The sequence below is a fragment of the Klebsiella planticola ATCC 33531 genome (genome assembly GCF_000735435.1).
GTDB lineage: Bacteria > Pseudomonadota > Gammaproteobacteria > Enterobacterales > Enterobacteriaceae > Klebsiella > Klebsiella planticola.
Map to the genome: position 1 here is coordinate 1 of NZ_JMPP01000019.1, position 57,671 is coordinate 57,671.

Annotated in this window: 47 protein-coding genes and 1 pseudogene (1 of these 48 running past the window's edge); 38 read left to right on the forward strand and 10 right to left on the reverse strand. The window is 57.2% G+C overall.

What is annotated here, in order from left to right; translation table 11 throughout:
- Positions 1 to 61 precede the first annotated feature (61 nt).
- The gene (locus GRPL_RS16460; RefSeq protein ID WP_080718625.1) at positions 62 to 2,068 is read right to left on the reverse strand and encodes a sigma-54-dependent Fis family transcriptional regulator; all 2,007 of its coding nucleotides are present in this window, start codon (positions 2,066 to 2,068) and stop codon (positions 62 to 64) included.
- 271 nt (positions 2,069 to 2,339) lie between these two features.
- Between GRPL_RS16460 and ssuD the strand changes: the two genes are divergently transcribed.
- The 8 genes from ssuD (at position 2,340) to GRPL_RS16420 (ending at position 11,848) form a co-directional block, all read left to right on the forward strand.
- Positions 2,340 to 3,512: an FMNH2-dependent alkanesulfonate monooxygenase gene (ssuD, locus tag GRPL_RS16455; protein ID WP_032696744.1), complete on the forward strand. Its 1,173-nt coding sequence runs from the start codon at positions 2,340 to 2,342 to the stop codon at positions 3,510 to 3,512.
- Positions 3,513 to 3,558: 46 nt separating this feature from the next.
- Positions 3,559 to 4,956, forward strand: a complete 1,398-nt coding sequence (locus GRPL_RS16450) for an FAD/NAD(P)-binding protein (RefSeq protein WP_032696745.1) — start codon at positions 3,559 to 3,561, stop codon at positions 4,954 to 4,956.
- Positions 4,957 to 5,028: 72 nt separating this feature from the next.
- A complete protein-coding gene (locus tag GRPL_RS16445) occupies positions 5,029 to 6,435 on the forward strand; it encodes an LLM class flavin-dependent oxidoreductase (protein WP_032690931.1) in 1,407 nt (468 codons plus the stop codon).
- Positions 6,432 to 7,451, forward strand: a complete 1,020-nt coding sequence (locus tag GRPL_RS16440; RefSeq protein WP_032696746.1) for a methionine ABC transporter ATP-binding protein — start codon at positions 6,432 to 6,434, stop codon at positions 7,449 to 7,451. Before GRPL_RS16445 ends, GRPL_RS16440 begins: the two co-directional genes overlap by 4 nt.
- Positions 7,448 to 8,146, forward strand: coding sequence for a methionine ABC transporter permease (locus tag GRPL_RS16435; protein WP_032690933.1), 699 nt, complete (start codon positions 7,448 to 7,450; stop codon positions 8,144 to 8,146). Before GRPL_RS16440 ends, GRPL_RS16435 begins: the two co-directional genes overlap by 4 nt.
- Complete coding sequence (locus tag GRPL_RS16430; RefSeq protein WP_032696747.1) at positions 8,143 to 9,021, forward strand: MetQ/NlpA family ABC transporter substrate-binding protein; 879 nt, start codon at positions 8,143 to 8,145, stop codon at positions 9,019 to 9,021. The genes GRPL_RS16435 and GRPL_RS16430 overlap by 4 nt, the downstream gene beginning before the upstream one ends.
- A gap of 171 nt (positions 9,022 to 9,192) precedes the next feature.
- The gene (locus tag GRPL_RS16425; RefSeq protein ID WP_032698893.1) at positions 9,193 to 10,614 is read left to right on the forward strand and encodes an MFS transporter; all 1,422 of its coding nucleotides are present in this window, start codon (positions 9,193 to 9,195) and stop codon (positions 10,612 to 10,614) included.
- A 10-nt stretch (positions 10,615 to 10,624) separates the two neighbouring features.
- Positions 10,625 to 11,848, forward strand: a complete 1,224-nt coding sequence (locus GRPL_RS16420) for an acyl-CoA dehydrogenase family protein (protein WP_032698895.1) — start codon at positions 10,625 to 10,627, stop codon at positions 11,846 to 11,848.
- 40 nt (positions 11,849 to 11,888) lie between these two features.
- Here GRPL_RS16420 and GRPL_RS16415 read toward each other — a convergent pair whose 3' ends face one another.
- The 5 genes from GRPL_RS16415 to queF form a co-directional block, all read right to left on the reverse strand.
- Positions 11,889 to 12,827: an aliphatic sulfonate ABC transporter substrate-binding protein gene (locus tag GRPL_RS16415; RefSeq protein WP_032690937.1), complete on the reverse strand. Its 939-nt coding sequence runs from the start codon at positions 12,825 to 12,827 to the stop codon at positions 11,889 to 11,891.
- A gap of 154 nt (positions 12,828 to 12,981) precedes the next feature.
- Positions 12,982 to 14,349: an L-serine ammonia-lyase gene (locus GRPL_RS16410; RefSeq protein ID WP_032690938.1), complete on the reverse strand. Its 1,368-nt coding sequence runs from the start codon at positions 14,347 to 14,349 to the stop codon at positions 12,982 to 12,984.
- A gap of 55 nt (positions 14,350 to 14,404) precedes the next feature.
- Entirely contained in the window at positions 14,405 to 15,694 is a 1,290-nt protein-coding gene (locus GRPL_RS16405; RefSeq protein WP_032690939.1) for an HAAAP family serine/threonine permease, read from the reverse strand.
- Positions 15,695 to 16,255: 561 nt separating this feature from the next.
- Positions 16,256 to 17,623, reverse strand: a complete 1,368-nt coding sequence (gene ppnN / locus GRPL_RS16400; RefSeq protein ID WP_004867006.1) for a nucleotide 5'-monophosphate nucleosidase PpnN — start codon at positions 17,621 to 17,623, stop codon at positions 16,256 to 16,258.
- Positions 17,624 to 17,734: 111 nt separating this feature from the next.
- The gene (queF, locus tag GRPL_RS16395) at positions 17,735 to 18,580 is read right to left on the reverse strand and encodes an NADPH-dependent 7-cyano-7-deazaguanine reductase QueF (protein WP_032696750.1); all 846 of its coding nucleotides are present in this window, start codon (positions 18,578 to 18,580) and stop codon (positions 17,735 to 17,737) included.
- 68 nt (positions 18,581 to 18,648) lie between these two features.
- Here queF and syd point away from each other — a divergent pair, with 68 nt between their 5' ends.
- From syd to GRPL_RS16355, 8 genes are all read left to right on the forward strand, one after another.
- The gene (syd, locus tag GRPL_RS16390) at positions 18,649 to 19,194 is read left to right on the forward strand and encodes a SecY-interacting protein (RefSeq protein WP_032696751.1); all 546 of its coding nucleotides are present in this window, start codon (positions 18,649 to 18,651) and stop codon (positions 19,192 to 19,194) included.
- Between the two features lie 804 nt (positions 19,195 to 19,998).
- On the forward strand, positions 19,999 to 20,328 hold the full coding sequence (locus GRPL_RS16385; RefSeq protein WP_032696752.1) for a YqcC family protein: 330 nt from the start codon (positions 19,999 to 20,001) through the stop codon (positions 20,326 to 20,328).
- Positions 20,328 to 21,122: a tRNA pseudouridine(65) synthase TruC gene (truC, locus tag GRPL_RS16380; protein ID WP_032690943.1), complete on the forward strand. Its 795-nt coding sequence runs from the start codon at positions 20,328 to 20,330 to the stop codon at positions 21,120 to 21,122. Before GRPL_RS16385 ends, truC begins: the two co-directional genes overlap by 1 nt.
- Before the next feature lie 2 nt (positions 21,123 to 21,124).
- Positions 21,125 to 21,568 (forward strand): flavodoxin, encoded by a 444-nt coding sequence (locus GRPL_RS16375; RefSeq protein WP_032690944.1) that lies wholly within the window; start codon positions 21,125 to 21,127, stop codon positions 21,566 to 21,568.
- Positions 21,569 to 22,058: 490 nt separating this feature from the next.
- Positions 22,059 to 23,411 (forward strand): galactarate/glucarate/glycerate transporter GudP, encoded by a 1,353-nt coding sequence (gene gudP, locus GRPL_RS16370; protein ID WP_032690945.1) that lies wholly within the window; start codon positions 22,059 to 22,061, stop codon positions 23,409 to 23,411.
- Positions 23,412 to 23,413: 2 nt separating this feature from the next.
- Positions 23,414 to 24,769 (forward strand): enolase C-terminal domain-like protein, encoded by a 1,356-nt coding sequence (locus GRPL_RS16365; protein ID WP_032698942.1) that lies wholly within the window; start codon positions 23,414 to 23,416, stop codon positions 24,767 to 24,769.
- A 15-nt stretch (positions 24,770 to 24,784) separates the two neighbouring features.
- Positions 24,785 to 26,125: a glucarate dehydratase gene (gene gudD, locus GRPL_RS16360; RefSeq protein ID WP_032696753.1), complete on the forward strand. Its 1,341-nt coding sequence runs from the start codon at positions 24,785 to 24,787 to the stop codon at positions 26,123 to 26,125.
- Between the two features lie 70 nt (positions 26,126 to 26,195).
- Entirely contained in the window at positions 26,196 to 27,335 is a 1,140-nt protein-coding gene (locus tag GRPL_RS16355; protein WP_032690947.1) for a glycerate kinase, read from the forward strand.
- Positions 27,336 to 27,424: 89 nt separating this feature from the next.
- Here GRPL_RS16355 and barA read toward each other — a convergent pair whose 3' ends face one another.
- Positions 27,425 to 30,178 (reverse strand): two-component sensor histidine kinase BarA, encoded by a 2,754-nt coding sequence (gene barA, locus GRPL_RS16350; protein WP_032696754.1) that lies wholly within the window; start codon positions 30,176 to 30,178, stop codon positions 27,425 to 27,427.
- Between the two features lie 167 nt (positions 30,179 to 30,345).
- On the opposite strand from barA, the gene rlmD reads away from it, so the two are divergent.
- From rlmD to eno, 5 genes are all read left to right on the forward strand, one after another.
- On the forward strand, positions 30,346 to 31,650 hold the full coding sequence (rlmD, locus tag GRPL_RS16345; RefSeq protein WP_032698897.1) for a 23S rRNA (uracil(1939)-C(5))-methyltransferase RlmD: 1,305 nt from the start codon (positions 30,346 to 30,348) through the stop codon (positions 31,648 to 31,650).
- A 109-nt stretch (positions 31,651 to 31,759) separates the two neighbouring features.
- Positions 31,760 to 33,997 (forward strand): GTP diphosphokinase, encoded by a 2,238-nt coding sequence (relA, locus tag GRPL_RS16340; RefSeq protein ID WP_032690950.1) that lies wholly within the window; start codon positions 31,760 to 31,762, stop codon positions 33,995 to 33,997.
- 137 nt (positions 33,998 to 34,134) lie between these two features.
- Positions 34,135 to 34,926 carry a nucleoside triphosphate pyrophosphohydrolase gene (gene mazG, locus GRPL_RS16335; protein WP_032690951.1) on the forward strand — a complete coding sequence of 264 codons (792 nt, stop codon included), beginning with the start codon at positions 34,135 to 34,137 and terminating at the stop codon, positions 34,924 to 34,926.
- Positions 34,927 to 35,149: 223 nt separating this feature from the next.
- Positions 35,150 to 36,787 carry a glutamine hydrolyzing CTP synthase gene (gene pyrG / locus GRPL_RS16330; RefSeq protein WP_032690952.1) on the forward strand — a complete coding sequence of 546 codons (1,638 nt, stop codon included), beginning with the start codon at positions 35,150 to 35,152 and terminating at the stop codon, positions 36,785 to 36,787.
- A gap of 80 nt (positions 36,788 to 36,867) precedes the next feature.
- Positions 36,868 to 38,166 carry a phosphopyruvate hydratase gene (eno, locus tag GRPL_RS16325; protein ID WP_004124327.1) on the forward strand — a complete coding sequence of 433 codons (1,299 nt, stop codon included), beginning with the start codon at positions 36,868 to 36,870 and terminating at the stop codon, positions 38,164 to 38,166.
- A gap of 80 nt (positions 38,167 to 38,246) precedes the next feature.
- Here the strand turns inward: eno and GRPL_RS16320 are convergent, their stop codons facing one another.
- Positions 38,247 to 39,356, reverse strand: a complete 1,110-nt coding sequence (locus GRPL_RS16320; RefSeq protein WP_032698900.1) for an SDR family oxidoreductase — start codon at positions 39,354 to 39,356, stop codon at positions 38,247 to 38,249.
- 512 nt (positions 39,357 to 39,868) lie between these two features.
- Between GRPL_RS16320 and queE the strand changes: the two genes are divergently transcribed.
- Entirely contained in the window at positions 39,869 to 40,540 is a 672-nt protein-coding gene (gene queE / locus GRPL_RS16315; RefSeq protein WP_032690954.1) for a 7-carboxy-7-deazaguanine synthase QueE, read from the forward strand.
- A 77-nt stretch (positions 40,541 to 40,617) separates the two neighbouring features.
- Here queE and queD read toward each other — a convergent pair whose 3' ends face one another.
- Positions 40,618 to 40,980, reverse strand: a complete 363-nt coding sequence (gene queD / locus GRPL_RS16310; protein ID WP_004866969.1) for a 6-carboxytetrahydropterin synthase QueD — start codon at positions 40,978 to 40,980, stop codon at positions 40,618 to 40,620.
- A 319-nt stretch (positions 40,981 to 41,299) separates the two neighbouring features.
- On the opposite strand from queD, the gene cysJ reads away from it, so the two are divergent.
- The 3 genes from cysJ to cysH all read left to right on the forward strand — a co-directional run bounded on the left by cysJ (position 41,300) and on the right by cysH (position 45,641).
- Entirely contained in the window at positions 41,300 to 43,099 is a 1,800-nt protein-coding gene (gene cysJ, locus GRPL_RS16305) for an NADPH-dependent assimilatory sulfite reductase flavoprotein subunit (protein ID WP_032698901.1), read from the forward strand.
- Positions 43,099 to 44,811 carry an assimilatory sulfite reductase (NADPH) hemoprotein subunit gene (gene cysI / locus GRPL_RS16300; protein ID WP_032690956.1) on the forward strand — a complete coding sequence of 571 codons (1,713 nt, stop codon included), beginning with the start codon at positions 43,099 to 43,101 and terminating at the stop codon, positions 44,809 to 44,811. The genes cysJ and cysI overlap by 1 nt, the downstream gene beginning before the upstream one ends.
- Positions 44,812 to 44,906: 95 nt before the next feature.
- Positions 44,907 to 45,641 carry a phosphoadenosine phosphosulfate reductase gene (cysH, locus tag GRPL_RS16295; protein ID WP_032690957.1) on the forward strand — a complete coding sequence of 245 codons (735 nt, stop codon included), beginning with the start codon at positions 44,907 to 44,909 and terminating at the stop codon, positions 45,639 to 45,641.
- Between the two features lie 76 nt (positions 45,642 to 45,717).
- Here the strand turns inward: cysH and GRPL_RS16290 are convergent, their stop codons facing one another.
- Positions 45,718 to 46,761 (reverse strand): aminopeptidase, encoded by a 1,044-nt coding sequence (locus GRPL_RS16290; protein WP_032696759.1) that lies wholly within the window; start codon positions 46,759 to 46,761, stop codon positions 45,718 to 45,720.
- Positions 46,762 to 47,008: 247 nt separating this feature from the next.
- Here GRPL_RS16290 and cysG point away from each other — a divergent pair, with 247 nt between their 5' ends.
- The 13 genes and pseudogenes from cysG to rpoS all read left to right on the forward strand — a co-directional run.
- A complete protein-coding gene (gene cysG, locus GRPL_RS16285) occupies positions 47,009 to 48,415 on the forward strand; it encodes a siroheme synthase CysG (RefSeq protein ID WP_162180071.1) in 1,407 nt (468 codons plus the stop codon).
- A 9-nt stretch (positions 48,416 to 48,424) separates the two neighbouring features.
- Positions 48,425 to 49,333 carry a sulfate adenylyltransferase subunit CysD gene (cysD, locus tag GRPL_RS16280; RefSeq protein ID WP_004866959.1) on the forward strand — a complete coding sequence of 303 codons (909 nt, stop codon included), beginning with the start codon at positions 48,425 to 48,427 and terminating at the stop codon, positions 49,331 to 49,333.
- Positions 49,334 to 49,342: 9 nt separating this feature from the next.
- On the forward strand, positions 49,343 to 50,770 hold the full coding sequence (cysN, locus tag GRPL_RS16275; protein WP_032690960.1) for a sulfate adenylyltransferase subunit CysN: 1,428 nt from the start codon (positions 49,343 to 49,345) through the stop codon (positions 50,768 to 50,770).
- Positions 50,770 to 51,375 (forward strand): adenylyl-sulfate kinase, encoded by a 606-nt coding sequence (cysC, locus tag GRPL_RS16270; protein ID WP_032698905.1) that lies wholly within the window; start codon positions 50,770 to 50,772, stop codon positions 51,373 to 51,375. Before cysN ends, cysC begins: the two co-directional genes overlap by 1 nt.
- Before the next feature lie 48 nt (positions 51,376 to 51,423).
- Complete coding sequence (locus GRPL_RS16265) at positions 51,424 to 51,750, forward strand: DUF3561 family protein (RefSeq protein WP_032690962.1); 327 nt, start codon at positions 51,424 to 51,426, stop codon at positions 51,748 to 51,750.
- Between the two features lie 140 nt (positions 51,751 to 51,890).
- On the forward strand, positions 51,891 to 52,202 hold the full coding sequence (gene ftsB, locus GRPL_RS16260; protein ID WP_032690963.1) for a cell division protein FtsB: 312 nt from the start codon (positions 51,891 to 51,893) through the stop codon (positions 52,200 to 52,202).
- Positions 52,203 to 52,221: 19 nt separating this feature from the next.
- Complete coding sequence (gene ispD, locus GRPL_RS16255) at positions 52,222 to 52,932, forward strand: 2-C-methyl-D-erythritol 4-phosphate cytidylyltransferase (protein WP_032690964.1); 711 nt, start codon at positions 52,222 to 52,224, stop codon at positions 52,930 to 52,932.
- Positions 52,932 to 53,411, forward strand: coding sequence for a 2-C-methyl-D-erythritol 2,4-cyclodiphosphate synthase (ispF, locus tag GRPL_RS16250; protein WP_032698907.1), 480 nt, complete (start codon positions 52,932 to 52,934; stop codon positions 53,409 to 53,411). Before ispD ends, ispF begins: the two co-directional genes overlap by 1 nt.
- Positions 53,408 to 54,457 (forward strand): tRNA pseudouridine(13) synthase TruD, encoded by a 1,050-nt coding sequence (gene truD / locus GRPL_RS16245; protein WP_032690966.1) that lies wholly within the window; start codon positions 53,408 to 53,410, stop codon positions 54,455 to 54,457. The genes ispF and truD overlap by 4 nt, the downstream gene beginning before the upstream one ends.
- Positions 54,438 to 55,199 (forward strand): 5'/3'-nucleotidase SurE, encoded by a 762-nt coding sequence (surE, locus tag GRPL_RS16240; RefSeq protein ID WP_032690967.1) that lies wholly within the window; start codon positions 54,438 to 54,440, stop codon positions 55,197 to 55,199. Before truD ends, surE begins: the two co-directional genes overlap by 20 nt.
- Positions 55,193 to 55,819 (forward strand): protein-L-isoaspartate(D-aspartate) O-methyltransferase, encoded by a 627-nt coding sequence (locus tag GRPL_RS16235; RefSeq protein ID WP_004866942.1) that lies wholly within the window; start codon positions 55,193 to 55,195, stop codon positions 55,817 to 55,819. The genes surE and GRPL_RS16235 overlap by 7 nt, the downstream gene beginning before the upstream one ends.
- Before the next feature lie 124 nt (positions 55,820 to 55,943).
- Positions 55,944 to 57,068 carry a murein hydrolase activator NlpD gene (gene nlpD / locus GRPL_RS16230; protein WP_032690968.1) on the forward strand — a complete coding sequence of 375 codons (1,125 nt, stop codon included), beginning with the start codon at positions 55,944 to 55,946 and terminating at the stop codon, positions 57,066 to 57,068.
- Between the two features lie 153 nt (positions 57,069 to 57,221).
- Positions 57,222 to 57,671 (forward strand): annotated as a pseudogene (rpoS, locus tag GRPL_RS0125595) (RNA polymerase sigma factor RpoS) (it continues 543 nt past the right edge of the window).

Here is a 57,671-nt window from a genome sequence, read left to right on the forward strand (position 1 = left end):
CCACAGATACCTCCTGGCGAGCCTGTCGAAACAGGCCCTTATTCACAGAACCTTAAGGGTATCATTGCCGTGGCGGAGAGGCTATCGGCACGGGGAGATTCGGGAAGATGCGCCGCAAAGAGGCTTTATCGGCGTGCAGCAGCAGGCCCGGTTCGCTGTGGGTGGCCTCGCCGTACCAGACCGCTTCGCGGACCGCAACCGGCTTGCCGATCAGGCCCAGCGCATAAAAACGGTCGGCAATAGTTTGCTGCGCGCGAATCACTTTGAGGTCCATCATCCGCGGGCGATGGCTGCGGCGGGCCAACGCCAGGGACAGCGAGGCGACGTTAATCCCCAGCTCTGCCGCCAGCAGCCCGGCGGCTTCATCCCGTCGCCGATCGATAAACTGCCCGGTTTGCGTCAGCTCGTGCAGCAGGCGCTGCATGATATCGCCATGACGCGTCACGTAGTCGCGGCGCGACAGGTAGAACTGATGGTTGTGCACCCGACCTTCGCCGTTGGCTACCACCCGCAACTCCCCGGTGTGTTCGGCGTCGCTTAACAGCGGATCCCACATCATCCAGGCATCCACCGCCAGATAGTCGCTGGCGGTCAGCGGGTATTTGGGCGGGGTGTAGACAATCCTGACGTCATTTAAGCCCAGCCCCGCCTCCTCGAGAATCTGCAACAGCAGCCAGTGCACGTTTGACCCTTTGTTCAACGCAATACGCTTCCCGCGCAAGTCGGCAATCGTGCGGATCGCGCTATGTTGCGGGACAACCATCGCCACGCTCTGCGGCGCGGGCGGTTCCCACGCCACGTACACCAGCTCGCTGTTGCCGGACTGGGCAAAGACCGGTGGCGCTTCGCCGGTGGTGCCAAAATCAATTTCGTGACAGGCGAGGGCGTGCAGCAGCTGTGGCCCGGCAGGGAATTCGCTCCACAGCACGCTGACCCCGAGATGGGCGAAGGCGCTTTCCAGGCTCTGTCGGGCCTTTAAAATGCCCAGATTGCCAAAACGCTGATAGCCGATACGTAACTCGCGGTCGGCGGAAACGGCGGCCGACAGCGGGCGCTGCGTGGTCTCTACCCGCCGGCGGCTTTTAATCAGTCCAATGTTGGCCAGCTGTGTACGTAAGGTATGGCGACTGATGCCCAGCAGCGCCGCCGCCTGGCTTTGGTTGTCATCGCAGTGGGCCATCGCTCCGCGGATCAGCGCCCCGGTGATGCGCTCCCACAGTGCCTCGCCTGGCTGGTTAAGCTGCTGATAGATAAAACTATCCAGTTCATTATCGGTGGTTGTCGTCGGCGTATCGTACAACGTGCTCAGCCGCAGCTGCGCGGGCGTAATCTCCTCCTCTTTGCTGAGCAGAACCGCGTTATGTAACGTATTTTCCAGTTCGCGGATATTGCCGGGCCACGGATAGTCCATCAGCCTCGCCAGCGTTTCCGGCGCCAGGCGGCGGGTCGGACGACCCAGCCGGCGGGCATACAGCGTTAAAAAGTGATTGGCCAGCTGGGGAATATCCTGGCGGCGCTGGCGCAGCGGCGGCAGCGGCACGATGGCGATATTCAAACGGTAGTAGAGGTCTTCGCGGAAGCGGCGTTCGCGGATCGCCTGAGCTAAATCGACATGGGTGGCGGCGATGACCCGCACATTTACTTTGATGGCCTTGCGCGAACCGACGCGGGTAATTTCCCGCTCCTGCAGCACGCGCAGCAGCTTGACCTGCAGCGGCAGGCTCAGTTCGCCGATCTCATCGAGCAGCAGGGTCCCGCCCTCGGCGGCTTCAAACCAGCCGGGGTGGCTCTGCACCGCGCCGGTAAAGGCGCCTTTTTCATGGCCGAAGAGTTCAGCTTCCGCCAGGCTTTCGGTCAACGCGCCGCAGTTAACGGCGAGAAACGGCTGGTGACGACGCGTGCTGTGATGATGAAGATAGCGGGCAACCACCTCTTTACCGGTGCCGGTTTCGCCGACGATCAGTACGGTGGCTTCCGTTGGCGCCAGCTTATCCAGCAGGCTCTGAAACGCTTTCGACGCCGGGTCGACCAGCACGGGCGTATCGGACAGGGATTCAGGATTGAGCATGGTGGACCTCCGGTAAATGACGCCTTGAACTTATCCTTTGCCAGCGACAGAAACCAGAGGGTCGCGACGTCAGGCTGTTGCAAAATCAACAGCGGGCGCACATGAACTGGCGCATTTGCAACAGCAAAATGGGCAGGGTGAAATTATAATTAGCTGATTTTATTGAATTAATTTTTTGTTCACCTTTGGCATGATTATCGCTAACACTCATATAACCAAATTAAAACATCTCTTCGATGAATATCGAATATGGTTATATAGGAAATGGATAATGACGCAGAAAGCGAGCGATACGATCAATGTGTTCTGGTTCTTGCCCACCCACGGTGACGGCCGTTATCTCGGGACCACCGAAGGCGGTCGCCCGGTGGATTTGCCTTATCTCCAGCAGGTCGCGCTGGCCGCCGATAGCCTCGGCTACTACGGCGTGCTGATTCCGACCGGGAAAAGCTGCGAGGACTCCTGGCTGGTGGCGTCGGCGCTGGCGCCGTTAACCCGTCGCCTGCGCTATCTGGTGGCGGTGCGTCCGGGTTTACAGCCGCCGACGCTGGCGGCGCGGATGGCGGCCACCCTCGACCGGCTGTCGGAGGGGCGGCTGCTGATCAACGTGGTGACCGGCGGCGATCCGGTGGAGAACAAAGGCGATGGGATCTTCCTCAACCACAGTGAACGCTACCAGGTGACCCGCGAATTTCTCGATGTCTACTCTCGTTTGCTGAAAGGCGAAAAGGTGGACTATCACGGGGAGCATATTCACGTTGAAGGGGCGGAAGTGCTGTTTCCGCCGGTGCAGGAAAACGGCCCGCCGCTGTACTTTGGCGGCTCTTCGGAGGAGGCCATCGACGTCGCCGCTGAGCAAATCGACAGCTACCTGACCTGGGGAGAGCCGCCGGCGCTGGTGGCGGAGAAGCTGGCTATCGTTCGTGAACGTGCTGCGGCGCGCGGGCGTACCCTGCAATACGGTATTCGCCTGCATGTGATCGTCCGTGAAACGGAAGAGGAGGCCTGGGCCGCCGCCGACCGACTGATTGCCCACCTGGATGATGACACCATTGCTCAGGCGCAGAAGATCTTCTCGCGCATGGATTCCGCAGGCCAGGCGCGGATGAGCGCCCTGCACAACGGCTCGCGCGACAATCTGCGTATTGCGCCAAACCTGTGGGCCGGCGTCGGGCTGGTACGCGGCGGGGCGGGGACGGCGCTGGTCGGCAATCCGCAGCAGGTGGCGGAGCGCATCCGTGAATATCAGGCGCTGGGGATCACCAACTTTATCTTCTCCGGTTACCCGCATCTGGAAGAGGCGCACCGCTTTGCCGAGCTGGTGATGCCGCTGCTGCCGCTGGCCAGCAACGCCCAGCCAAAAGCGCGCGGCGTTAATACCGGGCCGTTCGGTGAAACCATCGGCGGCGATAAGCGCCCGGTAAAACAGGTCAGCGCCAGCTGAGCGGAGGTCGCAATGTTTCGCTTCTTCTTTCATAAGGCGGTGGCCTATGCCAACTGAACCTCATATCACGATCGTCGGCGGCGGCTTTAGCGGCGCGGCGGTGGCTATTCATCTGCTTGACCTGATGCCGGAAGGGGTACGGGTGACGCTGCTGGAGCCGCGCGCCGTGCCCGGGGCCGGCGTCGCCTATTCCACCGCCGAACCCAGCCACCGCATCAACGTGCCCGCCTCGCGGATGCAGTTGGCCGGTGAGGAGGAGGGCGCTTTTGACCGCTGGTACCGTAGTCAACCTGCTTTTGCCGACGATCCGCAGGCGTGGCGTGAAGATGGCTCGCTGTACCCCCAGCGCGGCCAGTTCGGGCGCTATGTCAGCCAGCGTTTTGCCGAGGCGGTACGGGTGAGCGCCGGGCGACTGGTTCACCTGCGCGAACAGGCGCTGACCTTTGACGAAAGCGGTATCACGACCGAGAGCGGTCGTCGGCTGCAAAGCGATCTGCTGATCCTGGCGGTGAGCCATCCGCCGCCGGCGCTGCCGCGTCTGGCGGCGCCTTTTCATGACCACCCGGCGCTGATTGCCAACCCGTGGCGTGCGGACAGCCTTACGGCAATCGCCCCGGACGCGCGGGTGGCGGTGATGGGAACCGGGCTGACGATGGCGGATTGCATCGCCACCTTATCCCGGCTCGGCCACCGTGGGCCAATTACCGCCTTTTCCCGCCACGGCCTGTTGTCCCGCGGGAACGTCAGCAGCGCGGCGGCGCAATGGCCGGGCGAGTATCGCCACGGCACGCTGCGCCAGCGGCTGCGGCAGGTTCGCAGCGATATCAGGCGTGCCGCAGAGCAGGGGCTTCCCTGGCAGGTGGTGCTGGATGCGGTGCGTCATCAGGGTCAGAGCATCTGGCAGGCGCTGACGTTTGCCGACCGCCAGCGCTTCCTGCGTCATCTGCGGCGCTACTGGGATGTGCATCGTTATCGCATTGCGCCGCAGATTGCCGAGGTGCTCGAGCAACGGCAGCGCGAGGGGAGCCTGCAGGTGCTGGCTGCACGGCTGACGGCGCTGGAAGGCGATTCCCGTACGCTGAGCCTCACCCTGGCGCCGCGCGCGGGTGAGCGCATTGCGCTGACCGTCGACCACCTGATTCTGACCACCGGCCCGGCCCACGGCGGGCTGATCGACAGCCAGCCGCTGCTGCGCGAACTGGCCCGTCGTGGCCTGATTCGCGCCGATAAGCTGGGTCTTGGGCTGGACGTGGATGCTCATTCCCGGGCGATTGGCCGCGACGGGCGTGCGATACCCAACCTGCTGATCTCTGGCCCGGCGGCTCGCGGCTATTTTGGCGAACTGATGGGGCTGCCGCAGGTGGCCGATCATGCCGCCGCCGTCGCCGCTGAAGCTTTACAGGCGCTGGGGATTGGGCAATCCGCCCGATGTCCCACGATCTAACCCCCCCATTCCCCTTATTCCTTGATGTGTTAAGCGTGCGTTCCGTTGACGGAATGCACCGTGGAGAGCGCTATGTCATCACAACGTGAAATTCGCCTGAATGCTTTTGATATGAACTGCGTCGGTCACCAGTCGCCGGGGCTGTGGACCCATCCGCGCGACCGCTCCTGGCAGTATAAGGACCTGGATTACTGGGTTGACCTGGCGCGTTTGCTGGAACGCGGTAAGTTCGACGGCCTGTTTATTGCCGACGTGCTGGGCATCTACGATGTGCTGAACGGCAACGGCGACGCGGCGATTCGCCAGGCGACGCAGGTGCCGGTGAACGATCCGCTGGCGTTGATTACCCCGATGGCGCTGGTGACGGAGCATCTGGGCTTTGGCCTGACCGCGTCACTGTCGTTTGAGCATCCGTACCCGTTTGCCCGCCGTCTCTCAACCCTCGATCATCTGACCAAGGGCCGGGTGGGCTGGAACATCGTCACCTCGTATCTGGAAAGCGGGGCGCGCAACATTGGCCATCAGGCGCAGACCGATCACGATGCGCGCTATGACTACGCCGATGAGTATCTCGACGTGGTTTATAAGCTGCTGGAAGGGAGCTGGGAAGATGGCGCGGTGCTGCGCGATCGCGAGCGCGGGATCTTCAGCGATCCGCAAAAAATTCATCCGATCAATCATCAGGGTAACTTCTTCACCGTGCCGGGGATCCACCTCTGCGAACCGTCGCCGCAGCGCACGCCGGTGCTTTATCAGGCCGGTGCCTCCAGCCGCGGTAAACAGTTTGCCGCCGGTCACGCCGAGTGCGTTTTTGTCGCCGCGCCGTCGAAAGTGCTGCTCAAAAAGACGGTGGCGGATATTCGCCGCCGCGCCGCCGAAGCCGGACGCGACCCGCGCAGCATTCTGATTTTCAACCTGCAAACGGTCATCGTCGGCGAAACCGACCGCGAGGCGCAGGCCAAATGGCAGGAGTATAAATCGTACGTCAGCTATGAAGGGGCGCTGGCGCTGATCTCCGGCTGGACCGGGATCGACTTCGGCCAGTATCAGCCGGATCAGGTGCTGAAATACCTGCATACCAACGCGATTCAGTCGGCGGTTGAAGCCTTTTCCACCGCCGATCCCGATCGCCAGTGGACGGTACAGGCGCTGGCCGACTGGGTCGGCATTGGCGGCTTCGGCCCGCTGATTGTCGGCAGTGCGCAAACCGTCGCCGATGAGCTGCAGTCATGGGTTGAGGAGACCGATGTTGACGGTTTCAACCTGGCGTATGCCGTCACCCATGAAACCTTCCGCGATGTCGTGGATCTGCTCATTCCCGAACTGCAAAAACGCGGCGTCTTTAAGCAGGAGTATCGCGAAGGCACCCTGCGCGAAAAACTGTTCGGCGCCGGGCCGCGTCTGGTCGCGCCGCATCCGGGGGCGGGGTATCGTCGCGGCGCCCGCATCGACGTCGCGGCAGGGGAGAAGGTGACATGATCGAGATAGATAACCTGCATAAAAGCTACCGCGCGGCGGACGGGCGGGTCAGCGAGGTGCTGAAAGGGCTGTCGCTGCGGGTACCGACCCGCTCCATCACTGCGGTCGTGGGGCCGAGCGGTGCGGGAAAATCGACCCTCGCGCGCCTTATCAGCCTGCTGGAGCGCCCCGACAGCGGCAGTATTCGGGTGAACGGCAACGACCTGTCGTTGCTCAGCGGCGAGGCGCTGCGTCGCGAGCGGCGCACGATCGGTACCGTTTTTCAGTCCTCCGCGCTGCTCAGCCGTAAAACGGCCTGGCAAAATATCGCCCTGCCGCTGGAATATCTCGGGGTGGTCGAGCGCGATATTAAAGCCCGCGTCGGCGAACTGCTGGAAAGCGTCGGGTTGAGCCATAAGGCGGATGCCTGGCCGGCCCAGCTTTCCGGCGGCCAGCGTCAGCGGATTGGTATTGCGCGTGCGCTGGCGCTACGCCCGTCGGTGCTGCTGGCGGATGAAGCGACTTCGGGGCTGGATCCGCAGGCTACCGCAACGGTGCTGAATTTGCTCAAACGTCTGCGCGATGAATACCGTCTGGCGATCGTGCTGATCACCCACGAGATGGATGCGGTCCGCGCGGCGGCGGATGCGGTGGCAGAAATTCGCGATGGCGCAATTGTGCAATTCGGTCAGGTGAAAGAGCTGTTGGCGCGCCCGGATTCACTGCTGGGCCAGCAGCTGCTGCCGCTCTCTCCGGTCGCGGCTCACAGCGACCTGCTGCTGCGCCTGAGCTATCGCTGGGATGTCCCGGTGGCGACCGACTGGATCAGCCGCCTGAGCCAACAGTTTGCGCTGCAGATCGATCTGCTCGGCGGCCACGTTGAGGTGATCAACGGCCGGCTGGCGGGAAGGCTACAGGTGGGGGTGCGGTTCCAGGGTGAGCGTCTGCCGCCGTCGCGGGTGCTGGCGCTGCTGGCCCAGCTCGGTATCGCGGCGGAGGTCCTTGACGACGCGCCGGAACTCAAGGAGGCGGTATGAAGCCGACGGTAATCAGTCAGGATACTCCCTGGAGCGAGATCCATACGCTGCTGCTGCCCGCCTACGCTGAGACCTGGCTGATGGTGGCCATCGTGATGCTGTTTGTGGTGACGCTGGGCGGTGTGGTCGGGGTGGTGCTATTCAATGCCTCAGCGCGCGGATTATTCCCGCATGCCGCGCTGTACCGGGTGTTGAACTGGGTGGTGAATATGGGGCGCTCTCTGCCGTTTCTGGTGCTGATGGCGGCGATTATTCCCTTCACCTTCTGGCTCACCGGGACAACGATCGGCATTCCTGCCGCGGTGGTGCCGATGATCGCCGCCGGGGTGCCGTTTTTTGGCCGGCTGGTGGAAAACGCGCTGCGCGAACTGCCGGCCGAGGTCACCGCCGTGGGGGTGGTGTGCGGCGGCTCGCGCTGGCAGATCATCCGCAGCGCCCAGCTGAGCGAAGCCCTGCCGGCGTTAGTGGCGGCGGTGACGCTCAATCTGGTCTCAATGATCGAATATTCCGCGATTGCCGGCACCATCGGCGCGGGAGGCATCGGCTATCTGGCGGTGGTGTACGGCTACCAGCGCTTCGACAACCACATCATGATCGCCACCATTATCGCGCTGATCGCCACGATTCAGCTGATTCAATTTTTCGGTGACCGTCTGGTCAACAAACTTCGCCACACTCAGGGGATCGCTTCATGACAACAGAACAATTTGAGTTACGTAAGGCCCGCCGCTGGCCGTGGCTGGCGGCGCTGGTGGTGATTGTGGCGCTGGCCGTCGCCTTTTGGTGGTGGCGGGGAGAGGCCCGGTCGCAGCAGGTGGTGTTTGGCACCACCCTGAAAATCCATTATGAACCGGCGATGGCCGGCGAACAGCGAATTATCGAGTACATCGGCCAGCATATTGCGCCGGATTATGGCCTGAAGCTGGAGGCGGTGGGCGTGCAGGATCCGGTGCAGGCGGACCGGGCGGTGGCGCAAGGGGAATACGCCGGAACCATCTATCAGCATCAATGGTGGTTGAAGCAGGTGGTGGACGCCAATGGCTTCGCGCTTTCAACCACGGTACCGGTATTCCAGTGGGCCTTTGGGATTTACTCCGATCGCTATACATCGGTCAAGGATCTGCCGAACGGCGCGACGATCGTGGTGCCAGATGACGGCGCCAACCAGGGGCAGGCGCTGTGGCTGCTGCAGCGCATCGGCCTGGTTACGCTCGACCCGAAGGTGGAGCCGCGTACGGCAAAGCTGAAAAATATCGTCGGCAACCCGCATCAGTTTAATTTCAAAGAGCTGGACTTGTTAACCATGCCGCGGGCGCTCAATTCGGTGGACGCGGCCATCGGCTATGTCTCGCAGTTTGATGCCGGGAAAGTATCGCGCGATAAGGGGATCTTATTCCCGCCGGCGCCGCGGACTTTTGCGTCGCAGTTGGTTATCGGGACGCCTTATTTATCGCAGGAGAATATCGTCAAATTGCAGCAGGCATTTTCCGACCCGCGCATTCAGAGCTGGTTGAAAACCACCGACGACCCGCTGGTGAAAGACGTACTGGTGCCGGTTTCCGCGGAATAATCTGCGCTGATGATCGATCTCGCAGGACGGGCGAAAGCGCGTCCTGATTTTGGTGTTTTATTTAATTAACTTATTGAATATATTGATTTTTATATGCGTATTTGTTGGTTCCACTTTATCAGCGGGCGGCCTATAACTGCGATCACCTGCACAACATAATAAGGTGAAAACATGAGTACGCTGTCTGTTGATAATCCCGGCGTGGCCTCCGCACCGGTGAGTAGCGTCGGGGATGTGGCGCGGTTGATTAATTCGGGCAAGGATCAGGCTAAATATGCGCGGATGATTGTCTTCCTCGCTCTCGGCGGCGTCTTTCTCGACGCCTATGATTTAACCACGCTCTCCTACGGCATCGACGATGTGGTGCGTGAATTCCAGCTCTCGCCGCTGCTGACCGGGCTGGTCACCTCATCCATTATGGTTGGCACCATTATCGGCAACTTAATCGGCGGCTGGCTGACGGATAAATATGGCCGCTATTCGGTGTTTATGGCCGACATGCTGTTTTTCGTCGTCTCGGCCATTGCCGCAGGTCTGGCCCCCAACGTCTGGGTGCTGATCGGCGCGCGCTTCCTGATGGGGATCGGCGTCGGTATCGATTTGCCGGTCGCCATGTCCTACCTCGCTGAGTTTTCCCGTTTTACCGGCAAAGGCAATAAGGCCGCGCGCCTCGCCGCCTGGTGCCCGATGTGGTACGCCGCCTCGACGGTCTGCTTCCTGATTATCTTCGGTCTCTATTTCCTGCTGCCGCAGGCGCACCTCGACTGGCTGTGGCGCGCCTCGCTGCTGTTTGGCGCCGTCCCGGCGCTGCTGATTATCGCCGTGCGCAGTAAATTTATGAATGAATCGCCGCTGTGGGCGGCAAACCAGGGGGACCTGACTTCGGCGGTGCGCATTCTGCGCGACTCATACGGCATTGTCGCCCATGAAGCGCCGACCGAACGTCCCGCGCCGCCGCCGAAAGTGAGCTTCCGCGTGCTGTTTGAAAAGCCGTATCGCGAGCGCACCATCGTCGCTGGGGTGATGAATATTTGTATCTCCTTTGAGTACACCGCCATCGCCTTTTTCCTGCCGTCGATCCTTGCCCGGTTTATCGGGGCCGGGGTGTTTGAAACCATCTCCGCCTCGCTGGGGCTGAATGCGCTGTTTGCCTTTACCGGCGGCCTGCTGGGGATGCATCTGGCGTGGAAATACCCGTCGCGCCACGTGGCGATTGCCGGCTTCGCGCTGCAGTTTATCGCCCTGATCGTCCTTGCGCTGGTCGGCCAGCCGCAGGCCACCGTCGGGGTCGTGCTGGCGATCGCGATGCTCGGCCTGTGGCTGTTTGCCGAGGGCTTCGGCCCCGGCGCGCAGCTGATGATCTATCCGGCGCTTTCCTATCCTACCGCGATTCGCGCAACCGGCGTCGGCTTCAGCCGGGCGCTCTCCGGTATCGGCAGCGCGCTGGCGCTGTTCGTGCTGCCGCTGCTGCAGGCCTCCCTCGGCACTCAGATGTTCTGGGTGGTGTCGCTGGCCGCCATTATTCCGATTTTCTTCCTGCTTGCGGTCCGCCACGAGCCGACGCGTCACGATATTGACGACAGCCACCATTAAGGAACAGATGATGACATTACTCTCTACCGGTACCGATTATGAACAGCTGGCCGCGGCTTTCCGGCCGATTTTCTCGCGCATTGCGCAGGGAGCCGCGAACCGCGAACAGCACCGTATTTTGCCCGACGAGCAGATTCGCTGGCTGAAGGAAGCGGGGTTCGGCACGGTTCGCATTCCGCGGGAAAAGGGCGGCTGGGGCGCGTCGCTGCCGCAGCTGATTGCCCTGCTGATTGAGCTGGCCCAGGCCGACTCCAACCTGCCGCAGGCGCTGCGCGCCCATTTTGCCTTTGTTGAAGATCGCCTGAATCAGCCCGACTCCGCGCAGCGCGATCGCTGGTTTCAACGTTTTCTCGACGGGGAGCTGGTGGGCAGCGGCTGGACCGAAACCGGCGGGGTCAAGCTTGGGGAGGTGATTACCCAGGTGACGCCGGACGATCGCGGCTGGCGGTTAAACGGCGAGAAGTTTTACAGCACCGGGACGCTGTACGCCGACTGGATTGATGTCTTTGCCCGCCGCAGCGACAACCAGGGCGACGTTATTGCGCTGGTCAGCACCCGGCAGAGCGCGGTGGAACGCGAAGACGACTGGGATGGCTTTGGTCAGCGTCTGACCGGCAGCGGTACCACCCGCTTTAAGCAGGCGCAGGTTGAGCAGGAACATGTCTATGATTTTGCTGAACGCTTTCGGTATCAGACCGCCTTCTATCAGCATATCTTACTGGCGACGCTGGCGGGAATCGGCCTGGCGGTGGAACGCGATGCCGCCGAGGGGGTGAAAAAACGCACCCGCATGTACAGCCATGGCAACGCCGCGGTCCCGCGTGAGGATGCGCAGGTCCTGCAGGTGGTGGGGCAAATCAGCAGCTGGGCGTGGGCGACCCGCGCGGCGGTGCTGCAGGCGGCGGAGTCTTTACAGCAGGCCTATGTCGTTCATGCCAGCGGCGATGAAGCGCTGATTGAACAGCGCAATCGGCTGGCGGAAGTCGAAGCGGCGCAGGCGCAGGTGGTTGCCAGCGAGTGGGTGCCGCGCGCGGCGACCGAGCTGTTTAACGCCCTCGGCGCGTCGGACACCCGGGCGGGTAAGGCGCTCGACAGGCACTGGCGCAACGCGCGCACGGTGGCCTCGCATAACCCGGTTATCTACAAAGCGCGCAATATTGGCAACTGGCTGGTCAACGGCGAGGCGCCGACCTTTATCTGGCAGATTGGCGATGGCGAAAAGGCGCAGGGCTAAAAAGAGAGAAGGCGACGGGGAGGCCCGTCGCCGACAACGGTTATTTATCCTGCGACCAGGTGGCGCTGCGCACGTCCACCTTCACCGGCAGCAGGCCGATACGGGTGAAGGTATCCGCCAGCGCCTGCTGCTCGTTATAGACCGCAGGCGTCATGCGTTCGGCGCCATAGGGCAGGCGGGCAAGCGCTTTCAACCAGATAGCCTTATCCAGCCCGGTTGACGTGGCGAGGATCCCGGCGGCATCGTCCTGATGGGCGTTCGCCCAGTCGCTTAGCTGACTTAACTCATCCACTACCTGTTTTGCCGTATCCGGGTGGTTTTCGGCAAATTTGCGGCTGGCGAGGTAGAAGGTGTAATGCGGCACCAGCCCTTCGGCGTTGCTGATCTGCCGCGCCTTCGCGTTGGTTTCGACTTCGGCAAGGTACGGATCCCAGATAACCCAGGCATCAATGGCGCCTCGCTGGAAGGCGGCGCGGGCATCGGCCGGGGGCAGATAGACCGGGGTGATATCTTTATAGCTCAGCCCGGCTTTTTCCAGCGCGGCCACCAGCAGGTAGTTGACGTCGGAGCCTTTATTCAGCCCCACGCGCTTGCCTTTCAGATCGGCCACGTTGTGAATCGTTGAGTTTTCCGGCACCACGATCGCTTCAGTTTTGGGGTTGGCCGGTGAGTGCGCGAGGTAGACCAGATCCGCCTGAGCGGCCTGGGCAAAGGCCGGCGGCGCATCGCCGGTGGCCGCCAGGTCGATACTGCCGACGTTCAGCCCTTCCAGCATCTGCGGGCCGGCCGGGAATTCCACCCAGCGCACGGCGATGCCCTGTTTTTTGAAGGTCTCATCGAGGGAGCCGCGGTATTTGAGCAGGGCGAAGATATTGGCCTTCTGATAGCCAATGTTGACGGTTTCCGGCGCCTGAGCCAGCGCGGACGCAGACAGCCCGAGCAGCAGCGGCAGCGCGGCCAGATGCAACCTTTTGGACATAATGTGTTCTCCTTTGGCGATTTGCCGTAAGGTAACAAATTGTCCTTATAACCAATAAATAACTAAATTGTAATTGATATAACTGAAATGTTTGGCGAGGGAGAAGAGATTGCGGGGAAGCTGCCCGGCAGAATCGGCTGCCGGGCAGGTATCGTTAATCGCAGGCGACGATTTTCATTGCCAGGCCGCCGCGCGAGGTTTCGCGGTATTTGGCGTTCATATCTTTGCCCGTTTCATACATGGTTTCGATGACCTTATCGAGACACACGCGCGGTTCGCTGGTGCGGCGCAGCGCCATTCGCGCGGCATTGACCGCTTTGACGGCGGCGATGGCGTTACGTTCGATGCAGGGAACCTGTACCTGGCCGGCAACCGGATCGCAGGTCAGACCGAGGTTGTGTTCCATACCGATCTCTGCCGCGATGCACACCTGACCCGGGCTACCGCCCAGCAGCTCGGTGAGACCGGCCGCCGCCATCGAACAGGCCACGCCGACTTCGCCCTGGCAGCCGACTTCGGCGCCGGAAATCGAGGCGTTCATCTTATACAGCGAGCCGATCGCGCTGGTTACCAGCAGGTAACGCGCCAGCGAATTAGCATTCACCTTGCGGATAAACTTGTCGTAATAGGCCAGTACCGCCGGCACGATGCCGCAGGCGCCGTTGGTGGGCGCAGTCACCACGCGTCCACCGGCGGCGTTCTCTTCGTTGACCGCCAGGGCAAACATGTTGATCCAGTCAACCACCGCCATCGGGTCGCTGTTGGTATTGTCCTGGCTAACCAGCATCCGGCGCAGGGCGGCGGCACGACGCGGAACCCGCAGCTTGCCCGGCAGTACGCCTTCGGTGGTGATGCCGCGCTCAATACCGCTGCTCATCACTTCCCAGACGGCGGCGAAGTGCTGCTCCAGCTGCTCTTTGCTGTGCAATGCCAGTTCGTTTTGCATCATCAGGCCGGAAAGCGAGAGCCCGCTTTCGCGGCAGTGTCTTTGCAGGTCGGCCGCATTTTTGTACGGATAAGGCACCACCGGCGGCGCTTCATTGGTCAGGCCGAAATGTTCTTCATCGACAATAAACCCGCCGCCGATGGAGTAGTAAGTCTGGGTGTATAGCACCTTGTCGCCGCCCAGGGCGGTAATGCGCATACCGTTCTCATGCAGCGACAGGTTGTCGGCATGGAAATTCATGCACTGGTCGACCGGAAATTCAACTTCCTGCTGGCCGTTCGCCAGCATCAGGCGGCCGTGGGTGTTGACGTCCTGAATGAATGCCGGGATGGCGTCGATATCAACGCTGTCAGGCAGGTTGCCCGCAAGACCCATAATAATGGCGATGTCGGTATGGTGGCCTTTACCGGTGAGGGAAAGGGAGCCGTAAACGTCGACAACGACTTTGGTGACGTTGGCAAGCAGCCCGCGCGCGATAAGATCGTCCGTGAACTGCTTGCCCGCTTTCATTGGTCCAACGGTATGGGAGCTGGAAGGGCCAATGCCGATTTTAAAAATATCGAATACGCTGATCATGTTGCATCCAGTACTGTCGGGGAGCGCGCCGCCTGCTGGCGGCGCGGGGGAGAGATTAGCTGAACAGAGAGTAGAAAATCGCGGAGATAGCAATCAGGCCCATAATCACCACGAAGACGTTGCTGATGTGGCCGCTGTATTTGCGCATGGCCGGGACTTTCTGGATGGCATACATCGGCATCAGGAACAGAATCATCGCGATAATCGGGCCGCCGAGGGTTTCGATCATCCCGAGAATGCTTGGGTTCAGCGTGGCCACAATCCAGGTGGTCACCAGCATGAACAGCGCCGTGATTTTGTTCAGTTTATTGATTTCGATGGATTTGCCTTTACCACGCAGGGATTTAATCACCATGCCGTTAAAGCCTTCACGTGCGCCCAGGTAGTGGCCGAGGAAGGATTTGGTGATGGCGATCATCGCGATGATCGGCGCCATCCAGGCAATGACCGGTGCGTTAAAGTGGTTCGCCAGGTAAGACAGAATCGAGATGTTCTGCGCTTTTGCTTCTGCCAGATCGGCCGGAGACAGGCTCAGTACGCAGCTGAAGACGAAGAACATCACGGTCAATACCATCATGATATGAGCGCGAGCCAGGATGCTGGAGCACTTCTTCTCTGCGCCCTGACCGTACTCTTCACGCTTCGCCACGGCGAAGGAGGAGATGATCGGCGAGTGGTTAAAGGAGAACACCATTACCGGAATCGCCAGCCAGAGAGTCATCCACAGACCATTACCGGTAAAGGTAGCGCTGTTCAGGGAGAGGGTTTCCAGCGCCGCGCCGTTCCACTGAGGAATCAGGTACAGTGCGAGGATCATCAGAGCGATAACGAACGGGAACACCAGAATACTCATCGCTTTAACAATCATCTGCTCGCCGAAACGCACGATGGTCATCATGCCCACAATCAGAATCAGCGACAGGATCGCACGCGGCGGCGCGGTCATCTGCAGCTGGTGGGTCATAAAGCTTTCGACGGTATTGGTGATAGCCACGCTATAAACCAGCAGAATCGGGTAGATGGCGAAGAAGTAGAGCAGAGTAATCAGTTTACCTGCGCCGACACCGAAGTGCTCTTCTACCACTTCCGTGATGTCTTCACCCGGATTTTTACCGGAAAGGACAAAACGGGTCATTCCGCGGTGGGCGAAAAAGGTCATCGGGAAAGCAAGAATTGCCATGATGATCAGGGGGATCATCCCGCCGACGCCGGCATTAATCGGCAGGAACAACACGCCCGCACCGATTGCCGTACCGTACAGTCCCAGCATCCACATGGTATCTGTTTTGCGCCATCCGCTACGGGTTTCGCCCGATACGATAGTGCTGGTTTGAGTGGTTTCCATCTGTATCTCCTGGAGGAAGCGACCAAATATAATGATTAAAATCAATTAAGTAATATTAAATGTGTTTGATTACGGTTTTTTAATGATTTTCTCCGCAACAAGTGGGGCGGAAAGATACATTTATCTGGTAAATGCATCAGTGATCGCGATCCCAATTGCAATAATCCACTTTCGAGGTGGGTATTTTTAGTTCAACAGTCTGTTTCTGGTGATCAGCCAGGTATTTGTGGCGCGAAGGCTACCATTTACAGGATATGAGATAAAAGAAGGCAGGCTTAATAACGATGTTTTTACTGTAAAAATGAGATACTGACGATGTTTTCGCGCTTAAATGCCTTTTTATCAGTGATATTTATTGCTTCTTATGGAAACGCAAACGATTGGCTTTTGTTAAAATGTTACAAAGCATTCTTAAAATAAATGAATTATTGGGAAAGCGGGCCTGAGAAGTTTAAAAGAGGTTAAGAGAGGTCAAAGGAGGTTAAAGGGAGTTTAATACGGGAAGAGGGGGAAAGCGGATTACGACAGCACGCGCCGTAACCCGGAATGACAGATTAGCTATCAGGAACAGATTTCGTAGCAAGGAATATACGCAGTGCCGCCCGGAAGCTTCATGCGGTGCTGGGCGACGAAACCCTGCAGCAGGTCGTCCATCCGACGCATCATCTGCGGATCGCCGTGCAGCTTGTAAGGACCGAATTTTTCAATCGCCTGGATACCCACCTCTTTGACGTTGCCGGCCACGATACCGGAGAACGCGCGCCGCAGGTCTGCCGCCAGCATCTCGACCGGCTGATCGGGATAAAGCTTGAGGTTGGCCATGTTTTCATGTGTCGGGTCGAAGGGCATTTGCAGATCCGGGGTGATACGAATCGACCAGTTAAAGCTGTAGGCATCGTCGGTTTCCCGGCGACTCTCTTTCACCAGCGGCATCGCTTTCTTCATCTGGCGCGCCACTTCGCTGGCGTCGTCGATAATGATGCGATAGTGGCGACGCGCCGACTCGCCCAGCGTATGGACGATGAACTCATCCAGCACGCGGAAATAGTCGGCGCTCTCTTTCGGACCGGTGAGGATCAGCGGCAGGACCTGCGATGTGTTGGCCGGGTGCATTAAAATCCCCAGCAGATAAAGCAGCTCTTCCGCGGTGCCGACGCCGCCCGGGAAGATAATAATGCCGTGGGCGATACGGACAAACGCCTCAAGACGTTTTTCGATATCCGGCATGATCAGCAGCTCGTTAACCAGCGGGTTAGGCGGTTCGGCGGCAATAATTGATGGCTCGGTCATGCCGATAAAGCGGCTGTCTTTGTAACGCTGCTGGGCGTGGCCGACCGCGGCGCCTTTCATCGGCGCTTCCATCGCACCCGGACCGCAGCCGGTGCAGATATTCAGTTCGCGCAGACCCAGCTGGGTCCCGACGCGACGGGCGTACAGATATTCGTTTTCGTTAATCGAGTGGCCGCCCCAGCAGACAATCATATTCGGCGCTTCGCCGACGTGCAGCGCACGGGCGTTACGCAGAATAGAGAACACCAGGTTGGTGATATGCACCGAGCTTTCAAGATCGAGATTCGGGAAGCGCACGGTGTTGTGAATCTGCCCGTAAACGAACAGGATATCGCGCAGCACGGCGAACAGGTTGGCCTGCAGGGAACGGATAATACGCCCGTCAACGAAGGCCTCTTCCGGGGGATTGATCAGTTCCAGCTTCACGCCGCGTTCACGACGCAGCACGTTGATATCGAAATTTTCAAAACGAGACAGCAGCTCCTTGCTGTTATCGGTCAGGCTCCCCGAGTTGAGTACAGCAAGCGAGCAGTTACGAAAGAGTTGATAGAGGTCACTGCTGGCGGTGCGTTTAAGCATATCCACTTCCAGCTGTGACAGCATATCCATTGAACCAAGCGGGCTAACATGTGTAATCAAGTGAACTCCTTACAGGACGATTATCGTCTTCCTGTGATTACAATAGCCTTGCTGATGGCGTTTTCACAACCTTGCGCGCGGGTTAACGCACGCAAATTGTGAAAATGTTGACTATTGACGAGCGAGGCGACCGATGGCCGGAACAAAATCGGTGTTGCTGCGCCACGGGTTGATGTCCAGACCGCCGCGTCGCGTGTAGCGCGCATAAACGGAAAGGGCTTCCGGCTGGCAGAAACGCAGAATATCGTTGAAGATGCGCTCTACGCACTGCTCGTGGAATTCGTTGTGGTGGCGGAACGACACCAGGTAGCGCAGCAGCTTTTCGCGATCGATTTTGGCGCCGCGATACTGAATTTGCACCGAACCCCAGTCCGGCTGATGGGTGATCAGGCAGTTGGACTTCAGCAGATGGCTGACCAGCGTCTCCTCGACGACTTTGCCGCTTGCGGCATCCTGCAGATAGTCGGCGTTGAACTGGTAGTTATCGATTTCAATATCCTGATCGTCGATACAGGCGCCGTGCAGATGTGCTACCGGCTGGCCTTCGAGTTCATCAAGACGATACAACGACACTTTAACTTCCCCCTCCGCGCAGGCGCTGAGATCGCGCGCCAGCGTCGCCTCGACCTCCTGCCAGTCGGCGAAGCGGGTCTGGTTAAAGCTATTGAGATAGAGCTTAAAGCTCTTCGACTCTACCAGGTTCACGGTTGTGTCATTGAGTTCAACATGGCCTACGGCGACCTGCGGTAGTCCTTTAGCGTTGAGCCAGGAGAGTTCGTACAGCGTCCAGATATCACCGCCGTGAAAAGGCAGATTGTCCGCGTGCAGGCCCAGCGGATCGCGGTTCAGGCTGCGCGGTACGCCCTGTAGCAGCGAGGCATCGTAAGTATCGCGGTAATCGGTTGATTTACCGAGCGTCAGGCCGGCAAGCGCCTGATGATTATCGTAAGAAGACATGTTTCACCATAGTAAAGCGGGTACACTATACGCCAAGTGTATCCTGTCTGACGTGAAGAGAGAAACCGGTGGACTATCAAACCGCAGAAGCGCTGCAAGCCTTCACCCAACGTTATTGCGCTGCCTGGCAGCAGCAGCGCGGCAGCCTGCCGCGTAGCGAAGAGCTTTATGGCGTGCCGTCACCCTGTATCAGCGCGACGGACGACGACGCCGTTTTCTGGCAGCCGCAGCCCTTTAGCGCAGAACAAAATATCAGCGCGGTTGAACGGGCACTGGATATTGTGATACAACAGCCGATTCATAGTTATTATACCACTCAGTTCGCCGGCGATATGGCCGCGCGCTTTGCTGGTGAGACGATGCTGCTGCTGCAAACCTGGAGTCCGGATGACTTCCGGCGCGTGCAGGAGAATTTAATCGGTCACCTGGTGGTGCAAAAACGGCTGAAGCTGTCGCCAACACTTTTTATCGCCACGCTTGAGAGCGAGCTGGAGGTCATTTCGGTGTGCAACCTGAGCGGCGAAGTGCTCAAAGAGACGCTCGGCACGCGTAAACGGACAATCCTTTCGCCTTCTCTGGCAAGCTTCCTTGAGCAGCTTGATCCGGTGCTGTAATCCATTTTTCCCACCCGTTTGTGAGAGATCTCTTACAAGACCTGTAAGAGATCGTCATCATTTAAGCCAATTTTTCGCGGCTTTATTTCTTGTAAGTCAATATAATTCAGTGAGTTATTCTTCTTTTTGCCTGTTTGACCAGGGATTAACCTTAAGAGATTCTCTTAAGAAGGCTTGTAAGACGAAGCGGAATCAGTGATCCTATGTGTGTCGACAGGGAGTCGCGAAATGAAGTGAACATCAGGATGATGACTCTTCATGCAGGACCCGCCGGGAAGGCGTTGCAAGGACAGGCTTCAGGATGAAGCGCAGGATAACGCAGGAACGCGTAAAGGACACCTCCAGGATGGAGAACGTGAGCCGCTCATGATGAACGGTGGATCAGGAAGATCGGGACAGACTTAAGGATAAGTGATTTCACATCGGGGTGGTGTGGAAGCAGGATGCACAAGTTTACGGATGAACATGGTCAGGAGACCTCAGGAAAAGTTTTCATGGACGAGCAGGGAGCACCAATGTAGCTGGATTGCTGCGAAACGAACCGGGAGCACTGTTTATACAGTGCTCCCTTTTTTTATGCCTCTTTTTATCGCATTACCTTTGGCTGGGGCATTTGAACGAAGGCCAAATCGCCTGGGTCGTGCTTCAGGTCAGGCTGGGGCAATGTGTCTGGCCCATACCACTCTGGCGCATGGCTGCACACCCATGGTCATGACTGGAGGGGAGACGGCGCCATGATTTTGAGTAGTTTTCGCTGCTGTATTTGCTATCCTGCGTCCGGTTTACAACTCATCGAGGTTTCCCATGACTCTTCACCATAGCGTGCGCGAGCGTTTGCACGCCCTTGAAGCGCTGCTGCGCGAAACGGACCACTGGCAAGACAATGCGCCGGAAAGTCGCGCGTTTGCCAGCCAACAGCCTTTCTGTATGGACACGCTTGAACCGCTGGAGTGGCTGCAGTGGGTCCTGATTCCTCGTATGCATCACTTACTCGATAGCGAGCAGCCCATGCCGCAGAATTTCGCCGTCGCGCCCTATTATGAAATGGCTCTCGATGCCGCACATCCGCTGCGCGAGCGGGTGCTGGCGGAGCTGCTGCTGCTGGATACGCTGTTTGCCGGTGATGACGCCTGATGCTGGAGATTATCTATCAGGATGAATGGCTGGTGGCGGTGAACAAACCCTCCGGCTGGCTGGTTCATCGCAGCTGGCTGGACCGCGATGAAAAAGTGGTGGTGATGCAAACCGTACGCGACCAGATTGGTCAGCACGTGTTTACCGCCCATCGCCTTGACCGCCCGACATCGGGTGTCCTGCTGATGGGGCTGTCGAGCGAAGCGGGAAGGCGCCTGTCTCAGCAGTTTGAACAGCATCAGATGCAAAAGCGCTACCACGCGGTGGTGCGCGGTTGGCTGACCGACGAAGCGGTACTGGATTATCCGCTGGTCGAAGAGCTGGATAAGATCGCTGATAAATTTGCCCGCGACGATAAAGAGCCCCAGCCGGCGGTCACGCACTATCGCGGAATGGCGACAGTCGAAATGCCGGTGGCGACCGGACGTTATCCGACAACGCGCTACAGCCTGGTTGAGCTGGAGCCCAAAACCGGACGTAAACACCAGCTGCGCCGCCATCTTTCGCATTTACGTCACCCGATTATCGGCGACAGTAAACATGGCGATCTGCGACAAAACCGTAGCGCCGCAGAGCATTTTTCCGTTGACCGCTTGATGCTTCACGCCAGCCAGCTATCGTTAACGCATCCCTTTACCGGCGAGCCGTTGGCTATCCGTGCGGGCCTGGACGACGTCTGGATGCGGGCGCTGTCGCAGTTTGGCTGGCGCGGTCTTCTGCCGCTAAATGAAAGGGTTGAGTTTGCTGACGACAGCGGTCAGGATGAAGAGATTGAGGTCAATTCAGGGAGATAATCATGGCAGATATCGGTATTTTTGTAGGCACGATGTATGGAAACGCGCTGCTGGTAGCCGAAGAGGCTGAAGCCATTCTGAGCGGTCTGGGGCATAAAGCAAAGGTGTTCGAAGACCCGGAGATTCAGGACTGGGAGCCGTATAGCGGCAAATATGTGCTGGTAGTCACCTCCACCACCGGTCAGGGCGATCTGCCGGACAGCATCGTCCCGCTGTATGAAGGGATGAAAGACATGTATCAGCCGCACCTGCGCTACGGGATTATCGCTCTTGGCGATAGCACCTACGCGAATTTTTGCGGCGGCGGTAAGACGTTCGATGCCTTGCTGCAGGAGCAGGGCGCCAGACGTATCGGCGACATGCTTATGATCGATGCCAGCGAAGACCCTGAACCCGAGAGCGTGTCGAACCCATGGGTTGAACAGTGGGCGACTCTGCTCGAATAAACAAATACATTAGCTAAAAGTTGCGCCCTCTCCCTACATAGAGGGCGTCACTTCCTGATGCCAGTGCCAGATAAACGGTCGATAAAATGTTAACCATTTTACCTGTCCCGGGCATCGGGCATTTGCACGACAACCTGTTCACGCGGGCGGTTTTTTCCGGGAGTTTCCACCGGGTCAAGTGAAGCATTTCACACTCCTGCTGTTTGTCCCGCCATTTCCGCTGTTCCTCGCGCCAGCTTTTCATTTCCGTGAACTACCCCCCATCCAGTCAGGCATAAGCCATAAATCTATTTCTAAATCTCCGCTAAAGCTGTGTGTATGCACGGTGAGCCGGTCAGGTCCTCTTTTTATACTTTCCCTGCCAGTTAAAAAGGCAGCACGCCAGATATAACGAAAACAATGAAAAACTCAAACGCGTCATTCTGACTACCCTACAGGTTGTGCCATTCAGAATGAACGTAGCTAACGGCTATGATTCAGGAGTGCAACAATGAGTACATTAAGTCAGGCGGCGAGCGGCGCGGAAAAACGCACCAATGCCCGCTACTGGATTGTGGTGATGCTGTTTATCGTCACATCTTTCAACTACGGTGACCGCGCAACGCTATCGATAGCCGGTTCGGAAATGGCCAAAGATATTGGCCTGGACGCGGTGGGCATGGGCTACGTTTTTTCCGCGTTCTCATGGGCCTACGTTATTGGTCAGATCCCCGGCGGATGGTTGCTTGACCGTTTCGGTTCAAAACGGGTCTATTTTTGGTCTATCTTCATCTGGTCGATGTTTACCCTGTTACAGGGCTTCGTCGATATCTTTAGCGGCTTCGGTATTATTATCGCGCTGTTTACCCTGCGATTTCTGGTCGGGCTGGCGGAAGCGCCTTCGTTTCCTGGCAACAGTCGCATCGTAGCGGCCTGGTTCCCGGCGCAGGAAAGGGGAACCGCGGTGGCGATATTCAACTCCGCGCAATACTTTGCCACCGTTATCTTCGCGCCCATCATGGGCTGGTTAACCCATGAAGTGGGCTGGTCGCACGTCTTCTTCTTTATGGGTGGGCTGGGGATTATCATCAGTTTTGTATGGCTTAAAGTCATCCATGAACCGAATCAGCATCCCGGCGTGAACAAGAAAGAGCTGGAGTACATTGCCGAAGGCGGTGCGCTGATCAACATGGATCAGAAGAAAAGCGTGCAGAAGGTGCCGTTCAGTGAAAAATGGGGCCAGATTAAACAGCTGATCGGTTCGCGCATGATGGTCGGGATCTACATTGGTCAGTACTGCATCAACGCCTTGACCTACTTCTTTATCACCTGGTTCCCGGTCTATCTGGTGCAGGCGCGCGGCATGTCGATTCTGAAAGCCGGGTTTGTCGCCTCGGTGCCGGCAATCTGCGGTTTTGCCGGCGGAGTACTGGGTGGGATTATCTCCGACTGGTTAATGCGCCGTACCGGCTCGCTCAATATTGCCCGTAAAACCCCGATTGTGGCAGGCATGCTGATGTCGATGGTTATGGTGTTCTGTAACTACGTTAACGTCGAGTGGATGATTATCGGCTTCATGGCGCTGGCCTTCTTCGGCAAAGGGATTGGCGCGCTGGGCTGGGCGGTGATGGCCGATACCGCGCCGAAAGAGATCAGCGGCCTGTCGGGCGGCCTGTTCAATATGTTCGGCAATATCTCCGGCATCGTCACGCCGATTGCGATTGGTTACATCGTCGGGACCACGGGCTCATTCAACGGCGCGCTGATTTACGTCGGGGTGCATGCGCTGGTAGCGGTACTGAGCTATCTGGTGCTGGTGGGCGATATCAAACGCATTGAATTGAAACCTGTTACGGAGCGTTAATGATGAGTACTCAATCCACACCCGTTATCACCGATATGAAAGTTATCCCGGTGGCCGGCCACGACAGCATGCTGTTGAACATCGGCGGGGCGCATAGTGCCTGGTTTACCCGCAATATCGTGGTTCTGACCGACAGTGCGGGCAATACCGGCATCGGCGAGGCACCCGGCGGAGAGGTGATTTATCAGACGCTGGTCGATGCCATTCCGCAGGTGCTGGGGCAGGAGATTGCGCGCCTGAATAAGGTGGTTCAACAGGTTCACAAAGGTAATCAGGCGGCGGATTTCGACACCTTTGGTAAAGGCGCCTGGACCTTTGAGCTGCGGGTCAACGCGGTGGCGGCGCTGGAGGCCGCGCTGCTGGATCTGCTAGGCAAAGCGCTGAATGTCCCGGTTTGCGAACTGCTGGGGCCGGGTAAACAGCGTGATGCGGTTACCGTGCTGGGCTATCTCTTCTATATCGGCGATCGCAATAAAACGGACCTGCCTTATCTGGACAGTACCCGAGGGCATCATGAGTGGTATCGCCTGCGCCATCAGGAAGCGCTGAACAGTGACGCCGTGGTGCGGCTTGCCGAGGCCGCGCAGGATCGCTACGGCTTTAAAGACTTCAAACTTAAGGGCGGCGTATTGCCGGGCGAGCAGGAAATTGACACCGCTCGCGCGCTGAAGAAACGTTTCCCGGACGCGCGAATTACCGTCGATCCGAACGGCGCCTGGCTGCTGGATGAGGCGATTGAACTGTGCAAGGGCCTGCAGGATGTGTTGACCTATGCGGAAGATCCGTGCGGCGCCGAGCAGGGCTTCTCCGGCCGCGAAGTGATGGCGGAGTTTCGTCGCGCCACCGGGCTACCGGTCGCCACCAATATGATTGCCACCAACTGGCGGGAAATGGGGCACGCGGTGATGCTCAACGCGGTAGACATTCCATTAGCCGATCCGCACTTCTGGACGCTCTCCGGCGCGGTGCGAGTCGCCCAGCTGTGTGATGACTGGGGGCTGACATGGGGCTGCCACTCGAACAATCACTTCGATATTTCACTGGCGATGTTTACTCACGTCGGCGCCGCCGCGCCGGGCAACCCGACGGCTATCGATACCCACTGGATTTGGCAGGAAGGCGACTGTCGTTTGACCAAAAATCCGCTGCAAATTGAGAACGGCAAGATTGCCGTACCGGATGCGCCAGGCCTGGGTATCGAGCTGGACTGGGAACAGGTGCAAAAAGCCCATCAAGCCTATAAGGCGCTGCCGGGGGGCGCGCGTAATGACGCGGCGCCGATGCAGTATCTGATCCCCGGCTGGAAATTTGACCGCAAGCGTCCCGTGTTCGGCCGCACCGCTGTCGCCAATCAATAACAAAAGGATTTCATCATGACCACGCAGTTTTCTACCCCCGTCGTCACCGCTATGCAGGTTATTCCGGTTGCCGGCCACGACAGTATGCTGATGAATCTTAGCGGAGCTCATGCCCCGTATTTCACCCGCAATATTGTGATTATCAAAGATAACTCAGGCCATACCGGCGTAGGGGAAATCCCCGGCGGAGAGAAAATCCGCCAGACGCTGGAAGAGGCCGCTGAACTGGTTGTCGGGAAAACGCTCGGCGAATATAAAAACGTCCTTGGGGCAGTACGCAGCCGCTTTGCCGACCGTGACGCCGGCGGCCGCGGTTTGCAAACTTTTGATCTGCGTACCACCATTCACGTTGTCACCGGGATTGAAGCCGCGCTGCTGGATCTGTTGGGACAGCATCTGGGCGTCAACGTCGCCTCTCTGCTGGGCGAGGGCCAACAGCGTAGCGAAGTCGAAATGCTGGGCTACCTGTTCTTCGTGGGTAACCGTCACGCCACGCCGCTGGCCTATCAAAGTCAGGGCGATGAGAAGTGCGACTGGTACCGGCTTCGTCATGAAGAGGCCATGACCCCGGACGCCGTCGTGCGTCTGGCAGAAGCCGCTTACGAAAAATATGGCTTCAACGATTTCAAACTCAAAGGCGGCGTGCTGGCGGGTGAAGAAGAGGCCGAGTCGATTGTGGCGCTGGCTAAACGTTTCCCGCAGGCGCGCGTGACGCTTGACCCGAACGGCGCCTGGCGCCTGGATGAAGCGATTAAGATTGGTAAACAGCTGAAGGGCGTGCTGGCCTATGCGGAAGACCCCTGCGGCGCTGAACAGGGCTTCTCGGGCCGGGAAGTGATGGCGGAGTTCCGTCGTGCCACCGGCCTGCCGACGGCGACCAATATGATTGCCACCGACTGGCGTCAGATGGGACATACTTTGTCTCTGCAATCGGTGGACATTCCGCTGGCGGATCCGCACTTCTGGACCATGCAGGGATCGGTTCGCGTGGCGCAGATGTGCCATGAGTTTGGTTTGACCTGGGGCTCGCACTCCAACAACCATTTCGATATCTCGCTGGCGATGTTCACCCACGTTGCGGCGGCGGCGCCGGGCAACATTACCGCCATCGATACCCACTGGATCTGGCAGGAAGGTAATCAGCGATTGACCCGACAACCTTTTGAGATCAAAGGTGGTATGGTGCAGGTGCCCACCACACCGGGCCTCGGCGTTGAGCTGGATATGGACCGCGTGATGCAGGCAAATGAGCTATACAAAAAGCACGGGCTGGGCGCGCGTGACGATGCGATGGCCATGCAGTATCTGATCCCGAACTGGACGTTTGATAACAAGCGTCCGTGTATGGTGCGCTAAGGAAAATCCGGTTCCTGCGGGAACCGGAATGGTTTTGCTATCGGGTGTTTGTTCATATTAAGGACAGCGGATGAAAATAGTGATTGCACCGGATTCATACAAGGAGAGCCTGAGTGCCCTGGATGTTGCGACGGCGATAGAAGCGGGGTTTCAGGAGATTTATCCTGATGCGGAGTATGTCAAGTTGCCCGTTGCCGATGGCGGCGAAGGGACCGTCGAAGCGATGGTAGCCGCCACTCAGGGGCGTCTGGTGCAGGTTACGGTTACCGGTCCGTTGAACCAACCGGTAGACGCTTTTTACGGCCTTTCCGGCGATGAACGCTGCGCTTTTATTGAAATGGCGGCGGCCAGCGGACTGGAAAGCGTCCCGCCGGCGTGCCGTAACCCATTGTTAACGACCACCTGGGGCACCGGGGAACTGATTCGCCACGCGCTGGATGCCGGCGTACAGCAGATTATTATCGGTATCGGCGGTAGCGCGACGAATGACGGCGGCGCCGGCATGGTACAGGCGCTGGGCGGAAAGTTACTGACGGCGGATAATCAACAGATTGCCTCCGGCGGCGGCGCGCTGGAACAGCTGGCGCGAATCGATCTGAGCGAACTGGATAGCCGGCTGGCCGATTGCCGCATCGATGTGGCCTGCGACGTGACCAATCCGCTAACGGGTCCGGAAGGCGCTACGGCGGTATTTGGGCCGCAAAAAGGGGCGACGGCAGAGATGATTGTCCGTCTCGACCGCGCGCTGGCGCACTATGCGCGCATCATTCAACGCGATTTAGCCGTCGACGTACTTCATCTTGAGGGCGGTGGTGCGGCAGGCGGTATGGGCGCCGCCCTGTATGCTTTCTGTGGCGCGCGACTGCGTCCAGGGATCGAGATTGTGACTGATGCGCTGCATCTGGCGGAGCTGGTGGCGGACGCAGATCTGGTGATTACTGGTGAAGGGCGTATTGACAGTCAGACGATCCATGGCAAGGTGCCGGTGGGAGTGGCAAAGGTTGCGCAGCGCTATAACGTACCGGTTATTGCTATTGCCGGCAGCCTGACCGCTGATGTGGGGATTGTTCACCAGCACGGGCTGGATGCGGTATTCAGCGTGATCTATTCGGTCTGTACTCTGGAGGAGGCGCTGGAGAACGCGGCAGAAAACGTACGCATGACGGCGAGGAATGTTGCCGCGGTGCTGAACATGGGACGCAAGCTGTAAGACGGTTTCCCCGGTCGCGTGATGCCTGCCGGGGCGATACCCTTTACATGGACGCCCGGACAGGCGCCGGGCTATCCGGGGAAGAGGATTTATATGCCCAGCATTTTGCACGCTTCCCGCGTGACATTATCCATTTCATCCAGCAGTTCCAGCAGCTCCGGCTCCAGCTCTTCGGCGGCGGTTCCGCCGCGCAGCTGGCTTTCGAGGGTCTGGCACAGTTTTTTCAGCCGTGGCACTCCGCTATAGCTGCAGCTGCCGTGGAGCTTATGAATCAAATCCAGCAGCCCCTCAGGCTCTTCGCCAACCAGCTGTTCTTCCACTTTATTACGCACTTCTGGCATAAAGGCGATCAGCATTTGCAGCATCTCCCGCGCCAGATCCGGTTTCATGGCGGCCTGGCGTAGCGCCAGCTGCCAGTTGAGCGTTACGTTGTAGTCGATGGGCGGTTCGACAGGTTCCGCTGCCCGCAGCGGCGCGCTATGCTTTCCCGGCTGATAGCGCAGTAGCAGGCTGTGCAGCTTATCCTCTTCGATGGGCTTCGCCAGGTAGTCGTTCATCCCGGCCTTCATCAGCTTCTCTTTTTGCCCGTCAAACGCGTGGGCGGTGACGGCGATCACCGGCGTTTGTTGCTGATGAGGAAGGTGGCGAATCAGCTCGCAGGCGCGAATGCCGTCCATATCCGGCATCTGAATATCCATCAGAATCAGATCCAGCTGCATCTCCTTAGCCTGCTCTACGGCGCGCTGGCCGCTATCACACAGCGTGACGTGCTGGACCAGATCTTCCAGCAGCACGCCGATAAGCTTCAGGTTCGCCGGATTATCATCTACCGCCATCACCGTCATCGGTAGCTTACTGCTGTCAGAATGGGGCAGGACGATTGGTGTCCTGGCGCGGCAGGAGGCGGTGAGCGCCGGGATTAACCGCGTGGCGGTCAGCGGTTTGAGCAGGCAGGCGGCAACGCCGTCTTGCTTCAGGGTTTCGGCATTGATCTGCGCATGGCAGGGGAGCGCCAGCAGTAAGTAGTCGGCCATGGCGCAGGCTTTCGCCAGGTTATCCTTTTGCTGACTCAGGTCACGCATCGATACCGGAAGACCGGCCAGCAGGATGTCGTAGTGGGCTTCCGGCAGCGCGGAAAACGTCGGGCTGTAGACCACCTCCAGCGGCAGGGTCGTCAGCAGCTCCATGGTGCACTGCGCCGCCGCCGCATTGGCCTCGATGTAGGCCAGCGTTTTGCCCGCCAGACCATGGGTTAACGGGCTCTCCTGAACCGCGTTGGGATTGAGGTCGAGGTTGATATGGAACCAGAACGTGGAGCCGCGATTCGGCTGGCTGTGGAATGAGATATCGCCGCCCATCTCTCTTACCAGCCGCTGGGTTATCACCAGCCCGAGCCCGGTGCCGCCGTGGCGGCGGGAAATGCTGGCATCGGCCTGGCGGAATGCCTGGAACAGGCGGGACTGATCGCGCTCGGGGATGCCGATCCCGGTATCGTGGATTTGAATTTCGATTTGTACGCTGGTGTTGCTCAACGCGCGCTGTTCGACCAGAACATCAATATTGCCATGTTCGGTAAACTTGATGGCATTGCCCACCAGGTTGGTGATGATCTGCTGCAGGCGCAGAGGGTCGCCGATAATATTGTCCGGAACATCATTTTTGATGTTCAGCGTCAGCTCCAGCCCCTTATCGTGAGCGGAGTGCGCCAGCAGAGTCATGACCTCATCCAGCGCATTACGCAGCAGGAACGGGATGCTCTCAAGTATCAGTTTACCCGCTTCCAGCTTCGAGAAGTCCAGCACGTCGTTAATGATAGCGAGCAGGTTGTTCGCCGAGCGCTCGATCGTGGTGAGGTGGTCGCGCTGAGTGGTATTTAAATCGGTCTTCAGGGTCAGGCGGGTAAAGCCAATGACGCCATTGAGCGGCGTTCGTAGCTCATGAGACATATTGGCGAGGAATTCTGATTTGATGCGGGCCGCTTCCTGGGCGCGCTTCTTCGCCAGATCCAGCTCAACGTTCTGAATCTCCATCTGCTCAAGGGTTTCGCGCAGATCGGAGGTTGCCTGGTCGATATTGTGCTGCATCTCTTCGTGGTAGGCCGCCAGCGACATGGCCATGGAGTTGATGCCGTTTTTCAGCATATCCAGTTCGCCGAGCATAAACCCTTCGACGCGGCTGTCGAGCTGGCCGCGACGAATGCGGTCGACGGTATTCACCATATTGCGGATCGGCCCGGTGACGTCGCGCATCAGGCGCCAGCCGAAGATCAGCGCGATGCCGATACAGAACAGCATCATGACGCTGGAGATGAAAATCTCTTTGTACTGCTGCAGCCGCACCGATTTGAGATCCAGTTCGAGGGCGACATAGCCCAGCATGTTGCCGGGCATTTTGGCATCGGTCATCGGTGATTCATCGGGTGAATAACTTTCCGAGACGATAGGCGTACGCAAAATCATAACGTCGCCCTTGCGCACCGCGCTCAGCTGGCGAGGAAATTTTTCCCCATTTTCCAGACGCAGCTCGCTGGGATTGAGTTGAAAATTGGAGGTGACGAACAGCCTGTTTTGCGAATCGTAAATGGAAATAGCGCGTACGATATCGGAATGACGGCGATGCAGCACGCTAATCAGCTGGCCGATAGACTCGCGGTTTTGCAGATTCATGCCATATTCACTGGAGACCGCCAGGGGTTCAATAATACTGGCTCCGGCGTCTTCCAGCTGACGCTGTAGGTCGTGATAGCGATGCGCGACGAAGAAAATGCTGAGCAACAAACCGATGAGTACGGTTGGCGCCAGGATAAGAATCATCATGCGGGCACGTAGGCTGTAGTTGGTCATGCGGTTCCGTTATGGGAGAATATACTCTTCATCCATCAAGTGCCTCTGCGTTGGCGGTTTCGGCGACGGGGCGACCTTCGCCGCCGGAACGCTTACTGGCTGCCCAGATGCACCTTGAATGGACTCGTGTATAGAGTCAGTTTATTTGATTGAGACAAATCTCTACGATGGCGCAATTCTACTCTGCAAAACGGCGTGTGACGACGCGCCAGATCATAACCGTTACAGTCAATGACCTCGATCCCTTTGGTCAGGGCGTTGCTCGTCACCATGGTAAAGCGCTATTTGTTAATGGCTTATTGCCCCAGGAACAGGCTGAAGTTGTCGTCGTTGAAGACAAAAAACAGTACTCCCGGGCGCAGGTTAAACGCCGTCTTAATGACAGCCCGCAGCGCCAGGCGCCGCGCTGCCCGCATTTCGGTACCTGCGGCGGCTGCCAGCAACAGCATGCCAGCGTTGAGCTCCAGCAGCAAAGTAAACGCGCCGCGCTTGCCCGGCTGATGAAACGGGATGTCGACGACATTATAGCCGCTTCGCCGTGGGGATATCGTCGGCGCGCACGTCTGAGCTTGAATTATCAGCCAAAGACCCAACAATTACAGATGGGCTTTCGTCAGGCGGGCTCCAGCGACATTATCAACGTGGTGCAGTGCCCCATTTTGGCGCCCGATCTTGAGGCGTTGCTGCCGGCGGTGCGCGAGTGTTTGTCCGGTCTGAAATCGCCGAGTCAGCTCGGGCATGTTGAGCTGGTGCTGGCGGACAATGGCCCGTTGATGGTCCTGCGCCACACGGCAGCGTTACCGGCCGGCGATAGAGAAAAACTGGAACGATTTTCGCAATCTCACGGTCTCGCGCTGTACCTGGCGCCGCAAAGCGAGATACTGGAACATATTAGTGGGGAAGCCCCATGGTATACCTCAGACGGGCTACGCTTAATGTTTAGCCCGCGCGACTTTATCCAGGTGAACGATGGCGTCAATCAGCTGATGGTGCAAACGGCGCTGGCGTGGCTGGATATTCAGCCTCAGGATCGGGTCCTCGATCTGTTCTGCGGCATGGGGAATTTTACTCTGCCGCTGGCTACGCGCGCGGCCAATGTCGTGGGCGTTGAAGGCGTCCCGGCGCTGGTCGAGAAAGGGCGGGAAAATGCCGCGCTCAATCAGTTGCACAACGTGACATTCTTTCATGAAAATCTGGAAGAAGATGTGACCCGCCAGGCCTGGGCGCAGCATGGTTTTGATAAAATATTACTCGACCCGGCGCGAGCCGGAGCGCCGGGCGTTATGTCACACATTATAAAACTTGCCCCGCGTCGCGTCGTCTATGTCTCCTGTAATCCGGCGACCCTGGCGCGCGATAGCGACCTGCTGCTGCAGGCGGGGTATCAGATTCAACGCCTGGCGATGCTGGACATGTTCCCGCATACCGGACATCTGGAATCAATGGTGTTGTTTGAGCACAGAGATACATAGAATCGTTCGGATCAAGCCGAGGCAGCCAACCCCCCGGCGTACTGAAGGATGAAGTGTCAACGTTGAGGCTTGCCGACTTCGGCAGGCCAGGTCCCTTAAGGAGAGGACAATGGTTGCGGTAAGAAGTGCACATTTAAATAAAGCTGGTGAATTTGACCCGAAGAAATGGATCGCGAGTCTGGGAATTTCCAGCCAGCAGTCGTGTGAACGCTTAGCCGAAACCTGGGACTATTGTCGCGAGAAAACGCAGGGACATCCTCGAGCGGATCTGCTCTTATGGCGCGGCGTCGAGATGGTGGAAATCCTTTCTACGCTGAGCATGGATATCGATACGCTGCGGGCCGCGATGCTGTTCCCGCTGGCGGATGGCAATGTCGTCACCGAAGAGGTGATGCAGGAGAGCGTCGGTAAGTCCGTCGTGACATTGATTCACGGCGTGCGCGATATGGCGGCGATTCGCCAGCTTAAAGCCACCCATACCGACTCGGTCTCATCCGAGCAGGTCGATAATATTCGCCGCATGCTGCTTGCGATGGTCGACGACTTCCGCTGCGTGGTCATCAAGCTGGCTGAACGTATCGCCCACCTGCGGGAAGTCAAAGATGAGCCCGAAGATGAACGCGTGCTGGCGGCCAAAGAGTGCACCAATATCTACGCCCCGCTGGCCAACCGTTTAGGCATTGGCCAACTGAAATGGGAGCTGGAAGATTATTGCTTCCGTTACCTGCATCCCGACGAATATAAGCGTATTGCCAAACTGCTGCACGAGCGTCGCATCGATCGTGAACACTACATTGATGAGTTCGTCGGTCATCTGCGTTCAGAAATGAAAACCGAAGGCGTGAAGGCTGAAGTCTATGGCCGACCGAAGCACATCTACAGTATCTGGCGGAAAATGCAGAAAAAACACCTCACCTTTGATGAGCTGTTTGATGTGCGCGCGGTACGTATTGTCGCGGAGCGCCTGCAGGACTGCTATGCCGCACTGGGGATAGTACACACTCACTATCGCCATCTGCCGGATGAGTTCGATGATTACGTTGCCAACCCAAAACCAAATGGCTATCAGTCGATTCATACCGTGGTGCTGGGGCCGGGCGGTAAAACGGTGGAGATCCAGATTCGTACCCGGCAGATGCATGAAGATGCGGAGCTGGGCGTCGCCGCGCACTGGAAGTACAAAGAAGGCGCCGGAGCGGCGGCAGGCGGCGGACGTGGCTATGAAGATCGTATCGCCTGGCTGCGTAAGCTGATCGCCTGGCAGGAAGAGATGGCCGACTCCGGCGAAATGCTCGATGAGGTGCGCAGCCAGGTCTTTGACGATCGGGTGTACGTCTTTACGCCAAAAGGCGATGTGGTCGATTTACCTGCCGGCTCCACGCCGCTCGACTTTGCCTACCATATCCATAGCGACGTCGGCCACCGCTGCATCGGCGCCAAAATCAGCGGGCGCATTGTCCCCTTTACCTATCAGCTGCAAATGGGCGATCAGATTGAAATCATTACCCAGAAACAGCCAAACCCTAGCCGCGACTGGCTGAACCCCAACCTCGGCTATGTCACGACCAGCCGCGGACGTTCCAAAATCCACGCCTGGTTCCGTAAGCAGGATCGCGACAAGAATATTCTCGCCGGGCGGCAGATTCTCGATGATGAGCTTGAGCATCTGGGGATTAGCCTCAAGGAGGCAGAGAAGCATCTGCTGCCGCGCTACAACTTCAATGAGCTGGATGAGCTGCTGGCGGCCATTGGCGGCGGAGATATCCGCCTTAACCAGATGGTCAACTTCCTGCAGTCGCAGTTCAATAAGCCGAGCGCCGAAGAGCAGGATGCGGCGGCGTTGAAACAACTGCAGCAGAAAACCTGGGCGCCGCAGAATCGCAGCAAAGATAACGGTCGCGTTGTGGTGGAGGGCGTGGGCAACCTGATGCACCACATCGCCCGCTGCTGTCAGCCGATTCCAGGCGACGAGATCGTCGGTTTCATCACCCAGGGGCGCGGAATTTCCGTTCACCGGGCGGACTGCGATCAGCTGGCTGAGCTGCAATCGCACGCCCCGGAGCGTATCGTTGACGCGGTCTGGGGAGAAAGCTACTCCGCGGGCTACTCGCTGGTCGTCCGCGTGGTGGCAAACGATCGTAGCGGCCTGCTGCGCGATATCACCACCATTCTGGCTAACGAAAAAGTAAACGTGCTTGGCGTAGCCAGCCGCAGTGACACCAAACAGCAGCTGGCTACCATCGATATGAACATTGAAATCTACAACCTGCAGGTTCTCGGCCGCGTGCTCGGGAAACTGAATCAGGTTCCGGATGTGATTGATGCCCGCCGCCTGCACGGCGGCTAACTGCTTTTCCTCCCATGCTGACCCTCTCTCCGATGGAGAGAGGGTTTTGCGCGTCGTTTCTCCGCGAACCTCGCTGATTTTTCCCCATGTTTTATCCGGGGAAGATAAATAAAACCAATATGTTGCAAGGAATCACTATGACCCAAATCGATCGCCTGCTTGCCATTATGAAACGCCTGCGTGATCCGGAAAACGGCTGTCCGTGGGACAAAGAGCAGACCTTCGCCACCATCGCCCCGTATACCCTTGAAGAGACGTACGAAGTGCTGGATGCCATCGCCCGTGAAGATTTTGACGATCTGCGCGGAGAGCTGGGTGACCTGCTGTTTCAGGTGGTGTTCTACGCCCAGATGGCACAGGAAGAGGGCCGCTTCGCATTTGACGACATCTGTGCCGCCATCAGCGACAAGCTCGAGCGCCGTCATCCGCATATCTTCGGCGATGCTACTGCCGGCAATAGCGCCGAAGTGCTGGCGCGCTGGGAGCAAATAAAAAGCGCTGAGCGTGCGGAAAAGGCGCAGCATTCCGCGCTGGACGATATTCCGCACAGCCTGCCGGCGCTGATGCGCGCGCATAAAATTCAGCGTCGCTGCTCGGCAGTCGGCTTTGACTGGACCTCGCTCGGCCCGGTGCTGGATAAAGTGCATGAAGAGATCGATGAGGTCATGCACGAGGCGCAGCAGGCGGTCGTAGATGAAGCTAAACTGGAGGAGGAAATGGGCGATCTGCTGTTCGCAACGGTCAATTTATCCCGCCATTTAGGGGTAAAAGCTGAAGTCGCCTTGCAGAAAGCGAACCTCAAATTCGAACGTCGTTTCCGGGAAGTTGAACGAATTGTCGCCGCCCGCGGACTGGAGATGACCGGCGTAGACCTCGATATCATGGAAGAAGTGTGGCAAGAGGTAAAACGCCAGGAAACTGATCTCTAACGAAATTTTGCGATCAAGCGCTATTTGTGTGATTTTTTAAATGACAAGCGCTTGATTTGCGTCAAAAACATTTACCCAAAAGGGGCTATTTTCTCACTCCTTATGTTTGTCATGACCTGGAAAGGAGACGGAGAATGAAAGTTTGTGGCGCTCGTCGTGTTCGGGTATACTACTTTCCCGTCCTGGTTATTCCATCGTTTCACCCTAACTTCTCAGGTTCAGCATGACAACGAACTATATTTTTGTGACCGGCGGGGTCGTATCCTCTCTGGGTAAAGGCATTGCCGCAGCCTCCCTGGCCGCTATTCTCGAAGCCCGTGGGCTTAACGTAACCATGATGAAACTGGATCCGTACATCAACGTCGATCCGGGCACCATGAGCCCAATCCAACACGGGGAAGTGTTCGTTACTGAAGACGGCGCTGAAACCGATCTGGACCTGGGTCACTACGAGCGCTTCATTCGTACCAAAATGAGCCGCCGCAACAACTTCACCACCGGGCGTATTTACTCCGACGTTCTGCGTAAAGAGCGCCGCGGTGACTATCTGGGCGCAACCGTACAGGTTATTCCGCATATCACTAACGCGATCAAAGAACGCGTTCTGGCGGGTGGCGAAGGTCACGACGTGGTGCTGGTTGAAATCGGTGGTACCGTCGGTGATATCGAATCCCTGCCGTTCCTGGAAGCGATTCGCCAGCTGGCAGTGGATATCGGTCGTGAACACGCGCTGTTCATGCACCTGACCCTGGTGCCTTATCTGGCAGCTGCTGGTGAAGTCAAAACCAAACCGACTCAGCACTCGGTAAAAGAGCTGCTGTCTATCGGTATTCAGCCTGACATTCTGGTTTGCCGTTCCGATCGTGCGATCCCGGCTAACGAACGTGCAAAAATTGCATTGTTCTGTAACGTGCCAGAAAAAGCCGTTATTTCAATGAAAGATGTCGATTCCATTTATAAAATTCCAGGCCTGTTGAAATCTCAGGGGCTGGACGATTATATTTGTAAACGATTCAGCTTAAACTGTCCGGAAGCGAACCTGGCCGAATGGGAGCAGGTGATTTACGAAGAAGCTAACCCGGCAGGTGAAGTCACGATCGGTATGGTCGGCAAGTACATTGAACTGCCGGACGCGTACAAGTCCGTGATTGAAGCGCTGAAACATGGTGGTCTGAAAAACCGCGTGACCGTTAACATCAAGCTGATCGATTCGCAGGATGTGGAAACGCGCGGCGTCGAAATTCTGAAGAATCTGGACGCTATCCTGATCCCTGGCGGCTTCGGCTACCGCGGTGTTGAAGGCAAGATCGCCACTGCGCGCTACGCGCGTGAAAATAATATTCCGTATCTGGGTATTTGCCTGGGTATGCAGGTTGCGCTGATTGAGTTCGCGCGCAACGTAGCGGGGATGGAAAACGCCAACTCCACAGAATTTGTGCCAGACTGTAAGTACCCGGTAGTGGCACTCATTACTGAATGGCGTGATGAAGAAGGCAACGTTGAAGTGCGCTCTGAGAAGAGCGACCTCGGCGGCACCATGCGCCTGGGCGCGCAGCAGTGCCAGCTGGACGACGCGAGCCTGGTTCGCCAGCTGTACGGCGAGCCGACCATCACTGAACGACATCGTCACCGCTATGAAGTCAACAACATGTTGTTGAAACCGATTGAAAATGCGGGCCTGCGTGTTGCGGGCCGTTCCGGGGATGATCAGTTGGTCGAGATCATCGAAGTACCGAATCATCCGTGGTTCGTTGCTTGTCAGTTCCATCCGGAGTTTACTTCGACGCCGCGTGATGGCCATCCGCTGTTTGCAGGTTTTGTGAAAGCGGCAAGCGAGTATCAAAAGCGTCAGGCGAAGTAAAAGAGTTAGAACGGCAATGCACCCATTCGGGTGCATTGTTTGTCTGGAGTTTTAGTTTAACTTGTACTGAGGAAAACCTAATGTCCAAAATCGTTAAAGTCATCGGTCGTGAAATCATCGACTCCCGTGGTAACCCGACTGTTGAAGCCGAAGTACACCTGGAAGGTGGTTTCGTTGGTATGGCAGCAGCTCCGTCAGGTGCTTCTACTGGTTCCCGCGAAGCGCTGGAACTGCGCGATGGCGACAAATCCCGTTTCATGGGTAAAGGCGTACTGAAAGCTGTTGGCGCTGTCAACGGCCCGATCGCTCAGGCTATCCTTGGCAAAGACGCCAAAGATCAGGCTGGCATCGATAAAATCATGATCGACCTGGACGGTACTGAAAACAAATCTAACTTCGGTGCGAACGCAATTCTGGCTGTGTCCCTGGCTAACGCCAAAGCAGCCGCTGCCTCTAAAGGCCAGCCGCTGTACGAACACATCGCTGAGCTGAACGGCACTCCGGGCAAATACTCCATGCCGGTTCCGATGATGAACATCATCAACGGTGGTGAGCACGCTGACAACAACGTCGACATCCAGGAATTTATGATTCAGCCGGTTGGCGCTAAATCCCTGAAAGAAGCCGTACGTATGGGTTCTGAAGTGTTCCACAACCTGGCTAAAGTTCTGAAAGCGAAAGGTATGAACACTGCAGTTGGTGACGAAGGCGGCTACGCGCCGAACCTGGGTTCCAACGCAGAAGCTCTGGCTGTTATCGCTGAAGCGGTTAAAGCAGCAGGTTACGAGCTGGGCAAAGACATCACTCTGGCGATGGACTGCGCAGCGTCTGAATTCTACAAAGACGGTAAATACGTTCTGGCTGGCGAAGGCAACAAAGCGTTCACCTCTGAAGAGTTCACTCACTTCCTGGAAGAGCTGACCAAACAGTACCCGATCGTCTCTATCGAAGACGGTCTGGACGAATCTGACTGGGATGGCTTCGCATACCAGACTAAAGTCCTGGGCGACAAAATCCAGCTGGTTGGTGACGATCTGTTCGTAACCAACACCAAGATCCTGAAAGAAGGTATTGAGAAAGGCATCGTTAACTCCATCCTGATCAAATTCAACCAGATCGGTTCTCTGACCGAAACTCTGGCTGCGATCAAAATGGCGAAAGACGCTGGCTACACTGCCGTTATCTCTCACCGTTCTGGCGAAACTGAAGACGCGACCATTGCTGACCTGGCTGTTGGTACCGCTGCAGGCCAGATCAAAACCGGTTCTATGAGCCGTTCTGACCGCGTTGCTAAATACAACCAGCTGATTCGTATCGAAGAAGCGCTGGGCGAAAAAGCACCGTACAACGGTCGTAAAGAGATCAAAGGTCAGGCATAAGCCCGTCTTTCTCTGATATGAAAATGCCAGTCTTCGGACTGGCATTTTTTTTACCCTCGCTTTTACCTTCGCGCCGATAATTACTTAAAGTCGACCGCCATCTGCTGCGGAATCGAAAGCCCGCGGGTGGTCTGCACGCAGCGATCGATATAATCGGTAAAGCGCGGCGGCTTCGGCATGCCCATGCTGAGCAGCTTATCGTTGCTGAAGCGTACGTTAAGGGTAGCGAAGGCGCCATAGAGGCGCATGGCTTTGAGCATCAGACGTTCATTGCAGGGGCCGAAGATATCCTTCAGTTCGCGGCGCATCTTGACCAGCGCCTCATAGCTGACCTGCGCATACCTGTCGCCGACGGGCACCTGCTCCAGCGCAGAGGCCATGGCGCGATCGATCTCCGCGAATTTCACGCTATTTTCTTCACCTGCCGAAATATGCACGACTTCCCCCTGCGCAAGCTGGTTATCAAGCAGCATCATCAGCGCATCGGCGCAATAGTCGACCGGAATCACATCGATCCGGTCTTCCATTGAGCAGAGGAATTTTTGCAGCATTAAACCCATGCTGAATACCCAGAAGATACTGCTGGAGGGCTGACAGCCGTGATGAGTATGGCCCACCACAATCGAGGGACGGGCAATCGTCAACGGAAGCGTCGGGCAGGTCTGCTGCATCAGCTGCTCGATTGTTGATTTAGAGTGGGTGTATTCGACAAGGTGTTCGGCACGCTCGCGAAACTCGGCGCTTTCCGCGACCAGAGAATCGGGCTCAGGGGAACATGACATGGCCGTACCCACATGCAGGAAGCGCTGTAGTCCGGCAACCCGGGACATACGCTGGGCAAACTGCAGAGTGCCTTCCACGTTCACCTTCCAGATGAGCGGGTTATTGCCAAAGGAGGCGACAGCCGCGCAGTTGAGCACGTGAGTCACCTGCTCCAGACGTGGGTCGCAGAGGAATTCTGCGGGGTTAGCCAAATCGCCCGCGAGAATATGTTGCGTGCCCAGCGCCGCCAGTTTCTCCTCAGAGACATTGAACTTGCGCATGTTTTCTTTGACCCGGGCAAGCGCCGCGTCATCATTATCGGCTCGAACTAAAAGCAGCAGATTCATCCCGTTATTTTGGTTCAGGATATTCTCTAAAACCGCTCCCCCCAGAAAACCGGTAACGCCTGTAATTAATAATGTATTCATGAACGCCGTCTCATCATGGTTGGTCGGCTGGATTCTAGGCGGCTGAAACTAAACGGTGAGTCAATGGAAAATGGCGAGCCGGAAGGCTTTCTTAAGCCAGAATTAAGGTTACGAACGGGCGTGAATAGCATTGGACATCTGCGGAGTGAGGAAGATTCTGTTTTTCATGTTTCCATTTGTACATATATGATTTTTATAGTTATTGTTATATTCTGAATGGTGTTGTCATCGTTGTTTAAAGGTAATTTTAAACATATTTAGTTACATCAAAAGTCGCCGTATAAAAAACGTAATACATGCAGAAATAAGTCGAGGCGATTTATTTCTCCCGTCGCTGAAGGTCTTTAAAGGCAGCGGGAAATAAAGCGGAAGAGATCGTTTGGTATTGCTCAACAGGCTATAATCTTAGTCTGATTTCAGCAACAACAGCGCGTTGATAATCGCCGCTGAGGACAAGACCTCGGCCGCTAAATCTGCGATAATGCGCGTTTCGAACCTAAACAGAGATGATTATGCAGTACCCGATTAACGAGATGTTCCAGACCTTGCAAGGCGAGGGTTACTTCACCGGCGTGCCTGCCATTTTTATTCGTCTGCAGGGATGCCCGGTTGGTTGCGCCTGGTGCGATACCAAACATACCTGGGATAAGCTTGCGGATCGGGAAGTGTCGCTGTTTAGTATTCTGGCGAAAACCAAAGAGAGTGATAAATGGGGCCCGGCAAGCGGCGAAGACCTGCTGGCGATCATCGGGCGTCAGGACTGGACCGCACGTCACGTGGTCATCACCGGCGGCGAACCCTGCATCCACGATTTAACCCCGCTGACCACGCTGCTGGAGCAGAACGGATTCAGCTGCCAGATTGAAACCAGCGGTACCCATGAAGTGCGCTGCAGCCCCAATACCTGGGTGACGGTATCGCCAAAGGTCAATATGCGCGGTGGCTATGATGTGCTGTCGCAAGCCCTGCTGCGTGCGGATGAAATTAAGCATCCGGTAGGGCGCGTGCGGGATATCGAAGCGCTGGATGAACTGCTGGAAACGCTGAGCGATGAAAAACCGCGCATCATCGCCCTGCAGCCCATCAGTCAGAAAGACGACGCCACGCGTCTGTGTATCGAGACCTGTATTGCCCGTAACTGGCGGTTATCGATGCAGACGCATAAATATCTGAACATTGCCTGATAAAAAGGCCCGGTCGCAGGCTGCGCACCGGGCCTTTCTGTTCTGCGGCCAGGAAACGTCCGCTCCCGGCCAGCGCATCATTCGCCGCGATAGATACAGCCTGCGGTACAGGTCTCTTTGATCATTACGGCGCTCAGCAGCGGCACCAGCGGTTTCATCTGCTGCCAAATCCACTTCGCCAGCACTTCGCTGGTTGGGTTTTCCAGACCAGGAATATCGTTCAGATAGTAGTGATCCAGGCGATCGTAGGTCGGTTTAAACGCGGCCTTGAGCTCGGCAAAATCCATGATCCAGCCCGTGTGGGGATCGACTTCACCGGTAATCTCCAGGCGCACCATAAAAGAGTGGCCGTGCAGGCGACCGCACTTATGACCTTCCGGTACGTGAGGCAGGTGATGGGCGGCTTCGAAGGTGAAATCTTTAAACAGGGTGGTGGACATCTTTTACTCTCAATAAGACAAAAAAACCGCCGTAGGGTACCGGAAAGCGGTTTTTTTATCATTAACTAAAACGGCCCTGGGCGAAATATCGACGTATTTGCCCACGGGTAACGTAATATCCTTTTTAATTTCATAGAGTTGATTAATCGTTTTTGTTGTTAATAACTATAACTAAAACAGGTTAGTCCATTTGGTTATTTGTTATTTCCATCCCTTCTTTAATTGTTACTATCAGCGCCGTTAACCTTACATTCTCTTCTGTTTTTGCCGCGCTGACAGGGTGCGAATAACAGCTTTGCTTACTGGAACATAACGACGCATGACGACACAGGCCCCACCTTCCAATTTGCTCCCGCTGAACCCGGAGCAACTGGCGCGCCTTCAGGCGGCCACGACAGACTTCACCCCGACTCAGCTTGCCTGGGTTTCGGGCTACTTTTGGGGCGTGCTGAATCAGCACTCCGGCGCGGCAACAGCGGTTCCTGCTCAGGCTGCAGAAATGCCGGGCATTACGCTGATTTCAGCATCGCAAACCGGCAACGCACGCCGCGTGGCTGAAGCGCTGCGTGACGATCTGATCGCCGCGCAGCTGAACGTGAAACTGGTGAACGCAGGCGACTATAAATTCAAACAAATTGCCTCCGAAAAGCTGCTGGTTATCGTGACGTCGACGCAAGGTGAGGGCGAGTCGCCGGAAGAGGCCGTTGCGCTGCATAAATTCCTGTTTTCCAAAAAAGCGCCGAAGCTTGAGGGTACCGCCTTTGCGGTATTTGGCTTAGGCGATACCTCTTACGAATTCTTCTGCCAGTCCGGGAAAGACTTTGACAGTCGTCTGGCTGAACTGGGCGGGGAGCGTCTGCTGGATCGCGTTGATGCAGACGTCGAGTACCAGCCTGCGGCGGCGGAATGGCGCGCGCGGGTTGTTGAAGTATTGAAATCCCGTGCCCCCGTTGCGGCTCCGGCCCAGGGAGCGACGAGCGGGGCGGTGAATGACATTCACTCCAGCCCGTATACCAAAGAAGCGCCGCTGACGGCGACACTGGCGGTGAATCAGAAAATTACCGGCCGCGATTCTGAAAAAGATGTGCGTCATATTGAAATCGACCTCGCTGACTCCGGGCTGCGTTATCAGCCGGGCGATGCGCTGGGCGTCTGGTATCAGAACGATCCGGCTCTGGTGAAAGAGCTGGTTGAGCTGCTGTGGCTGAAGGGTGATGAGCCGGTCACGGTTGACGGCAAAACCCTGCCGCTGGCGGAAGCGCTGGAATGGCATTTCGAGTTAACGGTTAATACCGCTAACATCGTTGAGAATTACGCCACCTTAACCCGCAGCGAAACCCTGCTGCCGCTGGTCGGCGATAAAGCGCAGCTCCAGCAATACGCCGCGACCACGCCGATTGTCGATATGGTGCGTTTCTCTCCGGCGCAGCTGGATGCCGACGCGTTAATTGGCCTGCTGCGTCCGCTGACCCCGCGTCTCTACTCCATTGCCTCATCGCAGGCGGAAGTAGAAAGCGAAGTCCATATCACCGTGGGCGCCGTTCGCTACGACATCGAAGGCCGCGCCCGCGCCGGCGGTGCGTCCAGTTTCCTGGCTGACCGCGTCGAAGAAGATGGCGAAGTTCGCGTCTTTATTGAACACAACGACAACTTCCGCCTGCCTGCTAATCCGCAGACGCCGGTGATCATGATTGGCCCCGGTACCGGCATCGCGCCGTTCCGTGCCTTCATGCAGCAGCGTGCGGCGGACGGCGCGGAAGGCAAGAACTGGCTGTTCTTCGGCAACCCGCACTTTACGGAAGATTTTCTCTATCAGGTGGAGTGGCAGCGCTATATCAAAGAAGGCGTGCTGAGCCGTATCGACCTGGCCTGGTCCCGCGATCAACAACAAAAAGTCTATGTTCAGGACAAGCTGCGCGAGCAGGGGGCCGAACTGTGGCGCTGGATTAATGACGGTGCCCATATTTATGTCTGCGGCGATGCCAATCGTATGGCGAAAGACGTTGAGCAGACGTTACTGGACGTGATTGCCGAATTCGGCGCGATGGACGCCGAAGCGGCGGACGAATTTTTAAGTGAGCTGCGCGTTGAGCGCCGTTATCAGCGAGATGTCTACTAATGAGCGAAAAACACCCCGGCCCTCTGGTGGTCGAAGGCAAACTGGTTGATGCCGAACGGCTGAAGCTTGAGAGCAATTTCCTGCGCGGCACCATTAAAGAAGATTTGCAGGATGGCCTGACTGGCGGTTTCAACGGCGATAACTTTTTGCTGATCCGCTTCCACGGCATGTATCAGCAGGATGACCGTGATATCCGCGCCGAGCGCGCGGCGCAGAAACTCGAACCGCGCCATGCGATGATGCTGCGCTGCCGCCTGCCGGGCGGGGTCATCACCACTAAACAGTGGCAGGCGATTGATAAATTTGCCGGTGAGAACACCATTTACGGCAGCATCCGTCTGACTAACCGACAGACCTTCCAGTTTCACGGTATTCTGAAAAAGAACGTGAAACCGGCCCATGAAATGCTGCACGACGTGGGGCTGGACGCGCTGGCGACCGCTAACGACGTGAACCGTAACGTGCTGTGCACGTCTAACCCGAACGAGTCTCAGCTCCATACCGAAGCCTACGAGTGGGCGAAAAAGATCTCCGAACATCTGCTGCCGCGTACCCGCGCCTATGCGGAGATCTGGCTCGATCAGAAGAAGGTCGCCACCACCGATGAAGAACCGATCCTCGGCCAGACCTACCTGCCGCGTAAGTTCAAAACCACCGTGGTGATCCCGCCGCAGAACGACATCGATCTGCACGCCAACGACATGAACTTTGTAGCGATTGCCGAAAACGGCAAGCTGGTGGGCTTTAACCTGCTGGTGGGCGGCGGGTTGTCGATTGAACACGGCAACAAGAAAACCTACGCCCGTACGGCGAGCGAGTTTGGCTATCTGCCGCTGGAGCACACGCTGGCGGTCGCGGAAGCGGTCGTCACCACCCAGCGCGACTGGGGCAACCGTACCGACCGTAAAAATGCGAAAACCAAATATACTCTTGAGCGCGTCGGCGTCGAGACCTTCAAGGCCGAAGTGGAGCGTCGGGCGGGGATCAAGTTTGAACCGATCCGTCCGTATGAGTTCACCGGTCGCGGCGATCGCATCGGCTGGGTCAAAGGGATCGACAAAAAATGGCATCTGACGCTGTTTATTGAAAACGGACGTATTCTTGATTATCCCGGCCGGCCGCTGAAAACCGGTCTGCTGGAGATCGCAAAGATCCATCAGGGCGAGTTCCGTATTACGGCGAACCAGAACCTGATTATTGCCGGCGTACCGGAGACGGAAAAGGCGCGGATTGAAAAACTGGCGCGCGACCACGGTCTGATGAATGCGGTCACCCCGCAGCGTGAAAACTCGATGGCCTGCGTCTCCTTCCCGACCTGTCCGCTGGCGATGGCCGAAGCAGAACGCTTCCTGCCGTCGTTTATTGATAAGGTCGACGGGATCATGGGCAAGCACGGCGTGAGCGATGAGCATATCGTGACGCGCGTGACCGGCTGCCCGAACGGCTGCGGTCGTGCGATGCTGGCAGAAGTCGGGCTGGTGGGCAAAGCGCCGGGTCGCTACAACCTGCATCTTGGCGGTAACCGCAGCGGGACGCGTATTCCACGGATGTATCGCGAGAACATTACCGAGTCGGAGATTCTCGACTCGATCGACGAACTGGTAGGGCGCTGGGCGAAAGAGCGCGAAGCGGGTGAAGGCTTCGGCGACTTTACGGTGCGTGCGGGCATCATTCGCCCGGTGCTCGACCCAGCCCGTGATTTCTGGGAATAGCCCGGCATCGCCCGGTAGCGCTAAGCTTATCGGGTACTGGTTTTGTAGGCCGGGCACACGCAGTACGCCCGGCAAAACAGACAAATGAGGTCTTTATGTCCGTACTCGATCTAAATGTCCTTAACGAATTACCGAAGGTCGATCGCATTTTGCAACTGGCGGAAACCAATAGCCAGCTGGAAAAGCTGAGCGCGGAAGAGCGCGTGGCGTGGGCGCTGGAAAACCTTCCGGGCGAATACGTGCTCTCTTCGAGCTTTGGTATTCAGGCGGCGGTGAGCCTGCATCTGGTCAATCAGGTACGGCCGGATATTCCGGTCATTCTGACCGATACCGGCTATCTGTTCCCGGAAACCTACCGGTTTATCGACGAGTTAACGGATAAGCTCAAGCTGAACCTGAAGGTCTATCGGGCGAAGGAGAGCGCCGCCTGGCAGGAGGCTCGCTACGGTAAGCTGTGGGAGCAGGGCGTTGAAGGCATTGAGAAATACAATGAGATCAACAAAGTCGAACCGATGAACCGGGCCCTGGAAGAGCTGAACGCGCAAACCTGGTTTGCGGGGCTCCGCCGGGAACAGTCCGGCAGCCGCGCCACGCTCCCGGTGCTGGCCATTCAGCGCGGGGTCTTTAAAGTGCTGCCGATCATCGACTGGGATAACCGTACCGTCTATCAGTACCTGCAAAAGCACGGCCTCACATACCATCCGCTGTGGGAACAGGGCTATCTTTCGGTAGGGGATACCCACACCACCCGCAAATGGGAACCGGGGATGGCAGAAGAAGAGACCCGTTTCTTCGGCCTGAAGCGCGAGTGCGGGCTGCACGAAGGCTAAATCACCGACGACGGTTGTGCTAAGACAAAGCCCTCAGTCTGAACGACGAGGGCTTTTCATATCGCCGGGCAGCGGATTAGCTCTGCTTTTCTGCCTTCGCCAGCTCTTTTATCAGCGGCAGCATCACCTTGACGACATCGCGGCTGCGGTGTTCGATACGACCCGGCAGCGCTTTATCAATATGCTGCTGGTTATCCAGCTGTACGTCATGCCAGCTGGTTCCTCGCGGGAAGGAGGCGGATTTGTTGCGTTGCTGAGAGCCATCTTTCTTACCCAGAGACCAGTTCGTGGCCTCCACGGACAGGACCGGGATCCCTGCGCCATCAAATATGCTGGCGTCATTACAGCAGCCGGTGCCCTGCGGATAATCATGATTGAGGCCAGGATTGGTATAGGCGGCAATCCCTTTGCTGCGCGCAATAGCCAGAGCGCGGTCTCGGGTGAGTTTGCGAATCGAGGCGGGAGTGCTGCGCCCGCTATTGAAATAGAGCTTATCGCCAACCACCAGATTATCGAGATTGATCACCAGCAGGGTATTTTTCTTCTCTGCATCGCTCATTCGCTTCAGTATATTTTGCGCGCCGAGATTCCCTTCTTCTTCACCGCTTGAAGCGATAAAGCGAATGCCATAGTGAGTGGACACATTTTTCAACCGCTCGGCCAGCTCCAGCAATACGCCCACGCCGACGGCATTATCGTCGATGCCCTGCAGGGTCAGGCCGCCAAGGTTGCGTTCGACATCAGCATCACTCATCGGCGCATAGGTATCGAGATGTGCCATCACGATGATCTGCTGGCGTGCCGCACCTTCGTGGGCGGCAATGACGGTGCTGCCGGTAACGTTTTGCCAGTTTTTCCGTTTATCCGTATTGCTGTAGATATAGCGCGCATGGAAGCTGCGGATATCGCTTTGATAGCCCATTTGGGCAAACTGCTGACGCACATAGTCCGCCGACAGCATTTCAGCGGGCGAACCGGTCATTCTTCCGGGAAAAACAGTCGCGATATGACGAGCCTGGGTATTTGCGGTTTCGCCCATGGCGCTGAAAGCCGGGGCGGAGAAGACAAAACCTGCGCCAAGCGCCAGGGGAAGGAGGCGGCGGCACAACGCGGAAAACATAGCGGGGGTCCTTTCTCGAGGGAAAAATTTAACGCTCATAGTATGAAACTGTGACTGCGGTTAAACAATTTCATTTGCTCTTAAATAGCGGAAAAATCGCGCGTTAAGCACTTTTTGATATTTGCTTTTTCAGGTCGTTATTCTTTTGGGTAACTACTCATTCCATTTAGTAATTTCATTTGCTCTAAACAGCACCCTATAGTCGCTCTATGACTGATTGTAAGCGAGTTGTTGCAACGTGGACTATTTGCCCCTGTTTGCCGAACTGAAAGAAAAACCGGTGCTGGTTATTGGCGGCGGGGATATTGCGGCGCGCAAAATTATGTTCTTGCGCCGGGCAGGAGCCAACGTACAGGTCGTGGCGGCAGCATTATCTGCAGAGGTTGCCGCTCTGGTTGAACGCCAGGAGATTCAGTGGCGGGCCCACGCGTTTGAAGAACCACAGCTGGACGACGTCTTTTTAGTGATTGCCGCGACTGACGATGACGCGCTCAATCAGCGAGTTTCCGCTGCCGCCAACGCCCGTTACCGGTTGGTGAACGTTGTCGATAATCAGCCGCTCTGTTCGGTGGTGTTTCCCTCCATCGTGGACCGTTCTCCGCTGCTGATAGCGATATTCTCCGGCGGTTCGGCACCGGTATTGTCGCGGCTGATTCGCGAAAAAATTGAAGCGCTGCTGCCCACCAACCTGGGACGCGTCGCCGAGGCGGCCAGCTACTGGCGGCATCATATCAAAACGCATCTGACGACGACGGCAGCACGTCGGCGCTTCTGGGAGCGGGTCTTCAATGGCCGCTTTGCCAGTCTGATGATTGCCGGAAATAAAGCCGCCGCCGATAAGGTGCTGGAAGAAGAACTGCATCATCCGGAAAAACGGCTGGGTGAAATTATTCTCGTCGGCGCCGGGCCGGGCGATGCCGGGCTGCTGACGCTGCGCGGCCTGCAGGCGGTGCAGAAGGCGGACGTGGTGTTTTATGACCATCTGGTGACGCCGGAGATCCGCGAGCTGGTGCGCCGCGATGCCGAGATGATCTGCGTGGGTAAGCGCGCGGGCGAACACTCGGTGCCGCAGCATGAAACGAACCAGATGCTGGTCGAAGCGGCGCGAGAAGGCAAAACGGTGGTGCGCCTGAAAGGCGGCGATCCGTTTATTTTCGGACGCGGCGGCGAAGAGCTACAGGCGGCGGCCACCGCAGGAATTCCGTTTCAGGTGGTTCCGGGCGTAACGGCTGCTGCCGGGGCGACGGCCTATGCCGGCATTCCGCTGACCCATCGCGATTATGCCCAGAGCGTCACCTTCGTCACCGGTCATTACAAGGCCGACAGCGCCGCGCACGACTGGTCGCTGCTGGCGCAAAGCCGTCAGACGCTGGCTATCTACATGGGCACGATGAAAGCGGCGGAAATCAGCGCACAGCTGATCGTCCACGGTCGGGATAGTAATACGCCGGTGGCGGTGATTTCTCGCGGTACCCGCGCCGATCAGCAAACGATAACGGGCACATTACAGCAGCTCGAAGAGCTGGCGAAAGATGCCCCGATGCCCGCTCTGCTGGTCGTGGGCGAAGTGGTGCAATTACACCACCAGCTCGCCTGGTTTCAACAAACAACTCAAGCAGATGCGTTTAACGCCTCTGTGGTGAATCTGGCTTAAGGAACGGTTATGGACCAAAAACGACTCACTCACCTGCGGCAACTGGAGGCTGAAAGCATCCACATTATTCGCGAGGTGGCCGCCGAATTCTCTAACCCGGTGATGATGTACTCCATCGGTAAAGATTCCAGCGTCATGCTGCATCTGGCGCGTAAAGCGTTTTATCCGGGAACCCTGCCTTTTCCGCTGCTGCACGTTGATACCGGCTGGAAATTCCGCGAGATGTATGAATTCCGCGACCGTACTGCCAAAGCCTACGGCTGCGAGCTGCTGGTGCACAAAAACCCGGAAGGGGTGGCGATGGGGATTAACCCGTTTGTTCACGGCAGCGCCAAGCACACCGACATCATGAAGACCGAGGGTCTGAAGCAGGCGCTGGACAAATACGGCTTTGATGCTGCGTTTGGCGGCGCCCGTCGCGACGAAGAAAAATCCCGCGCCAAAGAGCGTATCTACTCTTTCCGCGACCGTTTCCACCGCTGGGATCCGAAAAACCAGCGTCCGGAGCTATGGCACAACTACAACGGCCAGATTAACAAGGGCGAAAGCATCCGCGTCTTCCCGCTCTCCAACTGGACCGAGCTGGATATCTGGCAGTATATCTATCTGGAAAATATCGAAATCGTTCCGCTGTATCTGGCGGCCGAACGTCCGGTGCTTGAGCGCGACGGTATGCTGATGATGATTGATGACGATCGTATCGATCTGCAACCGGGCGAGATGATCAAAAAGCAGATGGTGCGCTTCCGTACTTTAGGCTGCTGGCCGCTGACCGGCGCGGTGGAATCCAATGCGCAAACGCTGCCGGAGATTATTGAAGAGATGCTGGTTTCCACCACCAGCGAGCGTCAGGGTCGTATGATTGACCGCGACCAGGCCGGCTCCATGGAGCTGAAGAAACGTCAGGGGTATTTCTAAGGAGCCGCCATGAACACGACCATTGCCCAACAAATTGCTAATGAAGGCGGCGTAGAAGCTTATCTGCACGCGCAACAGCACAAAAGCCTGCTGCGCTTCCTGACCTGCGGCAGCGTCGATGACGGGAAAAGTACCCTGATTGGCCGCCTGCTGCACGATACCCGGCAGATTTACGAAGATCAGCTCTCATCGCTGCATAACGACAGTAAGCGTCACGGTACGCAGGGTGAAAAACTGGATCTGGCGCTGCTGGTGGATGGCCTGCAGGCTGAGCGCGAGCAGGGCATCACCATTGATGTCGCCTATCGCTATTTCTCTACCGAGAAACGCAAATTTATTATCGCCGACACCCCGGGGCACGAGCAGTACACCCGCAATATGGCCACCGGCGCTTCCACCTGCGATCTGGCGATTCTGCTGATGGATGCGCGCAAAGGCGTGCTCGATCAGACCCGTCGTCACAGCTTTATCTCGACGCTGCTGGGGATTAAAAACCTGGTGGTGGCGGTGAACAAAATGGACCTGGTGGATTTTAGCGAAGAGACGTTTAATCGCATTCGCGAAGAGTATCTCTCGTTTGCTGAGCAGCTGCCGGGCGATGTCGATATTCGCTTTGTTCCGCTTTCTGCCCTCGAGGGGGACAACGTCGCGACCCAGAGTGCCAGCATGCCGTGGTACAGCGGCCCGACGCTGCTGGAAGTGCTGGAAACTGTTGAAATTCGTCGCGTGGTGGAAAATCAGCCGCTGCGCTTCCCGGTCCAGTTCGTTAACCGGCCCAACCTCGACTTCCGCGGTTTCTCCGGGACCGTGGCCTCCGGTAGCGTCAAGGTCGGACAGCGTCTGAAGGTGCTGCCGTCGGGCGTGGAATCCAGCGTGGCGCGGATCGTGACCTTTGACGGCGACCTGCAGGAAGCTGGCGCCGGTGAAGCGATTACCATCGTACTGAAAGACGAAATTGATATCAGCCGCGGCGATCTGCTGGTGGATGCTCAGGTGACGCTGCCTGCGGTACAGAGCGCCAGCGTGGACGTGGTCTGGATGGCCGAACAGGCGTTAGCCCCGGGCCAGAGCTATGACATTAAAATTGCCGGCAAGAAAACCCGCGCTCGCGTCGACGGCATTCGCTATCAGGTTGATATCAACAATTTGACCCAGCGTGAAGTCGAGTCGCTGCCGCTGAACGGGATTGGCCTTGTCGATTTGACCTTCGACGAGCCGCTGGTGCTGGACAAATATCAGCATAACCCGGTAACCGGCGGGTTGATCTTCATCGACCGGTTGACCAACGTCACGGTAGGCGCCGGTATGGTGCGCGAACCGCTGGAACAGCGCCAGGCGTCAGCATCAGCGTTCAGCGCGTTTGAGCTGGAGCTGAATCAGCTGATCCGTAAACACTTCCCGCACTGGGACGCGCGTGACCTGCTGGGAGGCAAGTAATGGCCCTGCATGACGAAAACGTCGTCTGGCACGCCCATCCGGTTACCCAGCAGCAGCGCGAACAGCACCACGGCCATCGCGGCGTGGTGCTGTGGTTTACCGGGCTCTCCGGCTCCGGTAAATCCACCGTTGCTGGCGCGCTGGAAGAGGCGCTGCATCAGCTGGGCGTCAGCACCTATCTGCTGGATGGCGATAACGTGCGGCACGGTCTGTGTAGCGATCTCGGTTTTAGCGATAGCGATCGTAAAGAGAATATTCGTCGCGTCGGGGAAGTGGCGAAACTAATGGTGGATGCCGGGCTGGTGGTATTGACGGCGTTTATCTCTCCGCACCGTGCCGAACGGCAGATGGTGCGCGAGCGCTTAGGCGAAGGGCGCTTTATCGAAGTGTTTGTCGATACGCCGCTGGCTATCTGTGAGGCGCGGGATCCAAAGGGGTTATACAAGAAGGCGCGTGCGGGTGAATTGCGTAATTTTACCGGGATTGATTCAGTGTATGAATCGCCGGAAAGGGCGGAAATTCATCTGGATGGTGAACAATTGGTAACAAATTTGGTGCACCAACTATTAGACCTCCTCAGACAGAGCGATATTATCAGATCCTGAAACGGCGGCGGCATTGAGATGCCGGTCGCCCGGTCAACAGGATTCGATATGCGCAATACCCAGAACATCAGTATTATTCGCTCAGAACCACCACCGGTGGCCCATGACGAGACCACCTGGTCTTTGTCAGGCGCTGCCGTGGGCTTTATTTCATGGCTGCTGGCGCTGGGTATTCCCTTCCTCATGTATGGCAGTAATACGCTTTTTTTCCTCCTCTATACCTGGCCCTTTTTTCTCGCCTTAATGCCGGTTGCCGTGGTTGTTGGGATTGCGCTGCACTCGCTGTTGAACGGTAAGCTCCTGTACAGCGTCTGCGCGACGATTTTGACCGTGGGGCTGATGTTTGGTCTGCTGTTCCTCTGGTTGTTGGGATAGTCCTTTCTGCGTATGAATCAAGCCTGGGTATCGGCGACAGAAATGTGTTACAGTCCCCGCGTTACGCGGCGTCGTCCGCGCGTCGGAGTGAAATACTCGGGCGAGTTATGGGATGATGATGCCGTTTTTCAGGGGGCAGAATGGGTAAATTAACGCTGCTACTATTGGCTTTGCTGGTCTGGCTACAGTACTCGCTGTGGTTCGGTAAAAATGGTCTGCATGACTATAGCCGGGTGAATGACGACGTCACCGCGCAGCAAGCCACTAACAGCAAATTAAAGGCGCGCAACGATCAACTCTTTGCGGAAATCGATGACCTTAACGGCGGTCAGGAAGCGATCGAAGAGCGCGCACGCAATGAACTAAGCATGACCCGCCCGGGCGAAACATTTTATCGTCTGGTCCCGGATGCGTCTAAGCGCAACCAGGGGTCGGCGCAGAACAATCGATAAACAAGCCCAGGATTACGACATGGCAGCCACTTTTCCGGGTGTTTGCGCCGTGGTACCGGCAGCCGGTTTTGGCCGCCGCATGCAAACGGAATGCCCGAAACAATATCTCTCAATCGGTAACAAAACGATTCTCGAACACGCGGTCGCCGCGCTGTTGGCGAACGCGTGCGTGCAGCGCGTGGTGATTGCCGTCAGTCCCGGCGATATCCGCTTTAGCCAGCTGCCGCTGGCCACTCATCCGCAGATTACCGTCGTCGACGGCGGGGCCGAGCGCGCTGACTCCGTACTGGCTGGTCTACAGGCGCTGCCTGAAGCTGAATGGGTGCTGGTGCACGATGCCGCGCGCCCGTGCCTGCACCAGGACGACCTTCAGCGCCTGTTGGCGCTGCGCGAAACCAGTCGCGTGGGGGGCATTCTCGCCGCGCCGGTACGCGACACGATGAAACGTGCGGAACCCGGCAAGGTAGCCATTGCGCACACGGTCGACCGTAACGATCTGTGGCATGCGCTGACGCCGCAATTTTTCCCTCGTGAGCTCCTCCTCGACTGCCTGACGCGCGCGCTCAATGAAAGCGCGATCATTACCGATGAAGCCTCGGCGCTGGAGTACTGTGGCTTCCATCCCGAACTGGTCGCTGGCCGAGCTGATAATATTAAAGTGACGCGCCCGGAAGACCTGGCGCTGGCAGAATTTTACCTTACCCGTTCCCGACACCAGGAGAAGGCTTAATGCGAATTGGACACGGTTTTGACGTACACGCTTTTGGCGGTGAAGGCCCAATCATCATTGGCGGGGTACGCGTTCCCTATGAAAAAGGGCTGCTGGCCCACTCCGACGGCGATGTGGCGCTGCATGCGCTGACCGATGCCCTGCTTGGGGCGGCGGCGCTGGGGGATATCGGCAAGCTGTTCCCGGATACCGACCCGGCCTTCAAGGGAGCCGACAGCCGTGAGCTGCTGCGCGAAGCCTGGCGGCGGATCCAGGCCAAAGGCTATGCCCTCGGAAACGTGGATGTCACCATCATCGCTCAGGCGCCGAAAATGTTGCCGCATATTCCGCAGATGCGTGTCTTTATCGCCGAAGACCTCGGCTGCCATATGGATGACGTCAACGTGAAAGCCACCACTACCGAGAAGCTGGGTTTCACCGGCCGCGGTGAAGGTATCGCCTGCGAAGCGGTAGCGCTGCTGCATAAGGTTCAGCCATGATCGCTTTCAATGACCTTACCTGGCTGCACGGTAAACCGCAGGGGCAGGGGATACTGAAAGCCAATCCGGAAGATTTCGTGGTGGTCGAAGATCTTGGCTTTGCGCCGGATGGCGAAGGCGAGCATCTGCTGGTACGGATTCTGAAAACGGACTGCAATACGCGGTTTGTGGCTGATGCGCTGGCTAAGTTCCTTAAAATCCATGCGCGTGAAGTGAGTTTTGCCGGGCAGAAAGATAAACATGCCGTGACCGAGCAGTGGCTGTGTGCCCGGCTTCCGGGCAAAGAGATGCCCGATCTGAGTCAGTTTCAGCTGGAAGGTTGCCAGGTGCTGGAGTACGCGCGGCATAAACGCAAGCTGCGCCTCGGCGCGCTGAAGGGCAACCAGTTTACCCTGATCCTGCGGGAAATTAGCGATCGCGAGGATGTCGAGCGGCGTCTGCAGGCCATTGCCGCGCAGGGTGTGCCGAACTATTTCGGCGCCCAGCGCTTTGGTATCGGCGGCAGCAATCTGCTGGGCGCGCTGCGCTGGGCGGAGAGCGGCGCACCGGTTCGCGATCGCAATAAACGCAGTTTTTGGCTGTCGGCGGCGCGTAGCGGCTTGTTTAATCAACAGGTCAGTATTAGATTAAAAAAACCGGAATTTAATCAGGTTGTTGATGGCGATGCGCTACAATTAGCGGGGCGCGGGAGCTGGTTTGTCGCTACGCCTGAGGAACGTGCGCAGCTGCAGGAGCGGGTTGATAACCGTGAACTGATGATTACGGCGGCGTTACCGGGAAGCGGCGAGTGGGGCAGCCAACGCGAGGCGCTGGCCGCCGAGCAGGCGGCCGTTGCAGAAGAGACGCAGCTCCAGGCTCTGCTGGTGCGGGAAAAAGTGGAAGCGGCGCGCCGGGCGATGCTGCTCTATCCGCAGCAGATGAGCTGGAACTGGTGGGATGACGTAACCGTTGAACTGCGTTTCTGGCTGCCGGCGGGCAGCTTCGCCACCAGCGTGGTAAGGGAACTTATCAATACAACGGGTGACTATGCGAATATTGCTGAGTAACGATGACGGGATTCATGCGCCGGGTATTCAGACCCTGGCGAAGGCCTTACGGGAGTTTGCTGAGGTCCAGGTAGTTGCACCCGATCGTAACCGCAGCGGCGCATCGAACTCCCTGACTCTTGAGTCTTCGCTACGCACTTTCACTTTCGATAACGGCGATATTGCCGTCCAGATGGGGACGCCAACGGACTGTGTCTATCTCGGCGTCAACGCCCTGATGCGTCCCCGTCCGGATATCGTGGTTTCCGGCATTAACGCCGGCCCCAATCTCGGCGATGACGTCATCTACTCCGGCACCGTCGCTGCCGCAATGGAAGGCCGTCATCTCGGCTTTCCGGCCCTGGCCGTCTCCTTGAATGGTCATCAACACTACGACACCGCGGCGGCAATTACCTGCTCTATCCTGCGTGCTTTAGGCCGCGAGCCGCTGCGTACCGGTCGCATCCTCAATATCAATGTGCCCGATCTGCCTCTTGAGCAGATTAAAGGCATTCGCGTGACCCGCTGCGGCAGCAGACATCCCGCCGATCAGGTTATTCCGCAAAAAGATCCGCGCGGCAATACGCTGTACTGGATTGGCCCGCCGGGAGAGAAGCACGATGCCGGGCCGGATACCGATTTTGCGGCCGTCGATGAAGGCTATGTCTCCGTGACGCCGCTGCACGTTGATTTAACCGCCCACCAGGCTCACGGGATGGTGGCCGACTGGCTCGATCGCGTCGGAGTGGAAACACAATGGTAAGCAAACGTGTTGAAAGCCTGCTGAATCAGCTGCGTACTCAGGGCATTGTTGACGAGCGCGTGCTCGAGGCGATAACCCTGGTACCGCGTGAGAAATTCGTTGATGAAGCCTTCGAACACAAGGCGTGGGAGAACACCGCACTCCCTATCGGCCAGGGGCAAACCATCTCGCAACCCTACATGGTGGCGCGGATGACGGAGCTGCTGACGCTGACGCCGGAATCGCGGGTGCTGGAGATTGGCACCGGGTCAGGCTACCAGACGGCGATACTGGCGCACCTCGTTCATCATGTGTGTTCGGTCGAACGGATTAAGAGTTTACAGTGGCAGGCGCGTCGTCGCCTGAAACAACTTGATTTACATAATGTTTCAACCCGTCATGGCGATGGATGGCAGGGTTGGAAGGCACGCGCTCCCTTTGATGCGATTATCGTCACCGCCGCGCCGCCGGAAGTGCCGCCAGCGCTGCTGGCGCAGCTGGATGAGGGAGGTGTGCTGGTATTACCGGTGGGCGAGGAGCATCAGTTTCTGAAACGGATCCGTCGTCGCGGTAATGAGTTTGTGATGGATACCGTCGAAGCCGTGCGCTTTGTTCCCCTGGTGCAAGGGGAGCTGGCGTGAGACCCGGATTTATCCAGGTTTTTTTTGCCTGACTTTAGGCGTAGGGTGGACACATTTTCAGTGTCCTGGCCGGGTGTTGTCCGGTAAGCAAGATATTGGCAGTTAACATATTCCTGGGGGATAAATGAGCGCGGGAAGCCCAAAATTTACCTTAAGCCGTATTGCGGCGTTATCACTGGTTTCACTCTGGCTGGCAGGTTGTACCAATACCAATAATCCGCCTGCGCCGGTTAGCTCGGCGGGTGGAGCCTCATCCTCGGGTACGAATTCCGGGATGCTGATCACTCCGCCGTCGACAACAGGATCCGCCATTGTTCCGCATACACCTCAGGTACAGCCGGTTCAGACCCCTGCGACGCAGATTCAGCCGATGGCTCAGCAGCCGGTGCAGACCGTGAACGGCAAGATAGTCTATAACCGTAAATATGGCGATATTCCGAAAGGCAGCTATACGGGTGGCAGCACCTATACCGTGAAACGCGGCGATACGCTGTTCTATATTGCATGGGTAACGGGTAACGATTTCCGTGACCTCGCGCAACGCAACAACATCCCTGCGCCATACGGTCTGAACGTTGGTCAGACGCTGCAGGTTGGCAACTCTGCTGGCCAGCCAATCACCGGTGATAACGCCGTTGCTGCGGCAAGCGTACGGGCAAGCGGAGGTGCGACGGCGGCCTCAAATACTGCACAAAAATCGACCGCAGTGGTTGCGTCACAACCAACTATTACGTATTCTGAATCCTCAGGTGAACAGAATGCTAATAAGATGTTGCCGAACAATAAGCCAGCGACGACGACTACCGTCGCGCCAGTGACGGCTCCCGCTGTTAGCACAAACCAACCGACTGCAAGCAGTACGTCAACCAGTTCGCCTATCTCCACATGGCGCTGGCCGACTGATGGCAAGGTTATTGAGAACTTTAGTGGCGCAGAAGGCGGCAATAAAGGTATTGATATTGCAGGCAGTAAGGGACAGGCTATTGTCGCGACCGCTGACGGACGCGTCGTCTATGCCGGTAACGCGCTGCGCGGTTACGGTAATCTTATTATCATCAAACACAACGATGATTACCTGAGTGCCTACGCTCATAACGATACAATGCTGGTCCGGGAGCAACAGGAAGTCAAAGCGGGGCAGAAAATCGCTACCATGGGTAGCACCGGCACCAGCTCTACAAGATTGCATTTTGAAATTCGTTACAAGGGGAAATCCGTCAACCCGCTGCAGTATTTACCGCAGCGATAATTTGGCGAAGTACGGATAAGCGTCACATCAGTTAGCAGACGCCAGGCCGGTCGCAACAGCCCCTTAACCGGGGCAAAAAGTCTCCGTCCGGCGTCGTTGAATGATGTATAGCGAAGGTGCTTTGCTCAGGGATCACGGGTAGGAGCCATCTTTATGAGTCAGAATACGCTGAAAGTTCATGATTTAAATGAAGACGCGGAATTTGATGAGAACGGAGTCGAGGTTTTCGATGAGAAAGCCTTAGTAGAAGAGGAACCCAGTGATAGCGATCTGGCCGAGGAAGATCTTCTGTCGCAAGGCGCAACACAACGTGTGCTTGATGCGACGCAGCTCTACCTGGGAGAGATTGGTTATTCCCCACTGCTGACGGCCGAAGAAGAGGTCTATTTCGCCCGTCGCGCATTGCGTGGTGATGTGGCTTAACGCCGCCGGATGATTGAAAGTAACCTGCGTCTGGTGGTGAAAATTGCTCGTCGTTATAGCAATCGTGGTCTGGCGCTGCTGGATCTGATTGAAGAGGGCAATCTGGGGCTGATCCGCGCGGTTGAGAAGTTTGACCCGGAACGTGGGTTCCGTTTTTCGACTTATGCCACCTGGTGGATT

Excerpts from the sequence above, each read along its gene's own strand:
- GRPL_RS16460 (WP_080718625.1), bottom strand. The coding sequence starts at position 2,068 with ATGCTCAATCCTGAATCCCTGTCCGATACGCCCGTGCTGGTCGACCCG.
- ssuD (WP_032696744.1), top strand. The coding sequence starts at position 2,340 with ATGACGCAGAAAGCGAGCGATACGATCAATGTGTTCTGGTTCTTGCCC.
- GRPL_RS16450 (WP_032696745.1), top strand. The coding sequence starts at position 3,559 with ATGCCAACTGAACCTCATATCACGATCGTCGGCGGCGGCTTTAGCGGC.
- GRPL_RS16445 (WP_032690931.1), top strand. The coding sequence starts at position 5,029 with ATGTCATCACAACGTGAAATTCGCCTGAATGCTTTTGATATGAACTGC.
- GRPL_RS16440 (WP_032696746.1), top strand. The coding sequence starts at position 6,432 with ATGATCGAGATAGATAACCTGCATAAAAGCTACCGCGCGGCGGACGGG.
- GRPL_RS16435 (WP_032690933.1), top strand. The coding sequence starts at position 7,448 with ATGAAGCCGACGGTAATCAGTCAGGATACTCCCTGGAGCGAGATCCAT.
- GRPL_RS16430 (WP_032696747.1), top strand. The coding sequence starts at position 8,143 with ATGACAACAGAACAATTTGAGTTACGTAAGGCCCGCCGCTGGCCGTGG.
- GRPL_RS16425 (WP_032698893.1), top strand. The coding sequence starts at position 9,193 with ATGAGTACGCTGTCTGTTGATAATCCCGGCGTGGCCTCCGCACCGGTG.
- GRPL_RS16420 (WP_032698895.1), top strand. The coding sequence starts at position 10,625 with ATGACATTACTCTCTACCGGTACCGATTATGAACAGCTGGCCGCGGCT.
- GRPL_RS16415 (WP_032690937.1), bottom strand. The coding sequence starts at position 12,827 with ATGTCCAAAAGGTTGCATCTGGCCGCGCTGCCGCTGCTGCTCGGGCTG.
- GRPL_RS16410 (WP_032690938.1), bottom strand. The coding sequence starts at position 14,349 with ATGATCAGCGTATTCGATATTTTTAAAATCGGCATTGGCCCTTCCAGC.
- GRPL_RS16405 (WP_032690939.1), bottom strand. The coding sequence starts at position 15,694 with ATGGAAACCACTCAAACCAGCACTATCGTATCGGGCGAAACCCGTAGC.
- queF (WP_032696750.1), bottom strand. The coding sequence starts at position 18,580 with ATGTCTTCTTACGATAATCATCAGGCGCTTGCCGGCCTGACGCTCGGT.
- GRPL_RS16385 (WP_032696752.1), top strand. The coding sequence starts at position 19,999 with ATGACTCTTCACCATAGCGTGCGCGAGCGTTTGCACGCCCTTGAAGCG.
- truC (WP_032690943.1), top strand. The coding sequence starts at position 20,328 with ATGCTGGAGATTATCTATCAGGATGAATGGCTGGTGGCGGTGAACAAA.
- GRPL_RS16375 (WP_032690944.1), top strand. The coding sequence starts at position 21,125 with ATGGCAGATATCGGTATTTTTGTAGGCACGATGTATGGAAACGCGCTG.
- gudP (WP_032690945.1), top strand. The coding sequence starts at position 22,059 with ATGAGTACATTAAGTCAGGCGGCGAGCGGCGCGGAAAAACGCACCAAT.
- GRPL_RS16365 (WP_032698942.1), top strand. The coding sequence starts at position 23,414 with ATGAGTACTCAATCCACACCCGTTATCACCGATATGAAAGTTATCCCG.
- gudD (WP_032696753.1), top strand. The coding sequence starts at position 24,785 with ATGACCACGCAGTTTTCTACCCCCGTCGTCACCGCTATGCAGGTTATT.
- GRPL_RS16355 (WP_032690947.1), top strand. The coding sequence starts at position 26,196 with ATGAAAATAGTGATTGCACCGGATTCATACAAGGAGAGCCTGAGTGCC.
- barA (WP_032696754.1), bottom strand. The coding sequence starts at position 30,178 with ATGACCAACTACAGCCTACGTGCCCGCATGATGATTCTTATCCTGGCG.
- rlmD (WP_032698897.1), top strand. The coding sequence starts at position 30,346 with ATGGCGCAATTCTACTCTGCAAAACGGCGTGTGACGACGCGCCAGATC.
- relA (WP_032690950.1), top strand. The coding sequence starts at position 31,760 with ATGGTTGCGGTAAGAAGTGCACATTTAAATAAAGCTGGTGAATTTGAC.
- mazG (WP_032690951.1), top strand. The coding sequence starts at position 34,135 with ATGACCCAAATCGATCGCCTGCTTGCCATTATGAAACGCCTGCGTGAT.
- pyrG (WP_032690952.1), top strand. The coding sequence starts at position 35,150 with ATGACAACGAACTATATTTTTGTGACCGGCGGGGTCGTATCCTCTCTG.
- eno (WP_004124327.1), top strand. The coding sequence starts at position 36,868 with ATGTCCAAAATCGTTAAAGTCATCGGTCGTGAAATCATCGACTCCCGT.
- GRPL_RS16320 (WP_032698900.1), bottom strand. The coding sequence starts at position 39,356 with ATGAATACATTATTAATTACAGGCGTTACCGGTTTTCTGGGGGGAGCG.
- queE (WP_032690954.1), top strand. The coding sequence starts at position 39,869 with ATGCAGTACCCGATTAACGAGATGTTCCAGACCTTGCAAGGCGAGGGT.
- queD (WP_004866969.1), bottom strand. The coding sequence starts at position 40,980 with ATGTCCACCACCCTGTTTAAAGATTTCACCTTCGAAGCCGCCCATCAC.
- cysJ (WP_032698901.1), top strand. The coding sequence starts at position 41,300 with ATGACGACACAGGCCCCACCTTCCAATTTGCTCCCGCTGAACCCGGAG.
- cysI (WP_032690956.1), top strand. The coding sequence starts at position 43,099 with ATGAGCGAAAAACACCCCGGCCCTCTGGTGGTCGAAGGCAAACTGGTT.
- cysH (WP_032690957.1), top strand. The coding sequence starts at position 44,907 with ATGTCCGTACTCGATCTAAATGTCCTTAACGAATTACCGAAGGTCGAT.
- GRPL_RS16290 (WP_032696759.1), bottom strand. The coding sequence starts at position 46,761 with ATGTTTTCCGCGTTGTGCCGCCGCCTCCTTCCCCTGGCGCTTGGCGCA.
- cysD (WP_004866959.1), top strand. The coding sequence starts at position 48,425 with ATGGACCAAAAACGACTCACTCACCTGCGGCAACTGGAGGCTGAAAGC.
- cysN (WP_032690960.1), top strand. The coding sequence starts at position 49,343 with ATGAACACGACCATTGCCCAACAAATTGCTAATGAAGGCGGCGTAGAA.
- cysC (WP_032698905.1), top strand. The coding sequence starts at position 50,770 with ATGGCCCTGCATGACGAAAACGTCGTCTGGCACGCCCATCCGGTTACC.
- GRPL_RS16265 (WP_032690962.1), top strand. The coding sequence starts at position 51,424 with ATGCGCAATACCCAGAACATCAGTATTATTCGCTCAGAACCACCACCG.
- ftsB (WP_032690963.1), top strand. The coding sequence starts at position 51,891 with ATGGGTAAATTAACGCTGCTACTATTGGCTTTGCTGGTCTGGCTACAG.
- ispD (WP_032690964.1), top strand. The coding sequence starts at position 52,222 with ATGGCAGCCACTTTTCCGGGTGTTTGCGCCGTGGTACCGGCAGCCGGT.
- ispF (WP_032698907.1), top strand. The coding sequence starts at position 52,932 with ATGCGAATTGGACACGGTTTTGACGTACACGCTTTTGGCGGTGAAGGC.
- truD (WP_032690966.1), top strand. The coding sequence starts at position 53,408 with ATGATCGCTTTCAATGACCTTACCTGGCTGCACGGTAAACCGCAGGGG.
- surE (WP_032690967.1), top strand. The coding sequence starts at position 54,438 with ATGCGAATATTGCTGAGTAACGATGACGGGATTCATGCGCCGGGTATT.
- GRPL_RS16235 (WP_004866942.1), top strand. The coding sequence starts at position 55,193 with ATGGTAAGCAAACGTGTTGAAAGCCTGCTGAATCAGCTGCGTACTCAG.
- nlpD (WP_032690968.1), top strand. The coding sequence starts at position 55,944 with ATGAGCGCGGGAAGCCCAAAATTTACCTTAAGCCGTATTGCGGCGTTA.